This window comes from Microbulbifer sp. MLAF003 (assembly GCF_030012965.1).
In the GTDB taxonomy this organism is placed as follows: Bacteria; Pseudomonadota; Gammaproteobacteria; order Pseudomonadales; family Cellvibrionaceae; genus Microbulbifer; species Microbulbifer variabilis.
In genome coordinates this window covers 1,372,501-1,430,171 of the sequence record NZ_CP120232.1, presented here as the reverse complement: position 1 = coordinate 1,430,171, position 57,671 = coordinate 1,372,501, and the positions used below count along the sequence as shown (strand labels likewise).

Annotated in this window: 43 protein-coding genes, 1 tRNA gene, 2 rRNA genes, 6 pseudogenes and 1 riboswitch (1 of these 53 running past the window's edge); of the genes and pseudogenes, 25 read left to right on the top strand and 27 right to left on the bottom strand. The window is 50.0% G+C overall.

The features are described from left to right. Positions 1-620, top strand: the 3' portion of a protein-coding gene (locus P3339_RS06925; protein WP_282952828.1) for an SRPBCC family protein. 94 nt of this gene lie to the left of the window's left edge; only the last 620 of its 714 coding nucleotides appear in the window; its start codon lies off the left edge, out of view; its stop codon occupies positions 618-620. Positions 621-689: 69 nt separating this feature from the next. On the opposite strand, the gene rluB is transcribed toward P3339_RS06925, so the two are convergent. From rluB to P3339_RS06900, 5 genes and pseudogenes are all read right to left on the bottom strand, one after another. Next, positions 690-1,550 (bottom strand): 23S rRNA pseudouridine(2605) synthase RluB, encoded by an 861-nt coding sequence (rluB, locus tag P3339_RS06920; protein WP_282952827.1) that lies wholly within the window; start codon positions 1,548-1,550, stop codon positions 690-692. After that, the gene (gene scpB, locus P3339_RS06915) at positions 1,547-2,743 is read right to left on the bottom strand and encodes an SMC-Scp complex subunit ScpB (protein WP_282952826.1); all 1,197 of its coding nucleotides are present in this window, start codon (positions 2,741-2,743) and stop codon (positions 1,547-1,549) included. The genes rluB and scpB overlap by 4 nt, the downstream gene beginning before the upstream one ends. A 271-nt stretch (positions 2,744-3,014) precedes the next feature. Then, a pseudogene (locus P3339_RS06910) lies at positions 3,015-3,779 on the bottom strand (segregation and condensation protein A); the annotation flags it as partial. Between the two features lie 183 nt (positions 3,780-3,962). Next, the gene (locus P3339_RS06905; protein WP_020413548.1) at positions 3,963-4,586 is read right to left on the bottom strand and encodes an L-threonylcarbamoyladenylate synthase; all 624 of its coding nucleotides are present in this window, start codon (positions 4,584-4,586) and stop codon (positions 3,963-3,965) included. Between the two features lie 110 nt (positions 4,587-4,696). Next, entirely contained in the window at positions 4,697-5,731 is a 1,035-nt protein-coding gene (locus tag P3339_RS06900) for a PHP domain-containing protein (protein WP_282952825.1), read from the bottom strand. A gap of 132 nt (positions 5,732-5,863) precedes the next feature. Between P3339_RS06900 and P3339_RS06895 the strand changes: the two genes are divergently transcribed. The 7 genes from P3339_RS06895 to P3339_RS06865 all read left to right on the top strand — a co-directional run bounded on the left by P3339_RS06895 (position 5,864) and on the right by P3339_RS06865 (position 10,767). Next, positions 5,864-6,583: a VC0807 family protein gene (locus tag P3339_RS06895; protein ID WP_020413550.1), complete on the top strand. Its 720-nt coding sequence runs from the start codon at positions 5,864-5,866 to the stop codon at positions 6,581-6,583. Positions 6,584-6,616: 33 nt separating this feature from the next. Further along, on the top strand, positions 6,617-6,916 hold the full coding sequence (locus tag P3339_RS06890) for a YciI family protein (RefSeq protein ID WP_020413551.1): 300 nt from the start codon (positions 6,617-6,619) through the stop codon (positions 6,914-6,916). 24 nt (positions 6,917-6,940) lie between these two features. Further along, on the top strand, positions 6,941-7,627 hold the full coding sequence (locus P3339_RS06885) for a TIGR04211 family SH3 domain-containing protein (protein WP_282952824.1): 687 nt from the start codon (positions 6,941-6,943) through the stop codon (positions 7,625-7,627). 140 nt (positions 7,628-7,767) lie between these two features. Further along, positions 7,768-8,358 (top strand): peptidylprolyl isomerase, encoded by a 591-nt coding sequence (locus P3339_RS06880; RefSeq protein WP_157533499.1) that lies wholly within the window; start codon positions 7,768-7,770, stop codon positions 8,356-8,358. A 3-nt stretch (positions 8,359-8,361) separates the two neighbouring features. Then, positions 8,362-9,120, top strand: coding sequence for a pyridoxine 5'-phosphate synthase (locus tag P3339_RS06875; RefSeq protein ID WP_020413554.1), 759 nt, complete (start codon positions 8,362-8,364; stop codon positions 9,118-9,120). Next, complete coding sequence (locus tag P3339_RS06870; RefSeq protein ID WP_020413555.1) at positions 9,120-9,989, top strand: Rossmann-like and DUF2520 domain-containing protein; 870 nt, start codon at positions 9,120-9,122, stop codon at positions 9,987-9,989. The genes P3339_RS06875 and P3339_RS06870 overlap by 1 nt, the downstream gene beginning before the upstream one ends. A gap of 103 nt (positions 9,990-10,092) precedes the next feature. Beyond that, positions 10,093-10,767, top strand: a complete 675-nt coding sequence (locus P3339_RS06865) for a TrmH family RNA methyltransferase (RefSeq protein ID WP_282952823.1) — start codon at positions 10,093-10,095, stop codon at positions 10,765-10,767. Positions 10,768-11,163: 396 nt separating this feature from the next. Here the strand turns inward: P3339_RS06865 and guaA are convergent. Together guaA and guaB are read right to left on the bottom strand one after the other, a co-directional pair. Then, positions 11,164-12,740, bottom strand: a pseudogene (gene guaA / locus P3339_RS06860) (glutamine-hydrolyzing GMP synthase). Positions 12,741-12,827: 87 nt separating this feature from the next. Next, the gene (guaB, locus tag P3339_RS06855; RefSeq protein ID WP_020413558.1) at positions 12,828-14,315 is read right to left on the bottom strand and encodes an IMP dehydrogenase; all 1,488 of its coding nucleotides are present in this window, start codon (positions 14,313-14,315) and stop codon (positions 12,828-12,830) included. A 172-nt stretch (positions 14,316-14,487) separates the two neighbouring features. Between guaB and xseA the strand changes: the two genes are divergently transcribed. From xseA to P3339_RS06840, 4 genes are all read left to right on the top strand, one after another. Continuing rightward, on the top strand, positions 14,488-15,834 hold the full coding sequence (gene xseA, locus P3339_RS06850) for an exodeoxyribonuclease VII large subunit (RefSeq protein WP_282952822.1): 1,347 nt from the start codon (positions 14,488-14,490) through the stop codon (positions 15,832-15,834). Positions 15,835-15,903: 69 nt separating this feature from the next. After that, on the top strand, positions 15,904-17,628 hold the full coding sequence (locus P3339_RS06845; RefSeq protein WP_282952821.1) for a transporter substrate-binding domain-containing protein: 1,725 nt from the start codon (positions 15,904-15,906) through the stop codon (positions 17,626-17,628). Beyond that, the gene (locus tag P3339_RS23380; RefSeq protein WP_353056895.1) at positions 17,625-17,783 is read left to right on the top strand and encodes a transglycosylase SLT domain-containing protein; all 159 of its coding nucleotides are present in this window, start codon (positions 17,625-17,627) and stop codon (positions 17,781-17,783) included. Before P3339_RS06845 ends, P3339_RS23380 begins: the two co-directional genes overlap by 4 nt. Beyond that, complete coding sequence (locus tag P3339_RS06840) at positions 17,735-18,193, top strand: transglycosylase SLT domain-containing protein (RefSeq protein WP_353056919.1); 459 nt, start codon at positions 17,735-17,737, stop codon at positions 18,191-18,193. The genes P3339_RS23380 and P3339_RS06840 overlap by 49 nt, the downstream gene beginning before the upstream one ends. A 28-nt stretch (positions 18,194-18,221) precedes the next feature. Here P3339_RS06840 and P3339_RS06835 read toward each other — a convergent pair whose 3' ends face one another. The 4 genes and pseudogenes from P3339_RS06835 to ftsH all read right to left on the bottom strand — a co-directional run bounded on the left by P3339_RS06835 (position 18,222) and on the right by ftsH (position 24,262). Beyond that, positions 18,222-19,199, bottom strand: a complete 978-nt coding sequence (locus tag P3339_RS06835; RefSeq protein ID WP_020413561.1) for an NAD(P)H-quinone oxidoreductase — start codon at positions 19,197-19,199, stop codon at positions 18,222-18,224. Positions 19,200-19,474: 275 nt separating this feature from the next. Then, entirely contained in the window at positions 19,475-20,443 is a 969-nt protein-coding gene (locus P3339_RS06830) for a TonB-dependent receptor (protein ID WP_282953560.1), read from the bottom strand. Further along, positions 20,440-21,762 (bottom strand): TonB-dependent receptor plug domain-containing protein, encoded by a 1,323-nt coding sequence (locus P3339_RS06825; protein ID WP_282952820.1) that lies wholly within the window; start codon positions 21,760-21,762, stop codon positions 20,440-20,442. Before P3339_RS06825 ends, P3339_RS06830 begins: the two co-directional genes overlap by 4 nt. A gap of 674 nt (positions 21,763-22,436) precedes the next feature. After that, positions 22,437-24,262 (bottom strand): annotated as a pseudogene (gene ftsH / locus P3339_RS06820) (ATP-dependent zinc metalloprotease FtsH). Between the two features lie 464 nt (positions 24,263-24,726). On the opposite strand from ftsH, the gene P3339_RS06815 reads away from it, so the two are divergent. From P3339_RS06815 to P3339_RS06805, 3 genes are all read left to right on the top strand, one after another. Further along, positions 24,727-24,803 (top strand) — tRNA-Arg (locus tag P3339_RS06815). Positions 24,804-25,008: 205 nt separating this feature from the next. Beyond that, positions 25,009-25,911 (top strand): LysR family transcriptional regulator, encoded by a 903-nt coding sequence (locus P3339_RS06810; protein ID WP_282952819.1) that lies wholly within the window; start codon positions 25,009-25,011, stop codon positions 25,909-25,911. 155 nt (positions 25,912-26,066) lie between these two features. Next, positions 26,067-26,435, top strand: a complete 369-nt coding sequence (locus P3339_RS06805; RefSeq protein ID WP_020413565.1) for a DUF427 domain-containing protein — start codon at positions 26,067-26,069, stop codon at positions 26,433-26,435. A gap of 147 nt (positions 26,436-26,582) precedes the next feature. Here P3339_RS06805 and P3339_RS06800 read toward each other — a convergent pair whose 3' ends face one another. After that, entirely contained in the window at positions 26,583-27,347 is a 765-nt protein-coding gene (locus P3339_RS06800; protein ID WP_282952818.1) for a substrate-binding periplasmic protein, read from the bottom strand. A 311-nt stretch (positions 27,348-27,658) separates the two neighbouring features. Between P3339_RS06800 and P3339_RS06795 the strand changes: the two genes are divergently transcribed. The 3 genes from P3339_RS06795 (at position 27,659) to P3339_RS06785 (ending at position 29,635) form a co-directional block, all read left to right on the top strand. After that, entirely contained in the window at positions 27,659-28,078 is a 420-nt protein-coding gene (locus P3339_RS06795) for a nuclear transport factor 2 family protein (protein ID WP_282952817.1), read from the top strand. Next, entirely contained in the window at positions 28,075-28,932 is an 858-nt protein-coding gene (locus P3339_RS06790; RefSeq protein ID WP_282952816.1) for a M90 family metallopeptidase, read from the top strand. Before P3339_RS06795 ends, P3339_RS06790 begins: the two co-directional genes overlap by 4 nt. A gap of 271 nt (positions 28,933-29,203) precedes the next feature. Next, positions 29,204-29,635, top strand: a complete 432-nt coding sequence (locus P3339_RS06785) for a DUF6892 domain-containing protein (protein ID WP_282952815.1) — start codon at positions 29,204-29,206, stop codon at positions 29,633-29,635. A gap of 108 nt (positions 29,636-29,743) precedes the next feature. Here P3339_RS06785 and P3339_RS06780 read toward each other — a convergent pair whose 3' ends face one another. Beyond that, positions 29,744-30,679, bottom strand: a complete 936-nt coding sequence (locus P3339_RS06780) for an SPFH domain-containing protein (RefSeq protein WP_020413570.1) — start codon at positions 30,677-30,679, stop codon at positions 29,744-29,746. A gap of 723 nt (positions 30,680-31,402) precedes the next feature. On the opposite strand from P3339_RS06780, the gene P3339_RS06775 reads away from it, so the two are divergent. The 4 genes from P3339_RS06775 to P3339_RS06760 all read left to right on the top strand — a co-directional run bounded on the left by P3339_RS06775 (position 31,403) and on the right by P3339_RS06760 (position 33,349). Continuing rightward, on the top strand, positions 31,403-31,795 hold the full coding sequence (locus tag P3339_RS06775; protein WP_083922733.1) for a GFA family protein: 393 nt from the start codon (positions 31,403-31,405) through the stop codon (positions 31,793-31,795). Between the two features lie 88 nt (positions 31,796-31,883). Continuing rightward, the gene (locus tag P3339_RS06770) at positions 31,884-32,120 is read left to right on the top strand and encodes a DUF7661 family protein (protein ID WP_020413571.1); all 237 of its coding nucleotides are present in this window, start codon (positions 31,884-31,886) and stop codon (positions 32,118-32,120) included. Between the two features lie 102 nt (positions 32,121-32,222). Then, a complete protein-coding gene (locus P3339_RS06765) occupies positions 32,223-32,873 on the top strand; it encodes an acetyltransferase domain-containing protein (protein WP_282952814.1) in 651 nt (216 codons plus the stop codon). Beyond that, on the top strand, positions 32,873-33,349 hold the full coding sequence (locus P3339_RS06760) for a hypothetical protein (RefSeq protein WP_282952813.1): 477 nt from the start codon (positions 32,873-32,875) through the stop codon (positions 33,347-33,349). The genes P3339_RS06765 and P3339_RS06760 overlap by 1 nt, the downstream gene beginning before the upstream one ends. Before the next feature lie 115 nt (positions 33,350-33,464). On the opposite strand, the gene P3339_RS06755 is transcribed toward P3339_RS06760, so the two are convergent. The 4 genes and pseudogenes from P3339_RS06755 to P3339_RS06740 all read right to left on the bottom strand — a co-directional run bounded on the left by P3339_RS06755 (position 33,465) and on the right by P3339_RS06740 (position 41,858). Then, positions 33,465-37,481: a translocation/assembly module TamB domain-containing protein gene (locus P3339_RS06755; protein WP_282952812.1), complete on the bottom strand. Its 4,017-nt coding sequence runs from the start codon at positions 37,479-37,481 to the stop codon at positions 33,465-33,467. Then, positions 37,481-39,280 carry an autotransporter assembly complex protein TamA gene (locus P3339_RS06750; protein WP_282952811.1) on the bottom strand — a complete coding sequence of 600 codons (1,800 nt, stop codon included), beginning with the start codon at positions 39,278-39,280 and terminating at the stop codon, positions 37,481-37,483. Before P3339_RS06750 ends, P3339_RS06755 begins: the two co-directional genes overlap by 1 nt. Positions 39,281-39,452: 172 nt before the next feature. Then, positions 39,453-39,827 (bottom strand): hypothetical protein, encoded by a 375-nt coding sequence (locus P3339_RS06745; protein ID WP_020413575.1) that lies wholly within the window; start codon positions 39,825-39,827, stop codon positions 39,453-39,455. Between the two features lie 112 nt (positions 39,828-39,939). Beyond that, positions 39,940-41,858, bottom strand: a pseudogene (locus tag P3339_RS06740) (acetoacetate--CoA ligase). A gap of 217 nt (positions 41,859-42,075) precedes the next feature. Between P3339_RS06740 and P3339_RS06735 the strand changes: the two are divergent. Both P3339_RS06735 and P3339_RS06730 read left to right on the top strand, forming a co-directional pair. After that, positions 42,076-42,663, top strand: coding sequence for a LysR family transcriptional regulator (locus P3339_RS06735; RefSeq protein WP_282952810.1), 588 nt, complete (start codon positions 42,076-42,078; stop codon positions 42,661-42,663). Beyond that, a complete protein-coding gene (locus P3339_RS06730) occupies positions 42,660-42,956 on the top strand; it encodes a LysR substrate-binding domain-containing protein (RefSeq protein WP_353056894.1) in 297 nt (98 codons plus the stop codon). Before P3339_RS06735 ends, P3339_RS06730 begins: the two co-directional genes overlap by 4 nt. 38 nt (positions 42,957-42,994) lie before the next feature. Here P3339_RS06730 and P3339_RS06725 read toward each other — a convergent pair whose 3' ends face one another. The 6 genes and pseudogenes from P3339_RS06725 to thiC all read right to left on the bottom strand — a co-directional run bounded on the left by P3339_RS06725 (position 42,995) and on the right by thiC (position 50,217). Beyond that, positions 42,995-43,468 carry a Dps family protein gene (locus tag P3339_RS06725; protein ID WP_020413578.1) on the bottom strand — a complete coding sequence of 158 codons (474 nt, stop codon included), beginning with the start codon at positions 43,466-43,468 and terminating at the stop codon, positions 42,995-42,997. A gap of 342 nt (positions 43,469-43,810) precedes the next feature. Next, entirely contained in the window at positions 43,811-44,560 is a 750-nt protein-coding gene (locus P3339_RS06720) for a HesA/MoeB/ThiF family protein (protein ID WP_020413579.1), read from the bottom strand. Beyond that, a complete protein-coding gene (thiE, locus tag P3339_RS06715; RefSeq protein WP_282952808.1) occupies positions 44,554-46,107 on the bottom strand; it encodes a thiamine phosphate synthase in 1,554 nt (517 codons plus the stop codon). The genes P3339_RS06720 and thiE overlap by 7 nt, the downstream gene beginning before the upstream one ends. Positions 46,108-46,114: 7 nt before the next feature. After that, positions 46,115-47,121: pseudogene (gene thiS, locus P3339_RS06710) on the bottom strand (sulfur carrier protein ThiS). Beyond that, positions 47,121-48,197, bottom strand: a complete 1,077-nt coding sequence (gene thiO / locus P3339_RS06705; protein WP_282952807.1) for a glycine oxidase ThiO — start codon at positions 48,195-48,197, stop codon at positions 47,121-47,123. Before thiO ends, thiS begins: the two are co-directional and overlap by 1 nt. Before the next feature lie 111 nt (positions 48,198-48,308). Continuing rightward, positions 48,309-50,217: pseudogene (gene thiC, locus P3339_RS06700) on the bottom strand (phosphomethylpyrimidine synthase ThiC). A gap of 85 nt (positions 50,218-50,302) precedes the next feature. Continuing rightward, positions 50,303-50,401, bottom strand: a riboswitch (TPP riboswitch). A gap of 307 nt (positions 50,402-50,708) precedes the next feature. On the opposite strand from thiC, the gene P3339_RS06695 reads away from it, so the two are divergent. Beyond that, on the top strand, positions 50,709-51,596 hold the full coding sequence (locus P3339_RS06695; protein ID WP_282952806.1) for an SGNH/GDSL hydrolase family protein: 888 nt from the start codon (positions 50,709-50,711) through the stop codon (positions 51,594-51,596). 85 nt (positions 51,597-51,681) lie between these two features. Here the strand turns inward: P3339_RS06695 and P3339_RS06690 are convergent, their stop codons facing one another. The 4 genes from P3339_RS06690 to P3339_RS06675 all read right to left on the bottom strand — a co-directional run bounded on the left by P3339_RS06690 (position 51,682) and on the right by P3339_RS06675 (position 57,515). Then, complete coding sequence (locus P3339_RS06690) at positions 51,682-53,238, bottom strand: thioredoxin domain-containing protein (RefSeq protein ID WP_020413587.1); 1,557 nt, start codon at positions 53,236-53,238, stop codon at positions 51,682-51,684. Positions 53,239-53,655: 417 nt separating this feature from the next. Further along, a complete protein-coding gene (locus P3339_RS06685) occupies positions 53,656-54,045 on the bottom strand; it encodes a hypothetical protein (RefSeq protein ID WP_282952805.1) in 390 nt (129 codons plus the stop codon). Positions 54,046-54,322: 277 nt separating this feature from the next. Next, positions 54,323-54,438 (bottom strand): 5S ribosomal RNA (gene rrf, locus P3339_RS06680). Positions 54,439-54,637: 199 nt separating this feature from the next. Beyond that, positions 54,638-57,515: ribosomal RNA gene (locus P3339_RS06675) — 23S ribosomal RNA — on the bottom strand. Positions 57,516-57,671 lie beyond the last annotated feature (156 nt).

Here is a 57,671-nt window from a genome sequence, read left to right as displayed (position 1 = left end):
ATATCGATAAGCCTCCCCAGGCCGTCTTTCCCTACGTCAATAATTTTCGCAAATTCAATAGCTGGTCCCCTTGGCGCAATATAGACCCATCTATGCAATACGATTACAGCGGACCTGAAGAGGGCGTGGGCGCGGAAATGAGTTGGCGTGGCGAGAACTCGAAGGCAGGCAACGGCAGCCAGACTATCACCGCCAGCACGCCAAATTCTATGGTCCGCACCAAACTGGCTTTCGGTGATGGTAGCACTGCGGAGGCGGAGTTTAAGCTCCAACCCGAGGGTGAAGGCACCAAGATAACCTGGGCCTTTATGAGCGATACAGGAGGCGGCCCCAGGGAACGCTGGATGGGCCTGGCTGTGAAAAAAATGGTAGGTGAGTCCTACGAACACGGACTGTCAAAACTTAAGAATTTGTTGGAATCCAGTACTGATGCAATTGAGGGTCCGACGCCCGGCGGAGCAGACCAGGGGAGCAGCAATACTACAGACTCCGTCTCAGATATTCCCTCGGATGTTGATGATGCTATGGGGGGAGGCCCGCAGGGTGTTCAATCGGAAATGCAAAACCAACAGCAGGAGGAAGCTGGGGAAACACCGGAGAATGAACCCCAATCACCATAGACCGCGCTACCAGCCTCATTACTATTTTCAATAAAAAAGCCCGCTAATGGCGGGCTTTTTTATTGGGGCTTACCTGGACTTGTTGCGGCGCTGCGCCTGCACCGGCGACTTGCGTAGCTTTCGGCGCTGGCGCTCAAGAGTCTGTTTTTCTCCCTGTGTGAGCGGTCTCTGACCAAGTTTTGGCAGACCCGCAGTAACACACAGATCATCAATTTCGCGGGGCTCCATCTCAATCCACTGGCCCACACGCACATGGGAGGGGATAAATACACTACCGTAGCGAACTCTTTTGAGGCGGCTCACTCGCACACCCTGAGATTCCCACAAACGCCGCACTTCACGGTTGCGCCCCTCCATTACCACGCAATAGAACCAGCGGTTCCTACCCTCACCGCCGCTCTCGACGATATCAGTAAAGCGCGCAGAGCCATCATCCAGCAATACCCCTTTGACCAAGCGCCTTTTCATCTCATCGTCCACTTCGCCCTGGATTCGTACCAGGTATTCGCGATCGATCACCGAGGAGGGATGCATCAATTTGTTGGCCAGCTCACCACTGTTGGTAAACAATAGGAGTCCACTGGTATTAAAATCCAGGCGCCCCACAGAAATCCAACGGCCCGTCTTCAACCTTGGTAATCGATCGTAAACTGTCGGGCGCCCTTCGGGATCGTGGCGTGAGCAAATCTCACCGACCGGCTTGTTGTACAGAATGACGCGGCAGCGATTCTCCTCGGTCGATGGCAGTCGCTGACCATCAAATTCAATGCGGTCCTGGTCGGTAACCCGCTCACCTAGCTCCGCCACTTTTCCATTGATTGTCACGCGGCCAGCATCGATCGCGCGCTCCATCTCTCGCCGTGAACCAAGGCCACTGCGTGCCAATACTTTCTGCAATTTTTCGCCTGCTGGCGAGGTGCCATCACTCATGGGGTGGTGTTTTCCACTTGCACTACATCCTGGGAATCATCATCGACATCAGCATTTCCTTCGGCCCTATCTTCCAGTCCGACTTCGCTCGCTGTGTCGTTATCACCAAACAGGCTACTAGGCGGCAGGGTCGCCGCTATCGGGGCTGTGCTATGCGCCTCCGCTACCAGTTCAGTCTCTCTATTATCGTCTTGGGGGGCGGCTTCAGTATCACCTGTGTCAACGGCACCCAAATTCTCTAATACCGTTTCTTCCTGCTCCCGCTCAATCTCCATCGCAACCAGCGATGCCGCAGCCTCAACCGCATCATCCCGATCGCCCTCATCTAATTTCTCATCAATTTTCTCTCGCTCCACTGGCGACACAGGCTCAACTTCTTCAGCAGGCTGGTCTTCTGACTGCGCTACAATTTCCTCTACCAGCGCTTCAACCCGCACATCTCCATCAATATCATCAGGCTCGTTATCAATATCGCCCACTGACTCTTCAGCCGCAATATCAACAACTTCTTCTTCAGAACCCTCCTGGACCTCCGACTCTCCACTTTCTGCAGAAACCTCACCGCTGATTTGCGACACCTCAATATCTGCACTATCAGTCTCTGCCGCGGCAATCTCCTCTGGGGACAACCCCTCTGCTTCAAGGATCTTGTTGAGACTCTCTATATCGCGAATCTCAGCCAGGGTTGGCAAATTATCCAGGGAGCTTAGATTAAAGTAATCCAGAAATTCCCGCGTGGTCGCATACAGCGATGGTTTGCCAGGCACATCACGATGGCCAACTACTTTGACCCAACCGCGCTCAAGCAGGGTTTTAACAATCTGCGAACTTACCGCTACACCGCGAATCTCCTCGATATCTCCGCGGGTTACCGGTTGGCGATAGGCGATGATTGCCAGAGTTTCCAAAGTTGCGCGGGAATACCTCTGCGCTTTTTCCTCCCAAAGGCGGTTTACCCAGGGCGCCAAATCTTCAGGCACCTGGAAACGCCAGCCCGTGGCCACCTTCCTGAGTTCAAAGCCGCGCCCAATACAATCCTGCGCTATCTCCTCAAGGATATCTCTCAAGGTTGTATTGGAGGGCTGCTCCTCTTCTTCAAGCAGCGACAATAACTTTTCTTCACTCAGAGGCTGCCCTGCCGCAAGCAGGGCGCCCTCTACAATTCTGCGCAGTAATTCCGGAGCGATTGTCATCTTCTATTTTCTAACTCTGATGCTTTCTCGGCAATTCATCCGGCACGTCCCACTTTTACGCACCAGCTAACTCTTCGCTTGGCTGCCCATTCTGCTCTACTACCGACTGCTCATCCTCAGCAGCCAGTGTGTCAATATCCTCCAGCTCACTCTCAATTGGCAGTAATTCACCACTTGGTGCTTCAGCTGGCTGAGCATCGTCGTCTCCTTCCAAGCTACTTTCAGGACCCGAGAGGTACTCGTCATGACTATCAACACTTCCGGAGCCACTCTGCCCGGCTGCCCGTACATGGATCGGGCCGAAGGCCTCGTTTTGTACCAGTTCCGCCAGGGACTCTTTCACCAACTCCATCACTGCAAGGAAAGTAACCACCACACCAAGGCGCCCCTCCTTCACGGTAAACAGGCTCACAAAAGGCACAAATTGGCCGTGGCGAATCTGATCCAGTACCTGGGTCATACGTTCACGGGTAGAGAGCTTCTCCCGTTCGACCTGGTGGCTCTCAAACATATCCGCACGACGCAATACATCTGCCAGAGCAACCAATACCTCTTTGAGATCTACATCCGGGTCGGGTCGGGTGATACTGCGATCGGGGCCTTCAGCGCTGGCTTGGTGAATATCTCGCCCCATACGTGGAATCTCGTCGAGATCCTCCGCCGCAGTCTTAAAACGCTCATATTCCTGCAAGCGGCGGATCAATGCGGCCCGAGGGTCTTCACCCTCCTCTTCCTCAGCTTCCGGCGGGCGCGGCAGTAACATTCTCGACTTGATCTCTGCGAGCATGGCTGCCATCACCAGGTACTCGGCTGCAAGCTCAAAACGTATCGACGTCATCATTTCCACGTAGGCCATATACTGGCGGGTGATGTCTGATACATTAATTTCAAGAATATCCAGGTTCTGGCGACGAATCAGGTATAGAAGCAGATCCAGGGGCCCCTCAAAGGCCTCCAAAATCACTTCCAAAGCATCTGGCGGAATAAACAGGTCTGGTGGCAGGTCAGTAAAAGCCTCGCCTAATACCAGTGCCACAGGCGCATCTTCCGAATGACCTGGCGTATCTACACTCTCAGGGGGAGCTTCGGTAGAGTCGCCTTCACTCGCCGCGACCTCGGCAAGCACCTGCTCCTCCACCTCGGCTAGTAATTCTTCACTGGACACCCTGCCCCACCCTCGAAAGCGCAAACGCGCGATTATACACTAGCGTGACGCTATTCAGCCCAGAATTTCATCAGCCGTTCCGCAACCCTGGCGAATCAGCTCCGGCTCTTCGCCGGTAAGGTCTACAACAGTGGTTGGCTCCATACCACAGAACCCCCCATCAATCACCAGCTCGACCTGATGCTCAAGGGTATCGCGAATATCGTAGGGGTCGGTCAGGGGCTGCTCATCACCTGGCATGATCAGGCTGCAACTCATCAGGGGCTCACCCACTGTTTCAATCAGGGCGAGAGTTATTGCATTGTCGGGTACACGGATACCAATAGTCTTACGCTTCGGGTGAATAAGACGACGTGGCACTTCTGCAGTAGCCGGCATAATAAATGTATAGGGGCCAGGTGTATGATTCTTGAGTAGGCGGAACATCTGATTATCTACCTTGGCATAGGTAGCCAGCTCCGATAGATCCCGACACATTAGAGTGAAATTATGCTGTTTATCCAGCTGTCTCAATGCGCGAATGCGCTCAACGGCCAACTTTTCTCCAAGGCGGCAGCCAATGGCATAGGCAGAATCTGTGGGGTAGACGATAACCCCTCCTGCATTCACGATATCAGCAGCCTGAGAAATCAGGCGCCCTTGAGGATTATCCGGATGAATCTGAAAAAACTGCGCCACAAAAGCCCCCAAGCCTTTAATGAATTGAAACCTCTTTGCAGACCTTGACTGACCCGCAAGGGATCTCGGTTCAACAGCATCTACAAAACATACGTAAAAAGTACGCTTGGCTAGGCTGTCATGGCATGACCGGGTCGATCCCGGTGCAGAGTGTGCCACAGATTCCATACCGGCTCGACGTCTTCTGGTAGACGCACGCAACCCAATTCCCGCCAGGGCTGGTCTGGCTGGTGAAAATCACTTCCCAGGGAACAGCGCAATTGCGGACCGTTAAGTTCAGTTGTGACCGAAGACATAAGACTCCGCAATTCCTTAGTCTGGGTAGGATTTTGGCGGCCGCACAGCAACTCTATCGCATCGCCCCCGCAGCGCGAAAACTCGCCAAGTAACCGGACCAACTGGGTGCGGGTAAACCCATACTTAAGTGGGTGTGCCAATACAGCACTGCCACCAGCCGCATGAATTGTCTCTATGGTCTCCACCATTTGGGGCCACTCGACCTTCACATCACCTACCTTACCTGCGCCTAAATAACGCTTAAAAGCCCGCGCTGTATCCTCTACATGACCCGCTTCTACTAACCATCGGGCGAAATGCGGTCTGCCCAATACAGATTCCCCTGCAACAGCACGCCCACCCTCTAGAGCACCGATGAAGCCGCGCTTGTGCAGTCGCTCAGCAATACGCTCGGCACGCTCCAGGCGAAGCCCTTCGCGCAAGCTTATGGCATTACGCAGCTCCTGCGACGTCAGATCAACATTGAGACCAACAATGTGAATCGAGCGACGCCCCCAAAGGCTGGAGAATTCAATCCCTGCCAGCACAGTGATGCCCAATTGGTCACCAGCTTCCTGTGCCTGTGCTACTCCATCCACTGTATCGTGGTCCGTGAGTGCCATCAGTGTCACACCTTGGCATTTCGCCCTCGACACCAGCTGTGCAGGACTTAAAATACCGTCAGAAGCGGTACTGTGACAGTGCAGATCGACAAGATCGGTATTCAGATCAGCAGACAGGGCTCTCAATAGTGGGCTCTCACTCAGTTTGGCGACAGTGATCGTCGCAGTATCCATTATTTTGGAACAATTACCCGGCAATGCTGTCACAGCGGCACCCGGCGTTTTCAGGGATAAGGCCCGGACCAATGGTCAGCCTATGTGACCTCGGGGCCGGAGTCTGACAGCAGTATTGTCAGTGGGGAAGAAATTGTTTTGGAGGGACTATAGAGATATCGCCTCCAGACTGATTTCCTGCGGGCATTATCACCGGAATAGAGTATGACCGAAACGAATTCGACCACAACATCTCCCGAGAAACCTAAAAAGGAAGGGTTTCTCAGCAATATCACCTTCAATGTCATCATTCCGACATTGATACTGACCAAACTTTCCGGGGATGACTGGTTGGGCCCAACTTGGGCGTTAATCGTGGCCCTGGCCTTCCCGCTGGGATACGGTCTTCGCGACCTGCTGCGCCTGGGCAAGGTCAACTTCTTCTCGGCCCTCGGGTTTATAGGCATCCTTCTCACCGGCGGTATCAGCTTGCTAAAGCTGGACCCGCAATACATCGCGATCAAGGAAGCCGCGATCCCCGGCCTGCTGGGTGTTGCAACGGCTCTATCCGTTTATACCCGCTGGCCCCTGGTCAAAACCCTCCTCTACAACGATCAAATTCTGAATACGGCAAAAATTGCCCAGTCATTACAGGCAAATGGCAACCAGCCGGCCTTTGAGCGCACTTTGCGCCAGACCTCATGGATTGTTGCCGGGTCATTCTTTTTCTCCTCGGCGCTGAACTACATTCTCGCCAAAATGATCGTCACCAGCCCACCCGGCACCGAAGCCTACAACACCGAGCTGGGTGAAATGACGGCATATGGATATCTGGTTATTGCAATCCCATCAACCCTGATCTTAATGGGTGCCCTCTTTTTCCTTTTCTCCCGCATCGGCAAGCTGACCGGGTTGAAACTGGAAGAAGTGATGGTCGCGCAATAGCACTTTAAAGAACTAACAAGAGCATTAAATACAATGTGGTACGCAATCATCAGTGAAGATGTTAGCGATAGTCTCCCTTTGCGCAAAAAAGCGCGCGCTGATCACCTGGCTAGACTCGGCCGCCTGAAAGATGAAGGCCGCCTGCTCGCCGCCGGCCCCCATCCATCCATAGACAGTGAAGAGCCAGGTGAATCAGGCTTCAGTGGCAGCCTTGTTATTGCAGAGTTTCCCTCGCTGGAGGATGCAAAAGCCTGGGCTGACAGAGACCCCTATATCGAAGCAGGGGTCTACGCATCAATAACTGTCAAACCCTTCAAGTTAGTGCTGCCCTGATAACAACATAAAAATAGAAGCTGTATGATCATGAGAAAACTAATGTCGGGCCTGCTTGCTGCGGCACTATTAAATGTGGTTCCAGCCTTAGTAAGCGCTGAAACCCGCTATATCACCGACCAACTTCACGTACCCATGCGCTCCGGCAAGGGTAACGGGTTTCGCATTCTCCACCGGGGGCTGCCAAGTGGCACCGAGCTTACAGTCCTGGAGGACGCTGCATCTGAAGGCTGGACACGAGTGCGGACACCGGGCGGCACTGAAGGCTGGGTCAGGCGCCAATACCTGGTATCCGAACCGGTAGCAAAGCTCAAACTGGCCAGTGCCGAAGCCAACCTGGCCCGCTTTGAAAAGATGGAGGGAAATCTCGGTGGCGAGGTCCGCCGCCTGGAAGAGGAGAACAGCCAGTTGAATAGTTCCCTGAGCGCGGCCCAGCAACAGACACAAAACCTTACTACTGAACTTAAAGCACTCAAGACCCTGTCCTCGGACGCTATATCCCTCAATGAGCGTCACCAGAAACTTCTGCACCAGCACGAGCTACTCAAGCAGGAAAAAATTATGGCAGAGGCCGAGATCCAACGTCTTTCCGGCAGTGAATCCCAGAGATGGTATTTGTTTGGTGCCTTATCTGTGGCAGTCGGTGCCATACTCGCAATGATTGCCCCCCGCGTTCGCCCCCGCAAACGCCACTCCGAGTGGGCCAACTGATCTCACTTCCGGGCAAAGAAATCGCATACTATTAAGAGCTGGGGTTGCGGCATTTGCCGCCCCCGCAGCCCTTCATCCAGCATTGGACCGGGCGCGCTGTTAAATCAGATCCCTAAAACAACCCCAAAAGGACAAGGATGATGCGTAAACTTTTTGTGTGTTTTCTCTGTGCTCTCTTTGCGCTTCCCGCACTGGCCAAAAATCCCCAGGTTGAACTGAAAACTGACCTGGGCGTAATCCGGGTTGAGCTGTTCGCTAAAGAGGCTCCGGCCACAGTGGAGAATTTTCTCGCCTATACCGATAGCGGGTTTTATAACGGGATTATCTTTCATCGGGTCGTGCCCGGTTTTGTAGTACAGGCTGGCGGCTTCACTTTTGATTTCCAAAGGAAAGAAACCCGCGACGCAATTGTCAACGAATCCACCAATGGCTTACAGAATCTGCGTGGCACCCTGTCGATGGCGAGGACTAACGATCCAGATAGTGCAACCTCACAATTTTTTATCAACCTGGTGGACAACACCAGGCTCGATGCAAAAGAAGACCAGGCAGGCTATGCCGTATTTGGCAAGGTGATCGAAGGCATGGATGTAGTAGAAAAAATTGTGCGGGAGCCTCGTGGCCTATATCGAAAGCACCCGAGTGCACCCAACGTGCCTATCCGTATCCTCGACGCAAAAAGAATCGATGTCGGCGATAAAACTATCGCCAACAACACTAAGGGAGAATAAGCAGTGATAGCTCTCAGCGTAAATCTCAACAAAATTGCCCTCATCCGCAATTCCCGCGAGGGCAACTTTCCCGACGTTGTCGCCCACGGCAGGATCTGCCTAGATGCTGGCGCACAGGGAATTACTGTGCATCCGCGTCCGGATCAGCGCCATATCCGCCCTGGCGATGTACGCGAACTTGCAACTCTGTGCAGGGAACGACAGGGCATAGAGTTCAATGTTGAGGGCAACCCCTTCGCTACACATTTAGCGGACTATCCAGGCCTGGTGGAATTGGCACTGGAAACCAAGCCCGATCAGTGCACCCTGGTACCAGACAGCAATGACCAACTGACTTCAGACCACGGTTTCAATCTCAAGCTCGACGGCCCGCGCCTAGTGCCACAGATTGCGAAATTGAAGGGGGCAGGAATCCGCGTCAGTTTGTTTATGGACCCTGACCTGGAACAGATCAGCCTGGCCAGAGATATTGGCGCTGATCGTATTGAGCTTTATACCGGTCCTTACGCGGAAGCTGTTGCCAAACAGAGCCCGGATTTGGATAGCATTTTTGCCACCCACTGCGCCGCTGCCGAACACGCACGTCAGCTGGGCCTCGGTGTTAATGCAGGCCACGACCTCAATCTCGTTAACTTGCACCGCTATCGTACCCTGCCGGGGCTACAGGAAGTCTCCATCGGCCACGCTCTCACGGTGGATGCCATAAGCATGGGGCTTGAGAATGCCGTAAAAGCCTACCTCGATTGCCTCGCCGGAAACTGATGCAGACACTTAACATTATTGGTGCTGGCCGCCTGGGGAAAACCCTCGGGCGCCTGTGGCAGCAAAAAGGACTGTTCCAACTTAAGTCCATCTTCAATCGCAGCTACGACAGTGCACTGGCAGCGGTTGAATTTATCGGTGCAGGCCAGGCTGCCGAGTCTATAGAATCCATGGCCGAAGCCGACTGCTGGCTGATTTCCTGCTCTGACGGTGACATTGCTGTGATTGCCCAGCGCCTCTCCGATAAACTTGCAGAGCGCAACGACGTTATCGCATTTCATTGCAGCGGAGCACTCAGCTCGCAGGTTCTCGAAGTTCTGCGCCCCGCCTCTATCGCCAGTGCCCATCCGGTTCACAGTTTCGCCGAGCCCCTGCACTCCCTGGATACCCTCCCCGGCAGCAGTGTCGCACTGGAGGGAGACAGTCTTGCTGTCAGTGCTCTGGAAAATGCTTTCACCGCCCTCGGTTGCGAAATCCTTACCATTGAGGCTCAACACAAGTCCCTGTATCACGCTGGTTCAGTAATTGCCTGCAACTATCTCACCGCTCTGATTGACCTGAGTCTACGCAGCTTTGCCGCGGCGGGTATCGAGCGCAACAGCGCCCTCAAACTGCTTGAACCTATTGTCCTGCAGACCGCACAGAACAATATGTCCCTGGGCCCCGAAAAGTCCCTCACAGGTCCTATTGCCCGAGGTGACCTGGAGACAGTTGCCACTCAAGTGGAGAATCTTGCCTCTGTGGATCCACAATTGGCACTTCACTATCGCCAACTGGGACTCGCCTGTGTAGAGTTGGCGCGGCGCGGCCAGCTATCGGATGAGAGCGCGGCCAGTTTGATCGAATTATTGAGTGAGCCAATGCGGTGAAAGACTCCTCTGAGTACCTGAAAAAAGAGCCTTCTACGACAGTCTTCTAACCATTTATGGGCGCAAGCCGGTTCTCGAAGCCCTGGAAGATCCCAGCCTACCGGTGCATAAACTACACCTGGCAAGCAGCAACCGGCGCGATCAACTAATCAGTCGTATGGAGGCGCTGGCCGAGGAGCGCCAGGTGGAAATTGTCCATTGGGACCGCAAGGGACTCTCACGAATCTCGAAGAATTCTCGCCAGGACCAGGGAGTGGCACTTGACCTGGCCCTCCCCCACTACAGCACCTGCGAAGGATTTCTTCAGCAGCGTCAAGGCGACAACAATAAAAAGCCCTACGAGCTGTTGGCACTCGATGGTATTACCAATCCACAGAACCTGGGCATGATTATTCGTTCCGCCTGTGCAGGCGGCATAGATGGCATAATCCTACCGCGCAAAGGCTGCGCACAGATTGACCCACTGGTGATCAAGGCCAGTACTGGCACCCTGTTTAAAACTCGCATTTTGCGCTGTGAAACACTGGCGAACACACTGGGAGAATTCCGCAAGGCGGGAGCCCGTGTCTGCGGCCTCTCCTCTCACGCGCAATTGACCCTGGCAGAGGTTACAGGTGAAGTCCCCACCATTTTTGTTCTCGGCAATGAAACACGCGGTGTCAGCGAGGCCGTATCGAAACAGTGTAATGAATTACTCCGCATCCCCATGCACAATGATGTCGAAAGCCTGAATGTAGCGGTTACCGCCGCCCTAATTAGCTTCCGCCACCAACTCTGAAGCTTCCCTGGGGGTTAAACAACTCCCGCTAAACTCTTTAACCCCCAATAAGCTCCCGTATTTGGGCACCTCTCCACGACAGCAGCTGCACTTTATCCACTAGCTACCTCTACTCACAGATTCTGTGGATATCTCTGTGATTAACTCTCAAGCGATCGGCGCAAAGGCCCATGGTTACGTCATTGTGACAATCTGAAGAAAAAATAACCAAAGCTGGAAACGTTCAAAAAATCAACGAGTTACGAATGAAAGTAAATCCTGCTTAAAAGATCCCCTAAGTAAATGACCGAAATAACAGGAAGAGACACGGCTGTGGAAAGTGGCACGCTTGGCGGGAAAAAAGTGGTGCAGGGGTGCCAAACACCCCTGCAAGCGGCGGGGAAGTAATTACTTATTTTATTCCCATTCAATAGTCGCTGGCGGCTTACTGGACACGTCGTAGGCTACGCGCGAGATATGCTCTATCTCATTGATAATGCGATTGGAAACCTTCTCAATCAGTTCGTAGGGCAAATGCGCCCAGCGCGCGGTCATAAAGTCCACGGTTTCCACTGCGCGAAGTGCCACCACATATTCGTAGCGACGACCATCCCCCACGACACCGACAGACTTCACCGGCAGGAATACCACAAACGCCTGGCTGGTTTTATGGTACCAATCGGCCTTGTGTAGCTCCTCGATAAAGATCGCATCTGCTTCGCGCAGGATATCAGCGTACTCCTTTTTACTTCGCCAAGAATACGTACTCCCAAACCCGGTCCCGGGAAGGGATGGCGGTAGACCATATCGTAGGGCAGACCCAGCTCCAGGCCGATTTTGCGCACCTCATCCTTAAACAATTCGCGCAGAGGTTCTACCAGATCAAACTGCATATCTTCCGGCAGGCCACCCACATTGTGGTGAGACTTAATCACATGGGCTTTGCCCGTTTTGGCTGCGGCGGATTCAATCACATCCGGATAAATAGTACCCTGGGCCAGGAACTTCACATCCTGCAATTTGGAAGCTTCTCGATCGAAAATCTCGATAAAGGTATTACCGATAATTTTGCGCTTGGCTTCAGGCTCATCCACACCTGCCAGACGTGAGAGGAAATCCTCTTCCGCATCGGCTCGAACAACCCGTACGCCCATATTGTCGGCGAACATTTGCATCACCTGATCGCCCTCATTTTTGCGCAACAGGCCGTTGTCCACAAAAACACAGGTCAGCTGATCACCAATCGCCTTGTGCAGCAGTGCCGCCACAACAGAACTGTCGACACCCCCTGAAAGACCCAGTAATACCTTGCCATCGCCCACTTGTTCTCGCACTTTGGCGATGGAGTCCTCGATGATATTGGCCGGGGTCCAGAGCTTTTCACAACCGCAGATGTCGATAACAAAGTGTTCATAGATACGCATTCCCTGAAGGGTATGGGTCACTTCCGGGTGGAACTGCACACCAAAGAAGTTCTTTTCGGCGGAGTACATGCCGGCGATGGGGCAGGAATCGGTGGAAGCCAGAAGTTCAAAGCCTTCTGGCATCTGCACAACTTTATCGCCGTGGCTCATCCATACATCCAGCAGTGCCTCACCTTCATCGTTGAGATGATCTCTGATATCGCGCAGCAGATTCGAAGTGCCCTCTACTTTTACCTGGGCATAGCCAAACTCACGGACATCACTGCCCTGCACTGCGCCGCCCAGCTGGTGTGCCATGGTCTGCATGCCATAGCAAATCCCCAGTACCGGCACTCCCAAGCTGTAAACCACTTCTGGCGCGCGGGGAGAGCCCTCTTCCGGTACAGACTCGGGCCCACCGGCCAGGATAATACCTTTCGGGTTATATTCGCGGATCTCTTCTTCGCTCATGTCGAAGGCGCGAATTTCGGAAAAAACACCCAGCTCGCGCACACGGCGGGCGATCAACTGGGTGTACTGGGACCCAAAGTCGAGGATCAGAATTCGGCTGGAGTGGATATCTTGGCTCATGATTGACTCATTAACAGAATAAATAACGGCAAACGGACCTGAAAGGTCCGTTTGCGGCTTGGTACTGAAAGTTGTTCACCGGGAGGCTTAGCGTCCACCCACCGGGTAGTTGGGCGCTTCTTTGGTAATCTGTACATCATGCACATGGGACTCACCCATGCCGGCGGCAGTTACTCGCACAAACTCCGGACGGGTGCGCATGGTTTCAATATCCACACTACCTGTATAACCCATAGCTGAGCGCAGGCCGCCCAGCATCTGGTGCACTATGGCAGACAGAGGACCTTTGTAGGGGACGCGCCCTTCGATACCTTCCGGAACCAGTTTCTCTGCGCCCTTGCTGGCATCTTGGAAATAGCGGTCAGAAGATCCCTGGGTGCGCGCCATAGCGCCGAGAGAGCCCATGCCCCGATAGGATTTATAAGTACGTCCTTGATACAGTTCTACCTCACCCGGCGCCTCTTCGGTACCGGCAAACATGGAGCCCATCATTACAGAGGAAGCACCAGCGACAATCGCTTTGGAAATATCACCGGAGTAGCGGATACCGCCATCGGCAATCATAGGCACGCCTGTCCCTTTAAGTGCAGTGGAAACCTCGGCAATTGCCGTTACCTGGGGCACACCGATACCAGTCACGATTCGAGTGGTGCAAATAGAACCGGGCCCAATACCTACCTTCACTGCGTCCGCACCAGCTTCAACCAATGCACGAGCGGCTTCCCCTGTCGCAATATTGCCGCCGATGACATCCACTTGGGGGTGCATTTCTTTGATACGGCGTACACGATCAATCACGTTGAGGGAGTGGCCGTGGGCAGTATCGACTACCAACACATCCACACCAGCCTCTACAAGAGCTGCCACACGGTCATCAGTATCAGGGCTTGTACCGACAGATGCGCCGACACGTAGGCGACCATCGGAGTCCTTGCAGGAATTCGGATACTGCTCGGCCTTATTAAAGTCTTTAACGGTAATCAGACCACGCAACTCAAAGTCATCGTTCACAACGAGTACTTTCTCGATGCGGTGCTTGTGCAGCAATTCGCGCACATGATCTGAAGAGGCATCTTCGTGAGCAGTTACCAGACGCTCTTTCGGAGTCATCACACTGGCGACGCTAACATCCAGATCGGTAAGAAAGCGTACATCGCGGCTGGTTACGATACCAACCAGATTGCCTTTATCCATTACCGGAACACCGGAAATATTATGGTGGCTTGTCAGTGCGATCAGCTCGCGTACAGTGGCATCAGACTCAATAGTAATAGGATCTTTTACCACACCAGCTTCGAATTTTTTTACGGCTCGAACCGCAAGAGCCTGCTCTTCAATAGACATGCTCTTGTGGATAATACCAATACCACCTTCCTGAGCCAGGGCAATAGCCAGGCGTGCTTCCGTCACCGTATCCATAGCGGCGGATACAATGGGAATATTCAGGGTGATATTGCGGGAAAGCTGGGTTTTCAGGCTGACATCCTTGGCGGTAACCTCGGAAAAACCGGGCACAAGTAGGACGTCGTCAAAAGTGAGGGCTTCGCGCGCGATGCGCAGATTGGATTCAGACATTGTTGACACTCAAACCTCGAATAGGCGGGATTGGGTATCGGCGCGATTATACCTCTCAGCGCCCAAAGCGCAAATGTCAATTTGCAGAAAAGTGGTTTTCTCGAGTAAAGCCCTTTACCTGTAGGGAGGATACTGCAATATTGCTCCGCCAGTTATTCCCAGTGAGACCCAGATGCAATCCAGCTCCCCCAACCAAAAGCGCAGCGTCCTGTCTGTAAGCGAACTGAATCGCGAGGTGAAACACCTGCTGGAGAGCAACGTACCCCTATTGTGGATCAGCGGGGAGATATCCAATTTTACTGTGCCCAGCTCAGGCCATTGGTATTTCAGCCTTAAAGATGCACACGCACAGGTGCGTTGTGCCATGTTCCGCGGACGTAACCGCAATGTGGCCTTTCGCCCACAGAATGGTCGCGAAGTACTGATCCGCGCACGGGTAAGCCTCTATGAAGGACGCGGGGAATTCCAGCTCATTATCGAGCATATGGAAGAGGCCGGCTTCGGTGCACTGATGCGCCAGTTGGAGCAACTCAAAGCAAAGTTGCAGGCCGAGGGATTATTCGATCCATCACGTAAGCGCAACCTGCCCTACTTGCCCACCAATATTGGCATTATTACCTCACCAACCGGTGCCGCCGTTCGCGATATGATCCATGTATTAGGTCGCCGTTACCCAGCCGCGGAAATCGAGCTATGGCCGGTAGCTGTTCAGGGACAAGGGGCGGCACAAAAAATTGCCGCGGCAATTGAAAAAGCCGGTAGCAGTGGCCGCCATGAGCTGCTGATTGTGGGACGTGGAGGCGGCTCACTGGAGGACCTGTGGCCTTTTAACGAAGAAGTCGTAGCCAGGGCACTGGCTGCCTGCCCCATCCCCACAATTTCGGCAGTAGGCCACGAAACCGATACCACAATTTCAGACTTGGCCGCCGACTTGCGCGCTCCCACCCCTTCAGCCGCAGCGGAGATCGCCAGCGCAAATGCAGCGGAGTTATTTCAACGGCTCGAAAATAGCAGAGTTCGGTTATATCGCGCAATACAACACCAGATGCGCCACTTACAGCAACTGGTCATGTTGAAGCGCAACCGCCTGCGCCACCCTCGCGAGCAGTTACAGAATCGTGCCCAGCACCTGGACCACATTGAAATACGCCTGTTTGCCGCCGGACAGCTGCAAACCCAGCAGCGTCGAGCCCAACTGGCCTCGGCCCAACGGTCACTTGTCCATTACCAACCAAAGCGTCATATTCAGGAGAAACGTGAAAAGCTGCAACAAGCAGAATCGAACCTGCAACGCGTCACTGAATTTCGTTTGAAGCACAATAACGACAAACTCAACCTACTGGCACAGTTACTTCACAATGTGAGTCCACTGGCGGTTCTACAACGGGGTTATGCTATCGCTATGGACACCAACGGCAGAGCCATTAAAGACAGCCGTACTCTGGAAGCAGACCAGGAGGTCAATATTAAACTGGCCCGCGGGAACTTTTCTGCAAGGGTGGAAAGTATTGGGGACTAAAGTCCAGAATAGAAAAGCGCCCTAGGCACGACACTATAATCGTCCTGTAGAGAGCTTATGGAGCGATCTATGGGATCTGCTAACAGTGCAGTCAGACCCACCTGTTGGGCTGTGATTTTCCTCTCAATACTTGTATTGGCCATTGCCGCATGTAGTAAAGAGGGAAAAGAAAGCGACCTTGCCAGCCCGGCAGGGATTGCTACGAGCCAAGAAAACATACAGCCTGAAAACGTCACTCCCCCTGTTATCCCCGCCAAAGAGCAGCAGGTCAATTACATTGAAACCGGTGATCTGCGTGAAATAAAAAAACACGGCACTATCCGCTTTGTAAACCTGACCGGTGCATCTGAAAATATGCTGCCCCGGGATAGCGTGGTCAGCCTTCGCCACTTTGAATTGGCAAATAAACTGGCCGACAAGCTAAAACTGGAAGCCAAATGGATCAAGGCAGAAACCCCTGACGATGCCATTAAAATGCTCCTCGCCGGAGAGGCAGATATCATCGCCTATGATCTGACAGTCACCGATTCCCGTGAAGAGCAAATTGACTTTAGCGTACCTATTCGCCAGGCCCGGCGACAACTGGTAACCGGCGCCTCAGGACCAGATATCACCGAACCGAGCAAATTAAATAATGTCGAGCTTATTGTCCCTAAAGGTTCCGCCAATGTAGAGACTGCTCAGCAGCTAATCGCGGAATTTCCGGATGCCAACCTGAGCATGCGGGAATATAAAATCCACGGTAACCGCGATGGTCTTGTAGATAAGATGAACGAGGAAAATAACTGGGTGGCAGTTCTCGAGGATTATTCAGCACAAGACCTGCGTAATTACCGCGACGATTTACGCCTTGGTGCTTATGTAAGCGAACCCCAGAACATTGCCTGGGGAATGCGTAAAACCTCCAGGCGCCTGCAGTCCACTGTAGATAATTTTCTCACCCGTAATTTGGTGAAAGCGCAAGAAGAGCGAATCACTGACTGGAAAGGTATTAAAAAATCAGGAGTAATCCGCCTGCTCACCTACAATGGCCCCACCACCTATTTCCTGTGGAAGGGGTTGTTGATGGGCTTTGACTACGATCTAGCTAAGGCTTTTGCAGACAAACACAAACTCCAATTGCAGGTTATCGTGGTGCCCTATGAGGAAAACCTGGCAGATTGGCTCAGAGCAGGTCGCGGTGATTTTGCCGGAGCGGAAATGAATATTACATCAGCGGTAGAAAAACAGGGAATGGTATTTACCAAACCTGTCGTTGAATCTACTGAGCAAGTAGTGAGTGGTAGGGGAACTCCGCCCATCAAACAAATTCAGGATTTAAACGGGCGCAAACTCACCTTACGTGCTTATTCTTCATTTATTGAAACAGCAAAAACACTACAAAATGCGGGCATCGACGTGGATATACGGGTGGCACCACCGGATATTTCCCAGTCTCAGATATTTTCGATGATTGCGGAGGGCTTGGTGGATGCCACTATCGCCCACTCCGGTCGCGCAAAAATTGAAGCATCAGTTCAACCGAACTTAGTGCTAGGCACAGTACTAGGCGATCCAACACCAGAGGGCTGGCTGGTTCTACGTCAAAACTGGCACTTGCTGCAAAATCTTAATAAGTTCCTGACAAGTTACCGAAAAACCGATAAATACAAAAAGCAATACGCAGCATATTTCGAGCCAAATAAACGTTTTATGCAAAGAGTAAGCACCCGGGTTATCCCGGGGAAAACTTATCTCCCTACGATGACTTGGTTAAAGAATCCGCCTTTAAATACGATTTTGACTGGCGCATGATCGTCGCCCAAATGTGGCAAGAAAGTAACTTTAATCCCAAAGCGGTATCCCCAGTTGGCGCACAGGGCCTGATGCAGGTGATGCCAGCAACCGCAGAAGAAATGGGATTCCCCCACCACTGTTTGAGCCAGAGCGTGGTATCAAAGCGGGCGTAAAATATATGGACTGGGTAAGAGACAGATTTAATCCCGCCCTGCCCACGGTGAACAAACTGTGGTTCACCCTCGCTTCCTACAACGCAGGTTACGGGCATCTACTCGATGCGCAACGGCTTGCCGAACAGCTGGGGCTGGACCCAAATGTCTGGTTCGACAACGTCGAGGTGGCCATGCTGAAACTGGCCCAACCCCAGTACTTTAAACGGGCGCGTTACGGTTATGTGCGAGGCTCCGAACCGGTACAGTATGTGCGCAATATCAGCAACCTCTACAAGGCTTATGTAGAGATGATGAGTGATGATGTATCCATGCGGCCATCAACGCAGCAAACACCCGACAGGTTTTGCTCTCCAAGCAACACACCCGAAGGGATGATTGTTCAGGTCTCCCCTCCCCCATCACAATGAGTAAAAGGAAACCGTATAAAAAAGCGCGTTAAAGCGTTAATACAATTTTTCCAATAACTTTACCGGACTCCAATAAACGATGCGCTTCAGCTACCTGCTCGAGAGGGAATTGAGCTGCAATTTGCGGGCGAATTTTTTCTGCTTCAATTAACGGCCAAACTTTGGTTTCGAGCGAATAGGCAATATCCGCTTTCACCTCAGCGGTGCGGGCTCTCAGTGTAGAACCTGTCAGTGTGAGGCGCTTAAGCATTACCGGCAGCATATTGACCTCAACTTTAGAACCTTTGAGGAAGGCAATATTTACAATCCGGCCGTCATGGGCTGCCATACGAATATTACGCTCTATATATTCCCCTCCGACCATATCCAGGATGACATCGGCACCATGGCCTGCCGTAGCTTCGCGCACTACCGCCACGAAGTCTTCTTCGTGATAATTAATTGCCCTCTCGGCACCGAGCCTCTCACAAGCCTCACATTTTTCGGTAGAGCCGGCAGTAGCAAAAACCCTGGAACCCAAGTGATGTGCCAGCTGAATAGCGGTGGTACCAATCCCGGAAGAGCCGCCATGCACCAACAAAATTTCACCGCTCTGTAACTTTGCCCTGTCGAATACATTGCTCCATACAGTAAAGAAAGTCTCAGGCAGGGCCGCCGCTTCAACCTCGGTCAAACCGGCAGGAATGGGTAAACATTGCCCCTCCGGAACTGCTACGAACTCCGCATAACCACCGCCATTAGTCAGAGCACAAACTTTATCGCCCAACTTCCAGCGCTTGACTTCATCCCCCACGGCAACCACTTCTCCAGCCACTTCCAGGCCAAGGATTGAAGAAGCTCCCGCTGGAGCCGGGTAAAGACCATTGCGCTGAACAATATCAGGCCGGTTCACCCCCGCGGCAGAAATCTTCACCAACACTTCATCTGCGGCCGGAATTGGCGTAGGCAGGTCTGCGACCTGCATTTTCTCTGGGCCACCATACTCCGGCAGATCAATTGCGCGCATGTTCACTCCTTCAACAGGGGTTATTCTTAAAATTGCCCTAAGGCTGTCTCAACTTTTTTAAAATGGGGCAGTATGAGAATCTATCAAGGCACCAGCCCAAAAGTCCTGCTTCTTTAATCAGGGAGTAAAACAGTCTATAAGCTGCAAACCAGAAGCGGCCAGGAAATCTCCCAAGAAGTTTCTAGAACTCCCCAAAAGACTGCCTGGCCGCTATTCACCATTTCGGCGAAAACGATTTACCTAACTGAGAGTAAGGGTCAATAAACTATGGCAACTTAGAACTCGTAGAGAAGCTCCAGCCCCATAACACGCCCTTTATTGAGCGGAGTAAAGCTCGCACCAACCCCTCCCATAATAGGCGGCAGCTGAGTATTGTTACCCTCTGTCACTTCATCCAGCATATTCTTACCAAACATGGAGACAGTGAAACTGCCACTATCCGGTGTATAGCCAATACTGAAGTCCAGCATATCGACTTCGGACAACATTCCGCGATTATCATCGGTATAAGGCGCCGCATCCCGATGATTAAAATTAATGCGGGAGGTCAAACTACCATAGGCGCCTAACTGCAGATCATGGACAAATCCGACACCATATGTCCATGGAGCTAGGCGAGGAATCTCAAGACCAAGGTCAGTGCCATCTACAACACCATCCCCATTGAGATCTCCCAGTACTTTGTCGTAGTCACCATCCACGTAGCCGACATTAAAAGTAAACAGCAGGTTCTCAGTTAGAACCGCCATGGCCTCCAACTCAGCTCCCCGAATAGTGGCATCGGCGGTGTTACGGATTATCTGTGCAACACCAGTGAATGGATCAGGCAGGTTTTCCTCCCTCTGCATATCATCAATGGTGTTATGGAAAACCGCCATATTGGTCCGCAAACGTCCATCCAGCCAATCTACCTTGGCACCAATCTCAAAGCTACTTTGCTCTTCCTGATCAGTTACCTGAGGGGTATAGGGCCTACCGGTACTCGGATTAATACCTGCGTTGCGGAAGTTGTAACCACCACTGCGGAAGCCCTTGGTCCAGAACGTATACAGCTGGGTATCTTCAGATACAGTCCACTGCAGTCCAACCTTTGGCGTAAAGGCATTCCAGCTCTGGCTGTCCTCAAAGTCATAGGCCGCACAACCATCCAGAGTGCAGAAATTCAATGGAATTGAGGCAATTTTTGCATCTTTTTCTTCGCTCGAATAGCGTCCGCCCAAGGTCAGTACCCAGGCTTCATTCAGATCAATATCTGCCTGTGCAAAGATGCCATAGGTACTGTGATCCTGCTCTCCTCCCCCGTTATACTAGTTTGCCCAAACTCTAACAGCCTGTTTTCAAGATAAGTTATATCCTGACTGAACCAGTACACTCCGGTGGTCAGGGCCGTGCGACCAAAACGCCCAGCATAGCGAAGCTCATTACTAAGCTGGCTCTGGTCCACACTGGAATCTGCATGGAAAAGAGTAACCGGTAGTGAATCAATATCGCCAATACCACGGGCCTCGTACTCACGCCAGGCGAGTATATTGGTGATGGTGCCATCGCCAAAGGCCACATCTTTATTGAACTCGGTAATTATCTGGCTCCACTCATCTTTCTGGTAGCCCTCTTCATCCTGAGCTACTTCAAATGAATCTTTGCCGTTATCCCAATCATCCACGCCAAATGCTGCAGCAAATATGGGCGCACTTGGTGCGAACTGCGGCCCCTCCAAAGTCTGAACCATGGTCGATTCGTAGCCGCGGTTTTGCGCCACCACGCCATCGGAATCCATGCGGCCGTGCTCCATGCGCACCAGTAACTCCGCGGTCTCGTCCAACTGGATACTAAAGCTTGGACGAATAAACCAACTGTCGGACGCTCCGGCATTATCATTGCCTGTTGCCACATTCTCGAACCAGCCCCGGTCATCATTGTAGTAAACAGTCAGGCGACCATTGACCGAGTCCGCGATAGCTCCATTGATGGAACCTGCAGTTACTGTATCCAGGTTATCTGTAACCGAAACCTTGACTCGGGAAGAAAATTCTTCTGTTGGGCGTGCGGTCTTTATTACCACAGCACCACCGGTGACATTACGACCAAATAACAACCCCTGCGGGCCTCGTAAAACCTCAATACCTTCCAGGTCAAACAGGTCAGTAACAACACCCGCATTAACCCCCAGGTACATTCCATCAACAAAAACCCCAACAGTGGGGTCAATAGAGGGAATGGAGCTGTTAATTCCAAGCCCACGCACAGTAAAGTTCGCGGTATTTTTGACGGTGCCCACATCCTCCAGTTGAACATTGGGCATTTTGAATGAAAGGCTTTGCAGATCTTTAGTATGCAAGGCCTCCAGCTGGTCGCCGGAGTAGGCAGTCGCCGCTACCGGAACCTCCTGCAATATCTCCGCATCGGCGCGTTTACGTGCGGTGACTTGCACCTCTTCCATAAGAGTACTAACCGAACCCTCAGCGGCAAAACTAGGGATTGCACCACTGGCTAACCAAAGAGTTGCTACTGAACAGGCGGAAAGCAGAGCAGTATGCTGCTTGAGTCTTGACGGACTTCCCATGTTTTCTCTCCATTGTTTTATTTTTTTATCTACAACAACGGACTTATCGCAATCGGTACTACCTGGCCCCGCCGCTCTACTCTCTTAAGAGATTCCGACTTTAACGGAGCTCCGATCTAAGACCGTGCTGATAAAGAGACACAGAATTTGCATGATTTCTGTGACGCAGACAGGTTACAGGCTCATACCCCTGGGTGGAAGTCTATTTATCGTGGATAACGACAAAAATAACTCAATAAGTCTGGAAAGTTCGCTTTCAACAGAAAAATAAAAAAGTAACGGATATAAAAATTGCAAAACGCACTGTTTGAGTGCAAAAAATTCTGTCTTGGGCTTCTAGCAGTCTTTTATAAATCGCACCCTCGATCGACCCTCTATTAATAAAAATAGTAATAATCTGACATCCATTGAAAATGCCAAAATAAAACAGCTCGCAATATGCACAGAAAACAATATCCATTGCCGCAGCGGATTAAAACCAATTGGACAGACTAATTAGTCATATATTTAATTTACTTACCTTAAATAGAGAAAAGTTAAAAACTGGTACTTGTAGATATTTAACTAATACCCAAAATTCATCGAGACTTATCTTGATTTGCCAAAGGATGTTAAGTACTGACCACTAAGTCCGGTTGTACTTTTGTAAATTTTATAAAGATTTTTTTGGATAATTAGTGTGTTGATGAACCTGCATCGTCCACTTGCGCAATGATCTTGTGCATTTCGTTCCCATCCAGAGTTTCATTTTCCAATAGAGCCTCCGCAAGTGCGTCCAATTGCCTGCGATGTTTCCTCAAAAGTTGCTCGACCTCTCGTTCTATGCCACTCACTAGAGCAATAATTTCATCATCGATAATTTCTGAAGTATGCTCACTAAAATCCTTTTGCTGGGCCATCTCCTTGCCCAGGAATATATGTTCTTCTCCACGGCGAAAGGCCACCGGCCCCAATTTGTCACTCATTCCCCAGTGAGTAACCATATGGCGGGCCAGGCGCGTAGCCTGCTTCAAGTCCGATTCTGCTCCAGTGCTGACCTCACCAAAAACCACACGCTCAGCCAGCCTCCCCCCAGCATTACGCCGATGCGATCCTTCAGGTAACTGGTTCGCATATTGTGGTGCTCCTCAGCAGGAATTTGTTCCGTTGCCCCAAGACTATGCCCGCGGGGGATGATGGTGGCCTTTTCCAGGGGATCAGCATTGGGTAGCAGGCTAGCTACCAGTGCATGACCGGCTTCATGGTAGGCAACTGTTCTCTTATCATTTTCTCCCATCACCATTTCCCGCTCGCCACCGAGCACTACTTTATCCCTGGCACGTAACAGACAATCCATGTCCACCGTTGACTTATTTTCCCTGCCAGCCAATAGGGCGGCCTCATTGATTAGGTTTTCCAGGTCTGCTCCGGCAAAGCCCGCAGTCAGTGCAGCCAGGTGCTCCAAATCAACATCTTTATCAAGGGGAACTTCCCGCGAGTGAATTTGCAGTATCTCCTCCCGAGCCACTTTATCCGGCAAGTCCAGGGTAATCTTGCGGTCGAATCGCCCTGGGCGCAGGAGCGCGGCATCCAACACGTCTGGCCGGTTGGTGGCTGCGACCACAACTACCGCTTCCTGGGGATCGAAGCCATCCATTTCTCCCAGTATCTGATTAAGGGTTTGTTCGCGCTCATCGTGCCCACCGCCAAGACCGGTCCCCCGTGCGCGCCCGACAGAGTCAATCTCATCAATAAAGATAATCGCGGGTGCCTCCTTCTTTGCATCGGCAAACATATCCCTCACCCGCGATGCGCCGACACCAACAAACATCTCGATAAATTCTGAACCGCTGATACTGAAAAATGGAGCCTCACTTTCCCCCGCCAAGGCTTTGGCCATTAATGTCTTACCTGTGCCTGGAGGACCCATCAGGAGTATGCCTTTGGGAATCTTCGCCCCAAGCTTGCGATAATGCTCCGGGTCTTTGAGGTAACCGGCTATTTCCTGTAGATCTTTCTTGGCATTACTTAGACCCGCCACATCGTCAAAGGTCACTTGGGACTCACTGCGTTCATAGCGTTTAGCCGGAGAGCGTGCAAAGCCGAAAGGACTTCCAGGTGCAGCGCCACTCATACGCTCCTGCATACGACGCCCTAACCAGATAAGTAGGCCAATTATTAAGATCCAGGGAAGAAGAAGAATAAGCAAGCGTTGTAAAATACCTCCCTGGGACGACTCCGCCTGGATTTCAACTTTCTGCTTTTCCAATAACGGAAGTAATTCAGGGTCCTGTACCGAGGGTATGGTAGTAATAAAACGCTGGGGCTCGCGAGGCTCCCCCTTCCTGCCTTGTTCAAGCTTTGCCTTGTTAGTGGGTTCTTTGAAAGTTCCAATAATTCGTTCGCCCTCAAAAACCACAGTCGCAACCTTGCCCTCACTGACTGACTTCTTAAATTCACTGTAAGCAAGGGGCTCCTTAGGACTACCGAAGCGACCATTGGAGCAATATTGAAAGGTCATAATGACCAGAAAGATCAGGACCAAGTACTGCAACCAACTTAGAGGACTCTGTTGGAGGGGTTTACTTGAGAGAGGGGATTGCGGGTCCTCTGGCGGCAGCTTTTGCCCTTTATCCTGGTCGTCTGCCATTGCCATAGGATCTCACTAAATCTGGGACGGACAACTTCCTAAACTGAAGCAACCACCATAGTCTGGAGCACTAAGTATAGTTCCCCGCCAGCAAAGGCGGATGTAAGTACCCTCCCCCGCAAGTCCAAAGATTGTTACTTACAGGCGTCGGAGCAACTATTTTTAAAATAGGGCTTGCAAACTCCCTAACCACGCGGCAGAATGCGCGCCCTATCGATCTTCGAAGTCACTTCCTAGAGAGCGAAGAAGTTCGGTAAGCTGCGGATTTTTAAAGAGTTTCCCTTAAAAATTAGTTGACTTAACAGGATCAACTGACTATAGTTCGCAACCACAACGCGCTCGTAGCTCAGCTGGATAGAGTACCTGGCTACGAACCAGGCGGTCGGAGGTTCGAATCCTCCCGAGCGCGCCATACAAGAGGGCTTATATCGCAAGATATAAGCCCTTTTTCTTTTCTCTGATGCTGCATCCAAGCCCAAGTAAGCGCTCGCCTCCCCAACCTTTCCTATTGAGTTCAGTGCCTAGCACTAAAAACCCAGCACGAAGCTATCGTATAAAGTCACAGAATTTATAATGAGACCACCCATTAACGTAGAGACCTGTAGCTGCAAATAGCAATGGCAAATATCAGAAACATCGACCTAAACCTACTCAGGGCCTTTGATACTCTGATGGACGAACGCAATGTATCCCGCGTGGCTGAGCGGTTATCCGTTACCCAGCCAGCCGTTAGCGGCATGCTCACCAGATTGCGCAACAGCCTCAATGACCCTCTCTTTACTCGTTCGCAACATGGCATCAACCCCACCCCTCGGGCACTGGAACTGGCAGATCCGGTTAAGAAAATTCTAAGTGAAATAGAGAGCATCCTGGCGCCTACAACTTTTGACCCAAAAGGGAGCACCATGGCGTTTTCCATTGCGGCCACCGACTACGCACTAAAGGCAGTCGTCACACCACTAATCTACGCCCTACAGGAAGAAGCTCCAGGTATTCAAATCTCAATCCAGCCAATAAATGATGTGCAACTGTTTGCCCTAATGGAGCGGGGTCAGCTGGACTTGGCAATCACTACGCCCGATGCCGCGCATAAGGAGCTACGGGCAAAAACACTATTCGAGGAAAGCTATATCTGCATTATGGCAGACGGTCACCCAATGGCCGGCAAAAAACTGACTGTAGGTAATTTCTGTAGCATGAAACATGGAATAGTTTCCTTTTCCGGCAACGCTTTCCACGGAGTTACCGACACTGTTCTGGATTCCCTGGGCAGACACCGACACGTTTCGATCTCTGTCCCCAATTTTTTATCTTTGATAGAAGTCCTGAAAAACTGTGAACTATGTGCAGTAGTTCCAAGGAAACTCATAATCGGCATTGATGGTCTTGCAACAGCTGAACTGCCATTTGATATTCCAGGATTCAGCAAAATAATGGCCTGGCATGAACGTACCCACTATAGCCCTGCACATATTTGGATCAGGGAAAAAGTTAATCAATTATGTAGTGAGGAGTCTTAGTTAACAATAATGTTCAGGGTAAGAGTTCGGGTTGACCACAATCTCGCTACTTGTCTGCTTTGACCCGTACTGACAATCCACTCGCCCATAAAAAGTGCGCTATAAAAGAGTCAATTTAAAGATTGATGTCAGGGTTAATAGGAGAGCTACAGAAAATGACCAATCCCGCACCAGGATTTAAAGAGAACCCCTACCACAAAGTAGAGATTTCACCACTAAATAGAAAGGTGCAAATACACTCTCAGGGGGTAACAATAGCATCGACAGATAAAGCACTCTCTGTAAAAGAATCCGGCCTACCTGAAGTCTTTTATATTCCATTTGACGACGTAAAACAGAAAATGCTAATAGAAAGCAAAACTACCAGCTACTGCCCATTTAAAGGCCAAGCCAGCTACTGGTCAATTCAGGTTGATAGTAACAACATTAGCGATGCTGCTTGGCAATATAAAGATCCGTATGATGAATGCCGTTTCCTTAAAGGGCATATCGCTTTTTATTCCAGCAAAGTAGACATAATTTAAAACTAACAGCCACAAACGGATAAACAAATGAGAAAATTTGAAACTATTTTCATAACAAGATAAAAAGTAGTATTAACCTAAAAAAGACCGGGATGATCCCGGCCCTTCATGTATATATTACCAGTAAAAAGTAATTTGGCCTGTCAATTACTTACAGATATCCTGCTTCTGCACCACATCGTACTTTTTCAATAACTCCTTGTAGCGGCTAGTACGACACAACTCTGCCAATCCACGATTAAAATCATCTCGTACCTTTTGATCTCGGAACCCCACACGGAAATCTGTCATTAGGGGAAAAATCTGGAAAAGGTTGACCTGATCCATTTTGTGCCCCATTTTATTACTGAAAAACTTAAACAGCTCCATATCCACAACCGCCACCACATCTTTCATTTTCCAAAACTGTGCAACCAGGTCGGGGGCAGTTGGCGCCTGAATAATATTCTGACGTTGCGTTCCGTTCGGACCATACATATTTTTAAACTCAGGCCCCAAATCCATTGGAGCACCTTGCCAGGTAATTACCTTCTTACCAGCAAGGTCCGCAATGCTGTCAATCTTCATTTTATCGCTGGCTTTGGTAATGGCGTAATTGGCAAAGCTGATCATATTGTTGGAATAAAAAAGATCATCGTCTTTTTTCATCACATTGACCGCCGCCTGTACTTTGCCCTGCTCCAGAGCCGGAGCGGTTTCCGCAAACCCCATCTGGACAAATTCCAAGGAGTATCCCGGAAGTGCCTCCCGCACAATATCTATTTCCAGGCCACTGGTAGCATTATTGATCACATAAGGCGGAGCATCGCCGGCAATCGCCACTTTCAGAGGCGTACCGCCCGACTGGGCTACCGCTTGGAGCAGGACACCGAATATCAATATGGGGGCAGCAATTAGGGAACGCATACGCATAAATATCTCCACAGTGATAGAAAAATCACCCTGACGTCATAAGTGTTGGCACCTTAAGGCCATTTTTCAAGTCGCTGCAATCAACTAAATGGTAAAACTTTAATAACCAAGAGGCTTGAAAGAAGCGCCTAACTCCCCAATTCTGAAATTATTGAAACAGAAACCGAAAAACAGATAGAAATCACCTGAATCTTAACCAAAGGTCTATTTCTCAGGCAGACTGTAAGGTCAAACTTGCAAAGTGTATGAGTTGGGATACCCAATAATTGCAAGAAAATCCACGAGGTTAAATCCAGAAAGGGAACTGCGGAATGATGTCCGATATAGAGCTGTTGATTGAGTACGAAACCGCCTTACACTGTGCAGGAATCCGTAGAAATCGGACAATAGTGGAGAAGCTATTAAACCCAGCTTTTTATGAGGTAGGGAAGTCTGGGAGCAGTTTTGACCTCAACTCGATAATTACACTGATGCAATCCAAAGAAAGTAGCGAGGGGGAAATCCACAGCCAGGATTACCACTGTACAGCACTCTCTGAATCTGTACGACTGCTACTTTATCGCAGCGCTCACCGCCATCAACAGGGTAACTATTCAGACTTCTGCAAGCGTTCCTCTATTTGGGTACTCAATAATGATCAATGGCAAATGATTTACCATCAAGGCACTCGTTGTGAAGCTTTTGAAATTGGCGAGAATATCTCCACCAAACGGTCAGCAATAAATCTATGAGTGCTTTTATCATTGTTATCCTGCTCGCCCTAGCAGTTTGGTTTGTGCCCCACTTCTATCGCCGCTGGCGTATCAGACACCGTCGCTCACAAGCACTCACTCCGGAACAATTGCAGCTGGTTCGTGAGATGCTCCCCCTATATCGCTACCTAAATGCCGACCAGCAACAAGAACTGCGTGGTAATATTGCACTCTTTCTACACGATAAGGAATTTGTCGGTTGTGATGGCCTGCAGGTTACCGAGCAAATGAGAGTTGCAATCGCCGCTCATGCCTGCCTGCTGCTGCTAGGGCGTAAGAATGAATGCTACCCTAACTTGTACAGTTTACTGCTTTATCCGGATACCTATGTCGCTCACGAGACCCGCAGGGAAGGCTTTATAGAAACAGCCAAGCGCAGTGCTCGGGAAGGCGAGGCCCACTACCGAGGACCAGTTGTACTTTCCTGGGGAGACCTGGAAGAAGACTTGCAATTTCCTCAACGAGGACACAATGTTGCTCTGCATGAATTCGCCCACAAGGTAGATGAGGAAGATGGTTTCTTTGATGGTCGCCCTCTATTTGAAAAAGTAGACGAAGGGGCCAACTGGGCCGAGGTAATGAGCCGGGAGTTTCATCGCCTCCAGCAAAGAGCCGAGTATGGCCAAATCCCGGGAGATACCCCCTCTGTGCTGGATTTATACGGCGCTCAATCTCCAGCCGAATTTTTTGCGGTAGCAACTGAAAGCTTCTACACGGTTCCCATCGCCATGAGGGCGTTACACCCTGAACTTTACGCAGAACTAAGCCGGTTCTACCGGCTGGATCCCGCCTTTCTTCTTAGTGGAAAAAGTGCAGTGACTCCAGGCTTATAAACCCCTAGAAAGCCACCTAGAAGCACAATAGAAACTGAACATGTAAATATTTAGAGTATTTACTTACTTATAGTCAAAACTTCCGCAACGACTACTTATACACACTTTTTCCTGTTAATGTGAAGCTAATTTCTTCCAGTATTAAAAAAGAGAGAAGAGATTATTTACGACTAACAAGGATGGAAAATCTACTACCCAGTGCTCCAGCCCAGTGCTTCAGAAAGTACCGAGAATAGATCCATATCTGTATTATTTATAGGGAAAAATCATAGTGAGTGAATACGCAGAATTTACTGACGAGAACTTTAGGCTTCTAGTTTTGGAAAAACTGATGTATTTCCATAAAGTCATCCAACCAGAATTTAATGTTTTCGAGTTTGCTGCCAATCATCTAGGGAGAACAATAGATATAGAGGAAGAAGGTTATGACCCGATCCATGAAGTGCAAGATTATTTTCGAAGAATAGAAATAAAGAAAGAGTGGCTCACAGATATCACAGAACTTCGTCAGGAAGGCAGTTACCCTATCTGGACTCAAATCATTCCATTTTGGTGCGGAACAACAGACGATTTTGACATACGCTCAACTGCAGATACGAATCTCCTACCTAACCTGAAAAAGCTTATCCTTTTTTACAATGAAGAAAATCCGGAAATTCTGGAGGAATTCAAAGCCAAAGGAATTGATGCAAAGTGGGTCTAAACAGAAACTAAGACAAATTACATAATAATTAGCGATGCATCACTGACCAAGGGAGCTGCAAGACAGGCCGAAAGCCCCAGCCTGTCCCACACTGTAAAAGTACTATTTTTAGACGGGTTGCACTTCTTCTAAAGTTCGAAACTTAGCTTTGGCGGCAGGTTTCTCCGGCATCGGCAGAGCAACAGGCACCTGTTGCGACTGGCCAGTGGCCATAACCACAGTACTGCCGTGGCGAGCGGCGCTCACCAGTGCATCATTGTCGGCGATAGCAGTCATAAATCGTAAAGCCTCATCGGCACTGGTGCCGGCATTAGTTAACACTTTGACTGCTTCAGCGGCACTCTCGGCATAAACTCGACGCGCTTCACCCATTTTCTCCATACGAATCTTAACCGATTCACCGTCGGCTTTGGCCTTGCCCACTTCTCGCTCACGGATTGCTTCGGCTTCATAGGTAGCCGCCTGCTTCTCCCGCTGCATTTCCATTACCTTGTTAGCCTGGACTTCGACAGACTTGGGCAGACGCGGCTCATCCGAAAGCACATCGACTATCTCAACGCCAAAGTCGTGAAAAAAATCACGTAAGCGCTCTTTGGCTTTATCAGCTATCTGTTCTTTTTTGTTGTACACATCTTCAAGTTCAATGCCATTCGCTACCGGAATTGCAGCATCAGTGGCAAAAGACTTCAGCTGAGATTGGTAATTCTCCAGATCATACAACGCTTTATATGCAAGCTTCACATCGGACGATACCTGGTGCTGTACTTTAAGTACTAAACCGAAGGTAACATGATTGCTGGTCTTCAGGTTAAGATCCACCGGCGTCTCGTGCAGAGCTGTGGATGCCTTTTTATCCACCCATGAGAGGTAGGGAATAATCAAGTTGAATCCAGGAGTAGCGGTCTTCCAGTATTTGCCAAGAAATAGCACAAAATGGTACTGCTTTGGCTTAACGATAACAATGGCTTTTGGCAGCAGGAAAACTATAGCCAGAATGAGCACAATAGCCCAAGAGGAAATATTTATAGAGAACTGTTCGAGCATATCTTCTTTTAATCCTGAGCAAGGAATCTACCAGAATGACAATCAGGGTAATATCCTCCCAGATTTATCATCACTGATCTTATTAGGGTTATGGAACTACGAATCTTTTGGATATTATTGAGAGTATAGTTTTTGTCATCAGCAATCAATCTATGACCGAGAGATTCAAAAATACGGAAACAGTCAGCTTCAACCCATCAATGAATCATCTACCTATTCTCTCTCACCCTCTTCCAAGTTTTTACAATCACCTCTTCTTTATTATGACACTGATACCTGGGAGATCTTACCAGATCACAACTTGTAATTATATGAAGTGACTTAGACACACCTACTAGTACTAGGCGGCCAATAAAAGGAGAGAAATGATCGCAGCAAACGGTAGCCATGGAGCGAAAAAAGTTATCTGTCATCATCCTAGTGACCATCCACACCACACCCTCCGAATTTGGCACCTCCTCATCATCACCAGCGCACTGGCATCCAACCAAACACCCAGAAATTTATTCAGACAACTCTAAACGAAGGTACCAACGTATCGACTTAAAAATAAATTCAAAAAAAACCAAGACTTATACACAAACAATTTATTAGAAAAAGAAAAATGCGACTCAAAATTTACTCACTCACAGGTTTAAATGTAATATTAGCAGCTCCCCCCAATATACGATCAAGTTGCACGCTGTGCCAATCAAACTCTCATACGAAATAAAGGAAAAATAAATGAGCTACTTACAAGAAGGTGGATGTTTTTGTCGCAATGTACGTTACAAAATCAAGGGGGAACCTGTATTACAGCTTTTTTGCTTCTGTAGTGATTGTAGAATGATAACCGGATCAGATGCCTGGCCAGGATTTATGGTTAGGAGTTCAGATTTCTTATGCTCACTAGGTATTCCAAAAATCTACAAAAAGGTATCAAGTGAAGGGCGGACCGTAAAACAACATTTCTGCAAAAACTGTGGCTCAAATCTTTGGGGTGAGACAGAGTTCGGCCTGATTAGTGTTGGAGCAGGCACTTTAGACAACCCAGATATATTTAACCCATCCAATAAGGTTTTCACATCTGGAGTTCCTCATTGGGCAAGAGTCCCAGAAAATCTAGAGAGCCTCTAGTTAAGCGTGGCCTCAGAAACATAGCCAAAAGAGCCTGTACCAATTTGGGCAATTAACATCGAAAAAAATAGAAAGTAGAATTTTTACAATGAAAGTTTATAGTTACAGTATTTTTGGTCGAGAAGTTATAATTGAAAGGCATAATGACGGCTGGCTGGCATTCTTCCAAGGTCCTGAAGGAAAGCGAAGACCTGCAGGGATAATTATACCATTTGAGATTACCGAGGGGGAACTAGCCCAGTATTTATCAGATTTATGCCATGAATGGGCGTCGGAAAGATATCAAGATGTGATACTGTTGAAGGAAACAAATATCTCAACATGACAGCAGTCCTTAATATAAAATCATAATTGCAAATAGTAGTCACCAGTCCCCTACAAAGAAAAATCGAATATTTTAATAATAATCGAACTTGGAGATAACCACTTGCGATACCCAGCAATAGACATTACCAGAGGTATTTTAGTCGTTGTTATGGCGCTCGATCACACTCGAGATTTCTGGACAGCCATTCAGTTTGACCCCCTCGACCTATCCCAAACCTCTGTGATGCTATTTCTTACCCGCTGGATCACACATATTTGCGCCCCTGGTTTTATTTTTTTAACCGGGCTAAGTGCCTATTTACATGGTAAAAAGTTAAACTCCAAGCAGGAACTCTCTCAGTTTTTGCTGGTAAGGGGCCTGGTACTAATCCTCCTGGAGCTTACATTAGTTAATTTTTCCTGGCAGTTTGATTACAACTATGCCTTTGTTCAGGTTATATGGGCGCTGGGACTATCAATGATACTACTAGCAGGCCTGATTTACCTCCCCAATAAGTTGACCCTTATAGCCTGCCTGGCCTTAGTTGGATTGCATGGCTATATAAACGATAATTACATACGCCAACTACTGGGAAGTTACGAGTGGATATGGATCCTGGCTCATGTTCGCAGCGGATTCAGGCTATTTGAGTTTGATACCGGAATTTTCGCCGCCTACAATATCATCCCTCTATTTGCCCTTATGTACCTAGGGTATGCATCTGGCACTCTATATGAACTGGAGGCAAAAAAAGGGTACACTTTCTCCTAATGGCAGCAGCAGTACTAGCGATTCTATTCTTTAGTTCAAGGTTTATTGGCTTTGGGGACCCCCATGTCTGGAATCCTGATGAAGGTATTCTCGGCTTTATCAATACTTCCAAATATCCAATGTCATTTAACTATATAGTAATGACTATGTGTATAGTATTATTAACAATGGCATTAGTAGAAAACAGAAAAAACAAGGTATTAAATATATTTCTTATGTTCGGCCAGGCATCACTCTTTTTCTATCTCTTACATGTACCGATTATCAATTTAGCCGCTCACCTTTGGACATATCTGGAATTTGGAGTTGCAACCAACTTCTTCAATGGCACTAAAGTATGGCCAGAAGGCTATGAGCCAAACCTGGCGCGAACCTACTTATTCTGGATTGTACTTATCGGCACATTGTATTATCCGTGTAAGAAGTACCTAAAAAAGAAAAAAGAGAGCAACTCGGTAATCTATTCATACGTATAGATTAGCTGAGGATCAGTAGCCAGAAGCTGGTACAAAACTGGATCGTTCTGCGATCCAGTTGAGATATTTTTGAGGTCTGAGAAAAAATGAAATATAGGTTGCAGGCGGCTATAAACTAATAATCCTTTTTCCACTGCAACTCTACACTGCCAGAACCACTATCTCCATCATCTGCGGTTTTGAACTCCAAGTTTAGGTTTTCACGCAATTCTATTTGCATTTCCGCCTGCCAGGGGCTCAGCGGATCGGTGCTGCGTTGCAACTCTACATAAATCCGATTGGTAATATATTTACCCAAACTAAGGGCATATTCTTCGCCCTCATCTCCTTCCTCCTGTTCAATATTAAGTGTATCGAGACGCAGCAATTCACGGGTTTTTGCTACCGGGTCGAGCACGGCACGACCGGTTTGTAGGCTACGCACCACGCTCACCAGACGTACGGCTTGTAGCGGTGAAATATCTGATAGAGACTTGCCAAATAGTAATTGCGCTAAAATTTCATCCTGAGAGGCTGAAGGATCTGAGCTGAAAGTAATATCCAGGTCAGTTGCAGAGCCTGAAATATTTGCTGTGATTTCACCATCGCGATAGCTATAAACACCCTCGACAAACACTGCCACTTCATTATTTTCGAAGCGAATCTCTCCCTCCTGAAGATTAAACTTCTTACCTAGCAGGTCAAAACTGCCGCGCACGATAGTCAGCTCACCTGAGGCTTCCGGTTTGGCCGCAGTTCCGTGAATATCCACTTGACCGCGCAACTGCGAGTTAAGTCCAAGTCCGCGCACATAGGACTGCTGATCCAGAATCACCTCGACTCCCAAACTGATCTTGCTAAGCAACAGCGGTGCACGCTCCACCTGTGGGCCATCCACCTGGACCTCCACTACTTGAATTTCCGGAACCGTGCTGCCAATCCACTGCTCAATCTGTACTGCCAATGGTCGCAGGGTAAAACGACCGGTGATTTGCGCATCCTCAGTCGAACCCGACAGGGTAGCTTCTCCAGAGATTGCACCGCGTACTCCCGGAGTATTCAGTAAGTGTGCCCTATTCAGATTTAAGCTTAAGCTCATCTGAGGCGGTGCCTGCTCGGGAAAAAACACGGCCCCTCCCAAACTAATCGTACCGCCATCAACAACTGTGGCACTGCCTCTTTCGACAAGCCACTCTCCCGGGATCAAGCGTGTATAAAAATCAATATTGGTAATACGGGTGTGGCTTGGGCGGTGCTCATAGCTTGCTCCACTCAGTTCTATCCCACCAACAAGGTGAGGCTCACCCAAAGTGCCGACACCATCCGCTGAGAAACTCAGCAAACCGCGCATTACATGTATCCTGGGGTCAATAAATTCAGCAACGACAGACAGATCTGCGGAACCACTGCTCACCAGCTGTAGAGGAATATCGCTCACAGACCCCGCTGAGCTATCAGAAAACAACCGTTCAAAAATGGGAGAAATCAATAACTTGGCACTGCTATCTATTGCACGGCGACCATCGTGCTCAGCCACGAGAGATACCTGCAATTCCCCACCTTCGGTATGCCATTCAAGCACTGTTGAGAGAGGCTGCACCTGCACACGCCCTTGCTCACGGCCGGGCGTATAACCACTGATTCGCAATTCCCCTTCAAGCTGTGGCTGACGTGGACTGCCAGTAATACTTGAGTACAAAACGACATCACCCTGCTCAGGTGTATTAAACGGTAACTCTCGTGAGAGATCTTCCAGTGAGGCCCTGCCCTGCAGCTGCAGATCCAGCCGCTGCTCGTTGAGACTACCGTGGGCCCACAACTGGTTGCGCCCCGCCCACAGAAATTCCAGCCCGTCCACAACCAGACTCTTATCCGCATAATCAAGCACTCCCTGCAACTGCCAGGGTTCATGGCGATAGCCACCCTGGGCCAGCACACTGGCGCGTACTTCAGGGTTGGTAAGTGCTCCCTTGATCTCGCCATCCAGGCTAAGCTCGCCTTCCAGGGTCTTGGGTAGCGGCAACCCTAACACCTCGAACAGGGGTAGCGGCAGGTTGCGCGCACTCACCCCCAGCTCAAGCCGACCCAGCTTTGGCTCAAGTGCTCCCTCAGCTTCAATCAGTGCAATTCCCTCGCGCCCCAGGCGCTGGGCTTCCTTTGCAAGTTCGGTGAGACGGCTCGCATTTTGCTCGGGCTGACTCGCCCCTTTTTGCATACTCGGGATAGTGGTCGGTGACTGGGGGCCGCGGAATTGCCCCATGTCGAAATGGTCTATGGATCCGTTGGCATATAACTCCACACGCAACCCTTGCAGATTAATCTTTTCGAGGTCGCCGCTGGCATCACCCTTCAGGTTGTATCGGTATTCGTGAACCAGGCCATCGGATTCCAGGCTAGTATTCAGGCGCGGATTGGACCAGGGACCTTCCACACCAACCTGCCCCTGCAGGCCCAAGCTAACACCCTTAGCTGAAGCGAGACCGAGATCTTCACTTGGGTTGAGATTGCGAATATCTACCTGCAGCTGCAAGTTCAGTGCTTCAGACTCAATATCTACAGTGCCACCGCCAAGGATATTTAACTTGTCCCCCACCAGGGAAAAATCCGTAATGGTTAGCCCCTTCAAGTTTCCATTGACTCGGGCTGTCAACTCATTCTGTAAATTTCGGTAAACCGATACAGCACTCAAATCTCCCTGCAAATCCGGGTTATCCCAAGGTCCCTGTGCGGTTAGCTGTAATTGGTGCAGAGTACCGGAAAAGTCATCAGGGATTTTCAGCTGCTCTGTTTGCGGGAGGGAAAATAGAAGGCGGCGAATCTCCTCAACTCCCAGCTCCTGCACGGCCGCACTCATATCCAGGGTTTTATTTTCAGTATCTATACTGCCCGCGGTACGCATCTGTGCCCCAGCAAATTCCAGCCGCAGGGACTCCAGGTGAATCATTCCCTGTATGGTATTTACCTCGCCTATCAGCTCCAGGGGCTGTTCCCGATAACTACTGTTCAGTTTTACCTGGCCAGAAATATCGGGCAGCGGTAATGTGCCGGAAACTGTTAAGCCAGCACTGAACCAACCGCTGTGCAAGACATTTTGCCAAGGGCGGGAAAGTGTAATAGGTAAGCGATTGAGATGAAGCTCTGCGCTGATATTGTCAGCGCTAATATTGCCAGACAAGGTGCTGCGTTTACCATCCACTTGTAGCCAGATGCCATCTGTATGCACCCGCCAGGGAAACAAATCAAAAAGCAAACTGCCTGTCAGCGCCAGTTTGTGCTGGGAAAAAGGTGTGGAAAGAGACTCAATATCAACCTGTATCTGTTTATCGCGACGGCGTAGGGAAATTTTTCCTCGCGCATCCAGCCCCTGCCCCTGAGGTAAATGCAACTGCCGCCCAACAAATCCCTGTGCTTTTTCACTGGCAGAGAAATCCAAAACAAATCGCCCGGGCTGACGCTCGCGCCCATCGGCAATAAACTGCAAATCACCACCACTTAATTCGCGAATTTCCAGCTGTAATTGGGTGGGCTGCCCCTCCCACCGGTAGAGGCTGTTGCCATACACAGAGATCGCAGGGATATCGGTTATCTTGCTGCTGATCAATTGCAATCGCTCAAGCCGTAGCTCCCCAAGGCGGAACCTAGGTACTAAGGTTTCCCAAGTGGTGGCTTCTCTATTACCAGCCTCTTCCTGTAAATCCTGAGCGGTTTTCTCTTCCGCTCGAGCCAGGGATTTCAGTAGTTCATCGAGTACATCAATATTAAATAGAAAGTCCTTGACTACAACTCGATCAATATTGACAGGATTACTGGAAAAACTTTGCAGCTCCAATTCCAGTTGATAACCCTCCGCCAGGGTATTGCTCTCAAAATCTACCCGAAGACGCTCAAAAAACCATGCGCCGAGGCGCTCACTGCCAATTCCCTCCGCCTCAATAGAGAGGCCGTCTATCACCTGCTCCGCCCCATAAAAAGCTGTACGAGTAAGACTGACCCGCCCCTGTTCAGTACCCAAGAAATAAATCAATGAAAGTACAATCAGTAAGCACAGGCCGGTTAGAAGCGATCCCCCAGCACCAAAGGATCGCCACAGTCCTCGCAGGAGAGCACCCAGCGCCCGGGCCAAACCTATTGCAAATGCGTTCAACCTGGCCATCAGAAAGCCTGCCCCAGGCTGATATAGACCTGGTAACGATCATCCACACCATCGCGGCGATCCAGGGGAAAGGCGAGATCGAAACGAATGGGGGCAAAAGAGGTGATATAGCGCACACCAAAACCTGTGCCCCAAAAAAGGTCTGAAAAGTTAGGGCTCGGATCTTCGTAGGCATTCCCGCCATCAAGGAATAAGACCCCACCCCAGGTATCCGTAAAACGAAAGCGCCCCTCAATAGAAATCTCACTGAGACCGCGTCCACCTATTGAGTCGGACAGGGTTTCCTCGCCGTCCTCATTAATTTCAACAATACGCGGCCCCAACTCCTGGTAGCCATATCCACGCACCGAACCGCCGCCCCCCGCATAAAAGCGCTCATCCGCAGGAAGTTCCAGGTTGGCCGCACCGGTAATAGCCCCCGCTTTAATACGCAAGGCCAGTGTCGGTTCGTAGCGCATAGACTCTGCCGTTTTATAAGCAGTCAGTTGCAGGATATTTTTTACAAAGGACGTACTGTTTTTGTTTAAGTCCAGATAGGGCTTAATTTCCAATGCGGTGGTAGCCCCACGACGAGCATCCAGTGGTTTATCTGTAGTATTCAGTTTAAAACCAAGGGGAAATGCCAGCAGATGGTAGTTCTCATCCGGGTCCCCATCCTCCACAGCACCATCCACTTTTTCATCCACACGGCTGAATTTGAGTTCAGCCCCCGCGCTAATAGTGCGGTGCTTGCTCAATTTTCGCGACACCAGCCCCTTGAGAGTCAATGCTTTGGAGCGATAAGAATCTACATCTTCACCGGTAAGGGCCACGCTCGCGGTAAAGCGCTGCTTGTCCCTAAAGAAGCGCGGTATGGTCAGTTTGCTCTCTATAGTCTGCTTGACTTTGTTTACCTTGCTTTCAACTTCCAACTTTTCACCGCGATGAAAAATATTGCGATGCTCCCAACTGGCGGACACACCGGGGCCCTCATCAGAGGTGTATCCCACCCCCAATGTAACTGTACGGTGGTTTCGTTCTTGCACAATAAATATGACATCCACCAAGCCGTTATAGGGTTCCGATACCTGATGAGTCACATTGGAAATTAAATTCGTGCGCAATAATCGCAACTGGGCTGCATCCAATTTGCTGCGGCTGAAACAGTCTCCAGGACTAATATTCAACTTGCTGCGCAAGTAGTCTACTTCAATTGATGTAGCGCCGAGAATTTGTACATCGCCCACCATTACCTCCGGGCTCGGCGCTACACGGTACACCAGGCGAGCAGCGGCCTCCTGGTGGATCACTGTAGCTTGGTAGGTAACATCGACATTGAGCAGACAGGCATTATTGTTGAGGTACGTGGTTATCTTCTGCACGCCTTCGAGTACCTCATCGGCCTGAAGCGGGTCGCCAACTGAGATAGGCAAGCCGGGAAAGCCCGCACGCAGTTCTACAGGCATTTCAATATCCAGACTTTTGATCAGGTACTGTGGGCCTGGTACAACCTGGTAAACAATTTCATTGCTCAGTACAGACTCTCGTACAGTAGCGTCATAGTACCCCTCCGAACGCAGCAATTTTGCGAGGTTGCCGCGTTCGTAGTGGACTACATCCTGTGGGTCTTCATAGCTCTCAAGGGCGCTGCTGTTCTTGCGAAGTTCATTGAGCTCTTTACTCAATTTTTCTTGCAGCTGGGAATCACCTTGTACATACAATGAAAAGCTAGGTAATTTGGAGAAAAAAGGGATAGCTATTGCCTGCTGCAGAGGCAGCAATGCAAAACCGATAAGCAGGGAGATAAAGAGAGTTCGCAAAATATTAATCCGTTGACCGCAGCGGCTACTCCGCGCACTTCCAGGTATCCATTCCCTTCACATACGATTTTGCCCCAGAACTGGTAATGTCCAGGTGAAGTTTGCCGGCGAAAAGCAAAGCAATTGATAGCTTCACATTGCATCAATCGCCGGCCAGGAATAAACAAGTAGCTTATGGCTGGGAGCTGAGATTGCCAAGTAACGGATTACAATCCTGAATTATCACTCGCCCTTCGAGAATATTTCCCTTGGAGTATTCAGTGAAAATACATTGATTGGTTTTGGGGTCGTAGTTCTCAATCCAGAGATTGTCCTCTTTCCAGGTGGCGCCAATATGTCGGTAACCATCGGGCACGGAAATACGCATCACCCCACCGAAGCGTTTTACAAAGACCTGTTCGTAGTGGAAGTAATACGCCAACCAACCCGCAAAGAAGAAAACTGCGGCCGCAATAGCGCCAATTTTCAAGCTGCCCATACGGCTGCCAACAAAAAGGGAGAGAATGACCAGGGCGATAACCGCCGCCCAATATAGATAAGTAACCATACCTGTTCTTCTGCCTTGAATTTATTGGTATTACTATATGGCAAGGGTAGCGCAGAACGCGGGTAAACAAAATGACGCCCGCCTACGTACCCTTCCCCCTTAATTAATAGCTTCAGTCCTCAGCCAGAGCCGGCAGGTTTTCGAACTGTGCCAGAGCCTCAGGGTTAGCAAGGGCTTCCTTATTCTTGACCAACTTGCCGTGCACCACATTACGCACTGCCAACTCGACAATTTTTCCGCTAATAGTACGCGGAATATCCGCCACCTGAATTACCTTGGCCGGTACATGACGCGGGGTAGTGTTAGCGCGAATAGTGGAGCGGATTTTCTGCACCAAATCCTCATCCAGTTCCACTCCCTCACGAAGCACAACAAAGAGCACCACGCGTACATCATCCCGCCACTGCTGGCCGATACAGATACTATCGAGCACTTCCTCCACCTTCTCCACCTGGCGGTAAATCTCGGCGGTGCCGATGCGTACGCCACCGGGATTCAGTACCGCATCGGAGCGACCATAAATAATCACCCCCCATGGGAGGTAATTTCCGCATAGTCACCGTGCGCCCAAACGCCCGGCCAGTTTTCAAAATATGCACTGTTATATTTTGTCCCATCGGGGTCATTCCAGAAGCCGATCGGCATACAGGGGAAGGATTTGGCGCACACCAGCTCCCCTTTCGCTGCAGTTACTGGTTTACCATCGTCATTCCAGACCTCCACAGCCATACCCAAGCCGCGGCACTGAAGTTCTCCCGCATAAACCGGCAAAGTCGGGTTACCCAGGGCGAAGCATGAAATAATATCGGTGCCGCCGGAAATAGAAGACAGGCACAAGTCTTTCTTTATGTCTCGGTAAACATAGCGGAAGCCTTCATGGGCCAGTGGCGAGCCGGTAGACAGCACCGCGCGCAGCTTCTCCAGTTTGTGGCTTTCCCGAGGCTTACAGCCGCTCTTCTCCAGGGCGGCAATATACTTGGCGCTGGTGCCGAATACGCTAATGCCTTCCTCATCTGCCATATCCCATAGGCCCCTGGCCTCTGGATAGAAGGGAGAGCCATCAAACAGCACCAGAGTTGCACCGCAAGCCAGGCCACTTACCAGCCAGTTCCACATCATCCAGCCGCAGGTGGTGAAGTAGAACAGGGAATCCTCACGACGCAAGTCGCAATGTAGGCGATGCTCCTTCAGATGTTGGAGTAAGGTACCACCCACCCCGTGCACTATGCACTTCGGCACTCCAGTAGTACCCGAAGAGTACATGATATACAGGGGGTGATCGAATGCGGTCTGGGCAAAGGTAAGCTCGCGCTTGGGCGCTGCAGCTTCAAACTCCGACAGTAACACCACTTTATCCAGCGGTTCTGCCGCTAGTACTTGAGCCGTTTCCTCTTGAGAGCGGGCGACAGGTACCACCACCAGCTTCTCAATAGAATCGATACGGGCCACTATCTCACGCAGGCGCGGCAGCGAGTCGATCACTTTGCCGTTATAGAGATAGCCCTCACAGGCAAATAGCACTTTCGGCTCCACTTGGCCGAAACGGTCAAACACGCCATTAATGCCAAAGTCCGGCGAACAGGAAGTCCAGATAGCACCGAGGCTAGTAGTTGCCAGCATGGCCACTACGGTATCGATCACATTTGGCATAAAGCCAGCCACACGATCCCCTTTGGACACGCCCTGATTGGCCAGGGCTGAAGCCAAGCGCTCTACCCGGTCATACAGCTGCGCGTAGCTGAGCTGGCGGCGGCTACCATTCTCCAGGCGTTCTACTAAAGCCGGCTTATCGTCGCGGTAGCGCAGCAGGTTCTCAGCAAAATTAAGTTGTGCACCGGGGAACCACTCAGCACCCGGCATACTGTCGCGGCCCAAGATCTCTTCTCCGCGCACACCAGCTTCTACTTCGCAGAAATCCCACAAATCGCTCCAGAAGTCCTCGCGCTCTTCAACAGACCACTGGTATAGCGCGTTGTAGTCTTCCAGCTGTAGCTGGTGTTTCTCATTAACCAGCCGGCGAAACTCATCCATTTGGGTTGAGGCTATGGCCTTTGGGCTCGGTTGCCAAAGGGGTTGTGCATTGTCCTTCATCTCAACAGACCTTGTAGGTTCATTATTCTCGGTGATTGTTTGACCTTCGCCAGGGCGAAAGCGGCAATCATGCCTTGCCCGACGACTTTAAACTATTTTAATCTTTCGATGGTTTCTTTAATAAAATTTAACATTCCCTGAAGTATCTGGAGCCCCAGTGAGCGCTACTATTAAACAACTTCGTGCCTTCGTTGTCGTAGCGCGCAGCCGCAGCTTGGCGCAGGCCAGTGCCCAGTTACACTCTTCCCAGCCGGCGCTCTCTATAGCCATCCGTAATCTGGAAGAAGCCACCGGAGGCCCCCTATTCAGTCGCGATGGTCGCCAACTGGTCTTGACCCCAGAAGGACGCGAGTTCCTGGTTCGTGCGGAACAACTGCTTAATAGCTGGGACCAATCACTGGATGCTATACAGCAGCGCTTCCGCCTGGAACGCGGCCAGCTACGGCTGGCGGTTATCCCCGCTTTTGCCTTAAACCGGGTACCCTCTCTATTGGCTGACTTCCACCAGAAGTTTCCCCAAATCAATATTGTGCTGGAAGATGTGGTTATGGAACGGGTTGTAGAGGCGGTGCAGGAGGGACGCGCGGAATTGGGTATCAGTTTTCGCCCGGATGAACTGGGCGGAATGGAGTTTGTGCCCTTTGAACGCGATCGTTTTATCGCAGTAGTGCCCAAAGAGCACATATTGGCGGAAAAAAGACAATACGCTGGCGCGACTTGGCCACTCACCCTTTTATATCGATGAACCGTGGATCAGCGGTAAGGCGCTGGACGGATACTGCCTTTAACCAGTGTGGGAAAGCCGCTCAATATGTTTGTGAAGCCAACCAACTAAGCACTATCGGGCAGCTGGTCAGGACAGGCTTGGGAGTCAGTGCCGTACCAAGTCTTTGTGAGGCACAAATGCGAGAGCATGGTTTAACCTGTCTGCCTCTCTCCGCTCCGGCGGTGACACAGGAAGTTGGCACGCTGCTCAAAAGCCGCGGCAACCTCTCTGCACCCGCCGGTGCTTTCCTGGAGTTACTCACCGAGCAGTAAGCACCGCAGGAACAGTAACTTGCCCAGAGGGCCAGCCACTACTTGCTGCTGGTGGCGCGCAGCATCCAGGCAGTTTTTTCATGGACACTCATACGATCGGATACCAGGGCAATAGTCGATTCATCCTCTCCCTTTTGCGCAGCTTTTAATACATCGCGGCAAGTTTTAATCACTTGCTCATGGCCCTTGGTGAGAATTTTCACCATATCCTCGGCTGCGGGAATTTCCACAACTTCTTTAATAGAGCTCAACTGCCCAAAAGCCTGGTAGGTGCCTGGCGCAGAAACCCCCAAGGTGCGAATCCGCTCGGCAATATCATCTACCGCGGTGGCCAGCTCGTTATACTGCTCTTCAAACATCAGGTGCAGTTCACGAAAAAATGGCCCGGTAACATTCCAATGGAAGTTGTGCGTTTGCAGGTACAGAGTGTAACTATCCGCCAGCAAGTGCTTGAGACCACCAGCGATCTTTTCCCTATCTTTTTCGCTAATACCAATATCGATTTTTTTCATTAAACAAATCCTTCTTCCAATACTTTTGTCACCGAAGTGGTTGTGATGCCATTCTGATAGCTTTAAAGATTTCTCACAAGCTATCGGGTTGATAGCTTATCTATATAGCCGAGCCAAGTTTATAAGACACTAAAAAGGCAAACATATTTATCCAGGCAACTAACTCGAAATATACCTTGAGTCTGGCGGAACCCTGCTCTAGAGCAACTGTAGGTCTAAAGTAAAAAGATAATTATTACGCCAAAAAAGGAGCAAAAATAAAGCATATTGGCTATGCATACGCTCATATTGCCAGCCCTGTATAAATCTACTGAAAGAAAAATTTAAGAGGAAACAAAGTTGCTAGGTATTACAAACCGGGCAATTACTATGGCTCGGCAGCTGCAAAGTTTGCAGAGCTAAGCTTTCCGTCTCGATTAAGTGCAATTTATTCAAGCTCGATACCGGCAACCCTACCAAGTACTTTATGGCCTCCAGAGCCTGCATACTGCCAACTACACCCAGCGCAGGACCGATCACACCTGCTGTAGAGCAGTTCTGGACTTCAGCCTGCTCCTGGGGCGGAAACAGGCAGGCATAACAGGGACCTTTTCCTTCAGAAAAATCAAAACTAATCAGCTGGCCGGAAAACCCCTGCACCGATGCCATTACCACCAGACATCCTGCCTGATAACAAACCCGGTTGATCGTATGGCGGATTTCCAGGTTATCGGTGCAGTCCAACACCAGATCCACCTGTTTTACCTGCTCACGCAGCCAGGATTCATTCGCCATTTGGCTGTGGGGGTGAATGCGAATAGTTGGATTGGCCGCAGCCAATTGTTGTGCAGCCACCATGGCTTTGGATTTTCCCTGGTGATTGGTTTTGTACAAAACCTGGCGCTGTAAATTGGAGAGATCGATATGATCACCATCCACCAAGTGCAGCTCTCCAATACCGGCTGCGGCCAGATACATCGCTGCCGGGCTGCCGAGCCCACCTAAGCCAACAATCAGAATTCGCGCAGAAGACAGCTTTTTCTGTCCCTCTTCACCCACCTGGGGCAACATTATCTGGCGACTGTAACGCTGTAATTCCTTACTACTTAACATGGCTCTACTTCCGCATGCTTACCTTTCAACAGGACATTAAAATCGGCAACCGCCTGCTTGTAGTCTTCCGCTTTAGTAACAGCGCTGACCACGGCGATACTGCCAACGCCGCTAGCGATAACCTCACTGGCCCGCTGCATATTAATACCACCAATTGCCACGAGTGGATAATCGGGCAATAGTGCTGCCATTCGCGCAAGTTTCTGCACGCCCTGCAACTGATCCGACATATCCTTGGTGTTGGTCGCATAAATTGCACCAATCGCCAGGTAGCTGGGGCGATAACGGTAGGCCAATAGTAATTCATAGAAGCCGTGGGTACTGATACCCAGCTTCAATCCTGCCGCTTGAATTGCCCTCAGATCAGCAGACTGCAAATCCTCCTGGCCCAAATGCACACCGTAGGCGCCGCACTCAATCGCCAACTGCCAGTAATCATTGATGAACAGGCGCAGGTTATACGTCCTGCCAATAGCCACTGCACGCTCAATCTGTGCGCGCAGGTCCCCACCCGGATTCTTTATTCGCAGCTGTAAAGTACGCACCCCCAGCTCGGCCAAGCGCTGCAACCACTCCACTGTATCCACAACCGGATATAAACCCAATGCTTGAGAGTCTGTTTGGGCAAACCCTTGAACAAGAGGCTGGGCCGCACCAAAACCATAATCCAGCGCACGCTCTTCTCCCGGCACTAAAATCTCCGGGAAGTCGATTAAATCCAGGGGCCAGCCACAGTGGCCTACAGGGCCGGCACCAGCGCCGATGTGTGTATTATTTCCCCGGCACAAGCCCCGCTGAACATAGGCTTTACCCACGACGCAGGCATCTCGCAACGGATAGCCCAAGGCGCGGCAGGCGGCAATAGCGGAGGACAGAGTGCAGCCTGTGCCATGTGTGCCTGTACTGGACACTTCCCGGCCAATAAACCAATCGGCCTTTTCACCATCCCACAGTAAGTCGGCAACTTCTCCCGCACGCAATTGCGTATGGCCGCCGGTAACTAAAATTGCGGTACCGCCGTGGGCGTGCAACTGACGCGCAGCTTGCACAATAGATTCCGCACCCGCGACACTGGCCCCGGTAAGCCATCCCAATTCATGTAAATTGGGAGTGACCAGATCACACTGTGGCATCAACTGAGCCAACACCGTTGCGGTAATATCCCCTTCGGTGAGCCCGGCTCCGTTGGTAGCAACAGCAACCGGGTCGTAAATAACCGGAACCGGCTGCACCGCTTTCAGCTGGCGCAGGAAATCTGCCACCGCAACAACTTGTTCAGCATTCGCTAGCAGACCGATTTTAATTGCGGCAGGAAATAGATCCCGCTGTAAGGCCCGCAATTGTGAAGCCAAGACCTCTAGGGAAACTGCATTAATTGCAGTGACTTCCACCGTATTCTGTGCGGTATTGGCCGTGATAGCACTGCAACCATGGCAGCCGAGGTCGGCAAAAGTCAGCAGGTCCGCCTGAATGCCGGCGCCACCGCCGGAGTCACTGCCGGCAATGGTCCAGACAATTGGCTTTTTCGATTGAAGTTGATCGCGCATAAAAATACTAATCCTGCAATATGCTCTCTGCCTGCTGCCAGAACGGCATATCCAGGGTGGGGGTGCTGGGGCTGGCGGTTTGACGCCTGAGCATCAAGCCGGCATTAAAGGCGGCGCGCCCGGATTCCACAGCCAGTTTAAAAGCATTAGCCATCAGTACCGGATCCTGGGCTTTTGCAATCGCGGTATTCAATAACACCGCATCAAAGCCCATCTCCAGTGCTTCTGCCGCCTGTGATGGCGCACCGATTCCGGCGTCAATAATGAGCGGTACATCACTCAGGCGCTCGCGCAGTGTTTGCAGGTTATATTTATTGAGCAGGCCCTGCCCGGTACCGATGGGAGCCCCCAGGGCATTAATACCTCGCAACCCACATCCAAAAGTTTTCGACACAACACCAGGTCATCTGTGCAATAAGGCAAAACCTTGAAGCCTAATTGAATTAACTCCCGCGCAGCTTCTACTAGGCCAAAGGGGTCTGGCTGCAAATTGTAATCATCACCAATCACTTCCAGCTTGAGCCAATCGGTTTGGAAAATTTCCTGGGACATTTTTGCCAGCTCCACCGCTTCTCGCGGCGATTTACAACCGGCGGTATTGGGCAACAGCTGACAGCCGGACTCGCGAATATAATCCCAAAATCTATTGTCCTGCTGCTGTGCCGGATTTTGCCGGCGCAGGGACAAAGTAATAATTTCCGAAGCTGAGGCTTGCACGGATTCGCGCATAATCGCAGGGGATGGATACAGGGCGGTGCCCACCAAAAGCCGGCTGTTAAATGCCTTTCCGTACAGTGTTAGTAGATCGCTCACCTTTACCCCCACTACCGGAGCAACAATATCCAGGCTATCGCCGTTATTTATCTGTGTATTGCTATATTCCATACGGGGAATAAATCCACCGTTGATCGCAACGGCAAATGTTTCTCCGCGATAGCCGAGCTGCTGTAAAAGCACAGAGAGTTTTAGCGGGGATTCAAGGCTCTGTGTTTCCCCATTAATTAATACCTGCATCAAACCACCTGTAACAGTTGTTGTGCCACTTGACTCGCCACTTGCTCCACTACTGCCGGCGCTAAAAGATAACCGTGACGGTAAAGGCCATTCACCCGAATCAGGCCATCCTCGCTGTGGATATAAGGCATATTATCCATAGTGGCGGGGCGACAATTTACGCGGGTCTCAACAATACGAGCCTCGGCAAAAGCCGGGTTGAGGGAGTAAAGCGCGGAAGACAATTCCATACTGGAGCGGACGGAAATGGGCGACTGGTCTTCGCTCTCAATTTCTGTGGCGCCGATTACAGTGCGTCCATCGCTGCGTGGTACAGCGTAGAGCTTATAGCGTGGGTGGAGCAGGCGCACTGGACGCTGCAAAACCACTTCCCGGGATTCCACCACCATCACCTCACCACGGACACCGCGTAAGCCTTCAATCTGCCCCTTGGCACCGAGACCACGGCAGTCGATCACGCAATCAAATTGTTCGCACTCCGAGTTCACAGAGATATACCCAGCTTCGCAATTTACCTTGCTATGCTCTCGCAGAGTGACAGCTCCTCGGTGCAATGCGCTGAGTAACGCAGGCAACAAGCGGTGATTATTGATATCCGCCTCACCTCGTAAGTAAAGCCCCTGTTCAAAGCCGTGTAAGGAGGGCTCTAATTTCGCTAAAGTATTGCTATCGAGTGCCTCCACCTGCTCCCTGGCAGATTCACCCAACTTGCCCTGCAACTCCCGCAGGAATTGCAACAGCTCACTTCTATCCTTGCCGTGAGCAACCAGTACTGAGCCCGCCCTGCGGTATTCCACGTCCTGCCCGCTCTGCTCCTTCAGCTGCCGGGCCCACTCAGGCCAAAGCTCAAGGCTTTTCAGCCCCAGGTTGTAAACCTGTTTATCGCTGTGCACCAATTCCGATAGTGGTGAGATCATTCCCGCTGCCGCCCAGCAGGCTCCCCCGACTGGTGCCGACAAATCACCCGCTTCAAACAGGGTGATATCCAGTTCCCGTTGGCAGAGCCGCCAGGCGAGCAAGCGACCTAACAGGCCGCCACCGGCAATAGCTACTTTGGCTTTGGTTTCGCTTGTCACAGACCACCTATCTTCGCAAATCCAAATCGACACCCGGCGATAAACTCTATGCACTCGCCGTACTTTTGCTATCCGATTCTTGGGGGAGAGGATTCTCCCCCAAAATACTCATCAGCCCTTGTGATAAATCTCGCTGCCCATGTCCTTAAATTTAATCGACATTTCCTCCATGCCCTGTGCCGCTTCCTGCTTGGCCGCATAATCGCGCACATCCTGGTGATTTTCATGGAGCAGAATTTTGGGCCGCACATGGAGCAGAAGTGAGCTACCTTGCCGGATTCCTTTGGCAAGGTTTCATCGTGATAGGTGCGTGCCCGCTCCGGGTCCAAGCCGAGATTGAACTGGTCTTCCCAACGGAATTCAAAGCGGGCTTTTGACAGGGCGTCATCGCGCTTCTGTGCCCGCGGATGCCCTTTGGCCAAGTCTGCGGCATGAGCCGCAATCTTATAGGCCATAAGGCCCTCTTTAACATCCTCTTTATTGGGTAGGCCCAGGTGCTCTTTCGGGGTCACATAGCAGAGCATGGCGCAGCCGTAGGTGCCGATAAGTGCAGCGCCGATGCCGGAAGTAATGTGGTCGTAGCCGGGAGCAATATCCGTGGTCAACGGACCTAGAGTGTAGAAAGGTGCGCCGTGGCAGTGCTTTAGCTGCTCATCCATATTTTCTTTGATCTTATGGATAGCCACATGGCCGGGGCCTTCGATCATGGTCTGAACATCGTGCTTCCAGGCAATTTCAGTCAGCTCGCCAAGCGTGTGCAGCTCGCCAAACTGGGCTTCATCGTTAGCATCCGCAATTGAGCCCGGGCGCAGGCCATCACCGAGACTAAAGCTCACATCGTAAGCCTTCATAATCTCGCAGATTTCCTCGAAGTGGGTGTAGAGGAAATTCTCTTTGTGATGGGCGAGGCACCACTTGGCCATGATGGAACCACCGCGAGAAACAATCCCGGTCATACGTTTGGCAGTGAGCGGCACATAGCGCAAAAGCACGCCAGCATGAATAGTGAAGTAATCCACCCCCTGCTCTGCCTGCTCAATCAAGGTATCGCGGAACACATCCCAGTTAAGATCTTCAGCAATTCCGTTTACTTTCTCCAGCGCCTGGTAAATCGGCACGGTACCGATGGGCACTGGCGAGTTGCGCAGAATCCACTCGCGGGTTTCGTGGATATTGGCACCGGTGGACAGATCCATCACCGTGTCCGCGCCCCACTTGGTAGACCAAACCAGTTTCTCCACTTCCTCTTCAATGGAAGAAGTCACAGCAGAATTACCAATATTTGCATTCACCTTGCACAGGAAGTTGCGCCCGATAATCATCGGCTCCACTTCCGGGTGATTAATATTCGCCGGGATAATTGCCCGCCCCTCTGCAACTTCCCGGCGCACAAATTCCGGCGTGATTTGCTCGGGGATGTAAATACCATCACGTGCCTTCTGGTATTCACTTTCACTCATTTCCGCTGCCAACTTGGCTCGCCCCATATTTTCGCGCACTGCGATAAATTCCATCTCTGGGGTAATAATGCCGCGGCGGGCATAGTGCATCTGAGATACATTCTGTCCCGGTTTGGCCCGGCGAGGGCTGGGAAGGTTTTCAAAGCGGATATGATCCAGCCCCTGGTTCGCCATACGCTTCTGGCTGTAGGCCGCTTGGCGAGAGTCCAGCAGTTCAGTATCTCTGCGGGCCTCTATCCAGCCCTGGCGCAATTTGGGCAACCCTTCCCGTACGTCCACTTTAAAATTGGGCTCGGAATAGGGGCCCGAAGTGTCGTAAATGGTTAGGGGCTCATTGGGTTCAAACACCGGATTCTCTGCATCCCCCCTACCAAACTATCTCCCAAACAGATCTGGCGGGCACCAACCTGAATGTCGGGAGTTTCACCGGGCAAATACACCTTGCTCGAGTTGGGGAAAGATTGAACCGTGAGATTTTCAAGAAATTCTTTAGCGGAATCGCGACTGGCAGCGCGGGAGGACTTTCCGGCTTTACCGGATTGTTCAATGATCTCAGACATGCGTAACCTTAAAACTTGGAAATTTAAAGGTCGCAGCATCCAGGGCACATACAAAGAGAAAAGACGCCAAACTGTAACAAAACAGGCGACTTCAGATCTTGTTCCCTACGCGGGGGTTACCCCGATCAGGTTCAACGGATCTCGCAACAGCGATCTCAGCCCACAGGCACTCCGACAAGTAGAGCGCAGTATAGTGGAAGCTAACAGATATGAACAGAAGGTCACCCGGGCGGATAAATATCATCGCATAGATCTTTAATAGAAGTGGCCTTGCAGAAAGAAATGTTACAGACGACAAAACCCCAACCCACTTCAACTTATTAAACTCTGACTAATTAGTCGGAAGCATTCACTTCTCTCCCTTTTCCACTCCGACCTACACTCCACTGGTTCACCGATGCAGTACCAAAAAAATAATTATCTACGACGAAAGTCGGTGTGGGAGAAAACACAATGTGGAATAAATATGGAGTAGTAATAACCCTGGCTTTGTGCGTTTTGTCGATACAGCCAGCAATGGCAGCCCCTCCAAGTCGGTCGCCGCGGGTGACAGTATTACCATGGCATTCGGAGCGGACTGTACCCGCAATAAGTATTTCTGGGATCTTTTCTGTCTCCTTGGTGGAGACCAACCAGAGCACTCCTGGTTTGATGGTGATGACAATTCAGTTGAAAGTATTCATGACAAGTATAAAGTTAATTCACCAAATATGGCCGCTAATAAAAATGCGGCGGAATCTGGAGCGGAAATGCTCAGTGGTGGAGACAATTTCTCTACTCAAGCCGACCGGATTCTTTCGCAGAATAATGTAGCTGACCACGTAGAAGTAGTTTTAGGCGGTAATGATATCTGTAACCGCGAGTGTGTAGATCCGGCGAATTGTGATGATCCACTTTACACTGATAGTGAATGGCGCTCTGCAATTCGCGCGGGGTTAGACAAACTGGTCGAAGGCCTGCCCAATGGCTCTACTATTCTTCTCGGTTCGGTACCCCGTGTACAAGACCTGCGCGCAGCAGGGTTGGAAAAGCAAGCCGGAAACTCTCGGGTAGACTGTGAAAGTGTCTGGTCTACCTTTGGTATCTGCCGAATTGCTACCAATGGCGGTACTATGAATGGAGAGGATTTTACCACTCGCTACAACGGTATTAGCGCAGCCCAACGTCGATATAACGAAATACTTGCCGAGGAGGCAGAAAGCTATAATGGCACCAATGGCGTTGAAGTAATAGCCGAGTACACTGGTGAAGGTGAGGTAAATGCCGGTACTTTCCAATTTGGTAAGGACGATATTGATGGCGGTGACTGCTTCCATCCCAGTGTCCAAGGCCAGAATATAGTGGCTGATCTTTTGTGGCAAGGCAATACAGATAAGTAATTAAGTTCAAATTTTACTGCTCGGTGGATATAGAGCCTGTTGCTTTTTTAGATTGTTGTTACAACAGGCTCATTTCTTATTTCTGTTATTCTTTCTCGCTATCCGGCTCTTCTTCAAAGTATCCTAACTCTTCAACAACGTACTGTAATCGATGTGGCAATCCCTTACGCATGAATGCCACATCAATTATCTTTCCGCTGGTCAGCGCATCCCATAGGGCATTTTGACCACTATGAACCCAGCTATCATTAACCCTCAGCAATACATCATTTTCCTGAAAGCCTAATGCAGTAAAGAATTCATTATCAGCAACGCCTTCCAGTCGCATCAGGTGATACCCTTCGACTTCCAGTTCTGCCTCTGTAAACTTAGACTCCAGGATTTCACGCTCCTCCAATTGTCTACTCAACCATTCCTGCCCCAGGGTAAGCACTCCAGATGGAGAGATTAGCTGACGGGTTCCAGGTCCCATCGGTTGTTCAATACGACGCTTAAGTTTCTCACTATGTATATATGACTGGGTCAATAAAATATCAGTGCCCTCTTCACCTTCAAGGGGAAGTTTCGCCAATCCCTCATTGCTCTCAATGACGGCAAACTTGGAATAGAGCCGCAGCAGCGAGACTCCCTCTAAAAGCGCTTGTCCCAAAGTGAAATATTGAGCCGTTGCCCCATTCACTTCAATTAATGCTTTTGATCTATTTTTGACACTCGACTCGCTAATCCCAAGCAGTCGAAGCGGCAATTTAGTTAAGGGTAAATTTCGCTCATTGATATTATTGCTATCTTTCTGGACAGCTTCATCTTTTGGGTTTATTCCCAAAGAATACAATTCCTTTTCAATCCAGAAAGAATACTGTTCAAAAGTGCGAGGTCCCTTTAGGTATAAGCCGTTGATAAAAACTACGGGTACATTTTTTAGTCCAAGAGCAATGGCTAGTTTTTGGTCTTCAAGCACCTGAGATCTATATAGCCCGTCAGCTCTACAACGATCAAACTGTGAACTATCCATTTGAAGCTGTTTAGCCAAGCGTACGTATTCGTTTTTATTAACGCTTGGAGCCAGAGTATATAATGCATCATGGTACTCCCAAAACTTGCTTTGCTCTGCTGCACAACGTGTTACAGCTGCAGCCATTACACCCTCTCTATGAAACTTCAAAGGAAAATCGAAATTAACCTGCCTTATCCATTCCTGATACTCAACCATTAAGCGCCTAAACACAGGCTGAGTGGATTTACAATGTGGCGACTGAAAAGAGCAAAATACTGCGATGGTGACAGGCGCCCGGGGATTTCCTCGAATATTTCGTGCACTATAAGTCAGCTCGATACGAGGCGGCTGTGGAAAAGGTAATAATATCTCGATATCAGCTCTACCCTCCCCCGTACTACCTATTAATTCATGAAGCTTATTTAATCGTAACTCGTATTGCATTTCAGCTATATCATATAGAGCAAATTGAAGCTCGCTATCCAGTGCCTCAATGCTAATTTCATGCTTACCTACCCGAGCTGCAATCTCTCGATGCTTCGTTTTTTCATAACCTAAAGGAAAATCAGAAAACTTTGAATAACCACTAAAAATAGTGAAAGTGGTCAAAGCTCCCAAGACTACATAAAGAAACTTAAGCTTCCACATGGTTTATATCCTCATGGTGTTTTATCTATGTTACCAGGGAAGATATTTTCTAGCCTTACTTGGTAGAATTTCTAAGAAATAATTTATAGAAGTGGGAACTAAGCTTACCTTTTGGCACCGCATTCAGCAGAAATTTAACATCCCATATTTACGATGCAATGGTCTTTAATAGTCAATACTGTTAGAATTAAAGTGAAGGAACGCTATAATCGATACTTTGCATATCGACTTTATATATAAATATAAAGTAATGAATGACATCTAGTGAAAATTGAAAATATAAGAGATAAATCTTATAAATTCAAAACAACAGCCCCTAAAAGCCATTTAGTGAAAGTAAAATCGTCCTGACAGAATAATGCTCTTTTAATATAACTTTTAAAAGAGCACCTGATTCACTATCTGATTTAAATCGAATTAGTTTTTATTGTTTGTAGCAGTATCTTTTTCCTTATAGGTGGTTCCCACCATCGAAATACAGTTTGGGCAGCCAGAATACCCCTTACCATAGGATGTTCCCCCTCCTGTTCCGAGTTGCTGGTGCTCTATAACAATCACATGCCCCCCTAACTGTGCCGCTTGATTCTTCAAATCAGTTCGGCATTGCTTTATATTAGTGATTGCTGATCGTGCATTAAATCCAAAGTTACAAGCAACCTCACCAACTTCATAATATTTATCAAGATCAGAAATAGATATCTGTTGCACAATTTGTATATCTCTTCCTGCATCTGTTAATTCCACAGTTGCACAAGAAGATAGCAGCATAATTAAAGCAGTTATTAAAAATCTCACCCTACCTGGCATAAAGCCCCCTTGACCCTATTTATTATTTTCAAAAGGATTATTACTTCATAGCGACTGAAATAGTCAGTTACAGCCCACATGTTACTTATTGTATTCCAGTTAAGTATTATCTTTTAGTGAAGCTAATCAAGTAATTTGAAGCCTAAAAATAGATAAACACAACCCAAATCCGGACTTTACGGCCTTTCGCAGAGCACGGAATCATAATTTAGGGCTTTATTTGTTTTTTTACACATAAAAAAAGGGCCACCCAATGGGTGGCCCTTTCGGATTAGAAGCCTGACGATGACCTACTCTCACATGGGGAAGCCCCACACTACCATCGGCGATGTTGCGTTTCACTTCTGAGTTCGGCAAGGGATCAGGTGGTTCCACAACTCTATTGTCGTCAGGCAAACTGGCTTGGGTTGGCGCTGGTCTTATAAGCAATTTGCTTGGCCTGCCGCGTTATCGCTGTTTGCCTCGGTCTGTCGACCGGCGATAACCCCAAATAAGTCGGTAAAACAATCTGTAGTAATACACCGCAAGCGATTGTATGTCTCTAACTCACAATCCGCTAGCTTAGCTAGTCGTTAGTAACCATCTCTGTTGTATGGTCAAGCCGCACGGGCAATTAGTACTGGTTAGCTCAACGCCTCACAACGCTTCCACACCCAGCCTATCAACGTGGTAGTCTTCCACGGCCCTTTAGGGGAATCAAGTTCCCAGGGAGATCTTATCTTGAAGGAGGCTTCCCGCTTAGATGCTTTCAGCGGTTATCCCGTCCGAACATAGCTACCCGGCAATGCCACTGGCGTGACAACCGGAACACCAGAGGTTCGTTCACTCCGGTCCTCTCGTACTAGGAGCAACTCTTCTCAAATCTCCAACGCCCACGGCAGATAGGGACCGAACTGTCTCACGACGTTCTAAACCCAGCTCGCGTACCACTTTAAATGGCGAACAGCCATACCCTTGGGACCGGCTTCAGCCCCAGGATGTGATGAGCCGACATCGAGGTGCCAAACACCGCCGTCGATGTGAACTCTTGGGCGGTATCAGCCTGTTATCCCCGGAGTACCTTTTATCCGTTGAGCGACGACCCTTCCATACAGAATCGCCGGATCACTATGACCTACTTTCGTACCTGCTCGACATGTCTGTCTCGCAGTCAAGCGCACTTATACCATTATGCTCATTGCATGATTTCCGACCATGCTGAGTGCACCTTCGTACTCCTCCGTTACTCTTTGGGAGGAGACCGCCCCAGTCAAACTACCCACCATACACTGTCCTCGATCCGGATAACGGACCAGAGTTAGAACCTCAAACATACCAGGGTGGTATTTCAAGGACGGCTCCACAACAACTAGCGTCGCTGCTTCAAAGCCTCCCACCTATCCTACACAAATAGGCTCAAAGTTCAGTGCAAAGCTGTAGTAAAGGTTCACGGGGTCTTTCCGTCTAGCCGCGGGTACACTGCATCTTAACAGCGATTTCAATTTCACTGAGTCTCTGGTGGAGACAGCGTGGCCATCGTTACGCCATTCGTGCAGGTCGGAACTTACCCGACAAGGAATTTCGCTACCTTAGGACCGTTATAGTTACGGCCGCCGTTTACCGGGGCTTCGATCAAGAGCTTCGCCGAAGCTAACCCCATCAATTAACCTTCCGGCACCGGGCAGGCGTCACACCCTATACGTCCACTTACGTGTTTGCAGAGTGCTATGTTTTTAATAAACAGTCGCAGCCACCTGGTCACTTCGACCGGCCTCAGCTTAGGGAGCAAGTCCCATCACCAAAACCGGCGTACCTTCTCCCGAAGTTACGGTACCATTTTGCCTAGTTCCTTCACCAGAGTTCTCTCAAGCGCCTTGGTATTCTCTACCTGACCACCTGTGTCGGTTTAGAGTACGGTTCACTATTGCCTGAAGCTTAGAAGTTTTTCCTGGAAGCAGGGCATCAACCACTTCGTCTCTAAAAGAGACTCGTCATCAGTTCTCAGCCTTAGGGACCCGGATTTGCCTAAGTCCCCAGCCTACAACCTTAAACATGGACAACCAATCGCCATGCTGGCCTAGCCTTCTCCGTCACTCCATCGCAGCAATAGCGAGTACAGGAATATTAACCTGTTTTCCATCGACTACGGCTTTCGCCCTCGCCTTAGGGGCCGACTAACCCTGTCCCGATTAGCGTTGGACAGGAACCCTTGGTCTTCCGGCGGGGAGGTTTTTCACCTCCCTTATCGTTACTCATGTCAGCATTCGCACTTGTGATACCTCCAGCAGACCTCCCGATCCACCTTCAACGGCTTACACAACGCTCCTCTACCATGCCCGAAGGCATCCGCAGCTTCGGTTACCAATTTAGCCCCGGTATATCTTCCGCGCAGGCCGACTCGACTAGTGAGCTATTACGCTTTCTTTAAAGGATGGCTGCTTCTAAGCCAACCTCCTAGCTGTCTGGGCCTTCCCACATCGTTTCCCACTTAATTGGTATTTGGGACCTTAGCTGGCGGTCTGGGTTGTTTCCCTTTCCACGACGGACGTTAGCACCCGCCGTGTGTCTCCCGCGATTGCACTCCTCGGTATTCGGAGTTTGCATGGGGTTGGTAAGTCGGGATGACCCCCTAGCCCAAACAGTGCTCTACCCCCGAGGGTGAGACGCGAGGCGCTACCTAAATAGCTTTCGAGGAGAACCAGCTATCTCCCGGCTTGATTAGCCTTTCACTCCGATCCACAGGTCATCCCCTAATTTTTCAACATTAGTGGGTTCGGTCCTCCAGTTGATGTTACTCAACCTTCAACCTGCCCATGGATAGATCGCCGGGTTTCGGGTCTATTGCCTGCAACTAAACGCCCTATTAAGACTCGATTTCTCTACGGCTCCCCTAAGCGGTTAACCTTGCTACAGACAATAAGTCGCTGACCCATTATACAAAAGGTACGCAGTCACCCCGAAGGGCTCCTACTGCTTGTACGTATACGGTTTCAGGTTCTATTTCACTCCCCTCTCCGGGGTTCTTTTCGCCTTTCCCTCACGGTACTGGTTCACTATCGGTCAGCTGGGAGTATTTAGCCTTGGAGGATGGTCCCCCCATATTCAGTCAAGATAACACGTGTCCCGACCTACTCGATTTCACTCTAAATGCCTTTTCGTGTACGGGGCTATCACCCTGTATCGCGGTACTTTCCAGAACCTTCCACTAAAACATAAAGAGCTTAAGGGCTAATCCCCGTTCGCTCGCCGCTACTAAGGGAATCTCGGTTGATTTCTTTTCCTCCGGGTACTTAGATGTTTCAGTTCCCCGGGTTCGCCTCCATAACCTATGAATTCAGTTATGGATACTCCTAAAAGGAGTGGGTTTCCCCATTCGGACATTCTAGGATCAAAGCTTGTGTGCCAGCTCCCCTAGACTTTTCGCAGGCTCCTACGTCCTTCATCGCCTCCAGCTGCCAAGGCATCCACCGTATACGCTTAGTCGCTTGACCATACAACACAAACGACTACTAACGACTTTAACATCCAGACTCAACAATAAATCATTGGCCCGGACGCCGGATTGTGTGCTTGAGAGACACACAATATTGATGTTGAGTATTGTTAGTACTCAACCTCGCCTTGCAGTGTATTACTACAAATTATTT

Excerpts from the sequence above, each read along its gene's own strand:
- rluB (WP_282952827.1), bottom strand. The coding sequence starts at position 1,550 with ATGAGTGATGGCACCTCGCCAGCAGGCGAAAAATTGCAGAAAGTATTG.
- scpB (WP_282952826.1), bottom strand. The coding sequence starts at position 2,743 with ATGACAATCGCTCCGGAATTACTGCGCAGAATTGTAGAGGGCGCCCTG.
- P3339_RS06895 (WP_020413550.1), top strand. The coding sequence starts at position 5,864 with ATGACCGAAACGAATTCGACCACAACATCTCCCGAGAAACCTAAAAAG.
- P3339_RS06890 (WP_020413551.1), top strand. The coding sequence starts at position 6,617 with ATGTGGTACGCAATCATCAGTGAAGATGTTAGCGATAGTCTCCCTTTG.
- P3339_RS06885 (WP_282952824.1), top strand. The coding sequence starts at position 6,941 with ATGATCATGAGAAAACTAATGTCGGGCCTGCTTGCTGCGGCACTATTA.
- P3339_RS06880 (WP_157533499.1), top strand. The coding sequence starts at position 7,768 with ATGCGTAAACTTTTTGTGTGTTTTCTCTGTGCTCTCTTTGCGCTTCCC.
- P3339_RS06870 (WP_020413555.1), top strand. The coding sequence starts at position 9,120 with ATGCAGACACTTAACATTATTGGTGCTGGCCGCCTGGGGAAAACCCTC.
- guaB (WP_020413558.1), bottom strand. The coding sequence starts at position 14,315 with ATGTCTGAATCCAATCTGCGCATCGCGCGCGAAGCCCTCACTTTTGAC.
- xseA (WP_282952822.1), top strand. The coding sequence starts at position 14,488 with ATGCAATCCAGCTCCCCCAACCAAAAGCGCAGCGTCCTGTCTGTAAGC.
- P3339_RS06845 (WP_282952821.1), top strand. The coding sequence starts at position 15,904 with ATGGGATCTGCTAACAGTGCAGTCAGACCCACCTGTTGGGCTGTGATT.
- P3339_RS23380 (WP_353056895.1), top strand. The coding sequence starts at position 17,625 with ATGATCGTCGCCCAAATGTGGCAAGAAAGTAACTTTAATCCCAAAGCG.
- P3339_RS06835 (WP_020413561.1), bottom strand. The coding sequence starts at position 19,199 with ATGCGCGCAATTGATCTGCCGGAGTATGGTGGCCCAGAGAAAATGCAG.
- P3339_RS06825 (WP_282952820.1), bottom strand. The coding sequence starts at position 21,762 with ATGGGAAGTCCGTCAAGACTCAAGCAGCATACTGCTCTGCTTTCCGCC.
- P3339_RS06810 (WP_282952819.1), top strand. The coding sequence starts at position 25,009 with ATGGCAAATATCAGAAACATCGACCTAAACCTACTCAGGGCCTTTGAT.
- P3339_RS06805 (WP_020413565.1), top strand. The coding sequence starts at position 26,067 with ATGACCAATCCCGCACCAGGATTTAAAGAGAACCCCTACCACAAAGTA.
- P3339_RS06800 (WP_282952818.1), bottom strand. The coding sequence starts at position 27,347 with ATGCGTATGCGTTCCCTAATTGCTGCCCCCATATTGATATTCGGTGTC.
- P3339_RS06795 (WP_282952817.1), top strand. The coding sequence starts at position 27,659 with ATGATGTCCGATATAGAGCTGTTGATTGAGTACGAAACCGCCTTACAC.
- P3339_RS06790 (WP_282952816.1), top strand. The coding sequence starts at position 28,075 with ATGAGTGCTTTTATCATTGTTATCCTGCTCGCCCTAGCAGTTTGGTTT.
- P3339_RS06780 (WP_020413570.1), bottom strand. The coding sequence starts at position 30,679 with ATGCTCGAACAGTTCTCTATAAATATTTCCTCTTGGGCTATTGTGCTC.
- P3339_RS06775 (WP_083922733.1), top strand. The coding sequence starts at position 31,403 with ATGAGCTACTTACAAGAAGGTGGATGTTTTTGTCGCAATGTACGTTAC.
- P3339_RS06770 (WP_020413571.1), top strand. The coding sequence starts at position 31,884 with ATGAAAGTTTATAGTTACAGTATTTTTGGTCGAGAAGTTATAATTGAA.
- P3339_RS06760 (WP_282952813.1), top strand. The coding sequence starts at position 32,873 with ATGGCAGCAGCAGTACTAGCGATTCTATTCTTTAGTTCAAGGTTTATT.
- P3339_RS06755 (WP_282952812.1), bottom strand. The coding sequence starts at position 37,481 with ATGGCCAGGTTGAACGCATTTGCAATAGGTTTGGCCCGGGCGCTGGGT.
- P3339_RS06745 (WP_020413575.1), bottom strand. The coding sequence starts at position 39,827 with ATGGTTACTTATCTATATTGGGCGGCGGTTATCGCCCTGGTCATTCTC.
- P3339_RS06730 (WP_353056894.1), top strand. The coding sequence starts at position 42,660 with ATGAACCGTGGATCAGCGGTAAGGCGCTGGACGGATACTGCCTTTAAC.
- P3339_RS06725 (WP_020413578.1), bottom strand. The coding sequence starts at position 43,468 with ATGAAAAAAATCGATATTGGTATTAGCGAAAAAGATAGGGAAAAGATC.
- P3339_RS06720 (WP_020413579.1), bottom strand. The coding sequence starts at position 44,560 with ATGTTAAGTAGTAAGGAATTACAGCGTTACAGTCGCCAGATAATGTTG.
- thiE (WP_282952808.1), bottom strand. The coding sequence starts at position 46,107 with ATGCGCGATCAACTTCAATCGAAAAAGCCAATTGTCTGGACCATTGCC.
- P3339_RS06690 (WP_020413587.1), bottom strand. The coding sequence starts at position 53,238 with ATGTGGAAGCTTAAGTTTCTTTATGTAGTCTTGGGAGCTTTGACCACT.
- P3339_RS06685 (WP_282952805.1), bottom strand. The coding sequence starts at position 54,045 with ATGCCAGGTAGGGTGAGATTTTTAATAACTGCTTTAATTATGCTGCTA.